Origin of the sequence: uncultured Anaerofustis sp. (genome assembly GCF_938029165.1) — a bacterium.
GTDB lineage: Bacteria > Bacillota > Clostridia > Eubacteriales > Anaerofustaceae > Anaerofustis.
Genome location: NZ_CALHFB010000001.1, coordinates 1 through 57,671, shown reverse-complemented (window position 1 = coordinate 57,671; position 57,671 = coordinate 1). Strand labels below are relative to the sequence as shown.

At 31.5% G+C, this 57,671-nt stretch carries 47 protein-coding genes, 1 rRNA gene and 1 pseudogene (1 of these 49 running past the window's edge); 36 read left to right on the top strand and 13 right to left on the bottom strand.

What is annotated here, in order from left to right; genetic code table 11:
* From Q0516_RS00245 to Q0516_RS00235, 3 genes are all read left to right on the top strand, one after another.
* Nucleotides 1-112: the final stretch of a thioesterase family protein gene (locus Q0516_RS00245; RefSeq protein ID WP_257479989.1), read on the top strand. It extends 287 nt beyond the left edge of the window; 112 of the gene's 399 nt are visible here — the last part of the coding sequence; its start codon lies beyond the left edge, outside the window; its stop codon occupies nt 110-112.
* 152 nt (nt 113-264) lie between these two features.
* Nucleotides 265-594 (top strand): helix-turn-helix transcriptional regulator, encoded by a 330-nt coding sequence (locus Q0516_RS00240; protein ID WP_299236993.1) that lies wholly within the window; start codon nt 265-267, stop codon nt 592-594.
* Between the two features lie 116 nt (nt 595-710).
* Nucleotides 711-1,937 carry a CaiB/BaiF CoA-transferase family protein gene (locus tag Q0516_RS00235; RefSeq protein WP_294467695.1) on the top strand — a complete coding sequence of 409 codons (1,227 nt, stop codon included), beginning with the start codon at nt 711-713 and terminating at the stop codon, nt 1,935-1,937.
* A gap of 36 nt (nt 1,938-1,973) precedes the next feature.
* Here Q0516_RS00235 and Q0516_RS00230 read toward each other — a convergent pair whose 3' ends face one another.
* A complete protein-coding gene (locus Q0516_RS00230) occupies nt 1,974-3,938 on the bottom strand; it encodes a fructose-1,6-bisphosphatase (protein WP_294467693.1) in 1,965 nt (654 codons plus the stop codon).
* Nucleotides 3,939-4,198: 260 nt separating this feature from the next.
* Here Q0516_RS00230 and mfd point away from each other — a divergent pair, with 260 nt between their 5' ends.
* The 15 genes and pseudogenes from mfd to Q0516_RS00155 all read left to right on the top strand — a co-directional run bounded on the left by mfd (nt 4,199) and on the right by Q0516_RS00155 (nt 19,165).
* Nucleotides 4,199-7,651 (top strand): transcription-repair coupling factor, encoded by a 3,453-nt coding sequence (gene mfd, locus Q0516_RS00225; protein ID WP_294467690.1) that lies wholly within the window; start codon nt 4,199-4,201, stop codon nt 7,649-7,651.
* Nucleotides 7,652-7,714: 63 nt separating this feature from the next.
* On the top strand, nt 7,715-9,226 hold the full coding sequence (locus tag Q0516_RS00220; RefSeq protein WP_294467687.1) for a SurA N-terminal domain-containing protein: 1,512 nt from the start codon (nt 7,715-7,717) through the stop codon (nt 9,224-9,226).
* A 114-nt stretch (nt 9,227-9,340) separates the two neighbouring features.
* Nucleotides 9,341-10,033: an MIP family channel protein gene (locus tag Q0516_RS00215; protein WP_365945644.1), complete on the top strand. Its 693-nt coding sequence runs from the start codon at nt 9,341-9,343 to the stop codon at nt 10,031-10,033.
* Nucleotides 10,034-10,180: 147 nt separating this feature from the next.
* The gene (locus Q0516_RS00210; protein WP_294467685.1) at nt 10,181-10,654 is read left to right on the top strand and encodes a flavodoxin; all 474 of its coding nucleotides are present in this window, start codon (nt 10,181-10,183) and stop codon (nt 10,652-10,654) included.
* 29 nt (nt 10,655-10,683) lie between these two features.
* Nucleotides 10,684-11,159 (top strand): annotated as a pseudogene (locus Q0516_RS00205) (flavodoxin).
* A gap of 1 nt (nt 11,160) precedes the next feature.
* On the top strand, nt 11,161-11,919 hold the full coding sequence (locus tag Q0516_RS00200; protein WP_294467683.1) for a carboxymuconolactone decarboxylase family protein: 759 nt from the start codon (nt 11,161-11,163) through the stop codon (nt 11,917-11,919).
* 27 nt (nt 11,920-11,946) lie between these two features.
* Entirely contained in the window at nt 11,947-12,357 is a 411-nt protein-coding gene (locus tag Q0516_RS00195; protein WP_294467679.1) for a cupin domain-containing protein, read from the top strand.
* A 155-nt stretch (nt 12,358-12,512) separates the two neighbouring features.
* On the top strand, nt 12,513-12,896 hold the full coding sequence (locus tag Q0516_RS00190) for a MerR family transcriptional regulator (protein WP_257479979.1): 384 nt from the start codon (nt 12,513-12,515) through the stop codon (nt 12,894-12,896).
* 230 nt (nt 12,897-13,126) lie between these two features.
* The gene (locus tag Q0516_RS00185) at nt 13,127-13,924 is read left to right on the top strand and encodes a phosphate ABC transporter substrate-binding protein (RefSeq protein ID WP_294467671.1); all 798 of its coding nucleotides are present in this window, start codon (nt 13,127-13,129) and stop codon (nt 13,922-13,924) included.
* 76 nt (nt 13,925-14,000) lie between these two features.
* A complete protein-coding gene (gene pstC / locus Q0516_RS00180) occupies nt 14,001-14,888 on the top strand; it encodes a phosphate ABC transporter permease subunit PstC (RefSeq protein ID WP_294467669.1) in 888 nt (295 codons plus the stop codon).
* A 13-nt stretch (nt 14,889-14,901) separates the two neighbouring features.
* Nucleotides 14,902-15,750: a phosphate ABC transporter permease PstA gene (gene pstA / locus Q0516_RS00175; protein WP_294467666.1), complete on the top strand. Its 849-nt coding sequence runs from the start codon at nt 14,902-14,904 to the stop codon at nt 15,748-15,750.
* An 8-nt stretch (nt 15,751-15,758) separates the two neighbouring features.
* Complete coding sequence (gene pstB / locus Q0516_RS00170; RefSeq protein WP_257479975.1) at nt 15,759-16,520, top strand: phosphate ABC transporter ATP-binding protein PstB; 762 nt, start codon at nt 15,759-15,761, stop codon at nt 16,518-16,520.
* 22 nt (nt 16,521-16,542) lie between these two features.
* The gene (phoU, locus tag Q0516_RS00165; protein ID WP_294467661.1) at nt 16,543-17,217 is read left to right on the top strand and encodes a phosphate signaling complex protein PhoU; all 675 of its coding nucleotides are present in this window, start codon (nt 16,543-16,545) and stop codon (nt 17,215-17,217) included.
* Between the two features lie 15 nt (nt 17,218-17,232).
* A complete protein-coding gene (locus Q0516_RS00160; RefSeq protein ID WP_257479973.1) occupies nt 17,233-17,913 on the top strand; it encodes a response regulator transcription factor in 681 nt (226 codons plus the stop codon).
* A gap of 4 nt (nt 17,914-17,917) precedes the next feature.
* A complete protein-coding gene (locus tag Q0516_RS00155) occupies nt 17,918-19,165 on the top strand; it encodes an ATP-binding protein (RefSeq protein ID WP_294467657.1) in 1,248 nt (415 codons plus the stop codon).
* A gap of 24 nt (nt 19,166-19,189) precedes the next feature.
* On the opposite strand, the gene Q0516_RS00150 is transcribed toward Q0516_RS00155, so the two are convergent.
* From Q0516_RS00150 to nth, 3 genes are all read right to left on the bottom strand, one after another.
* Nucleotides 19,190-20,092 (bottom strand): hypothetical protein, encoded by a 903-nt coding sequence (locus Q0516_RS00150; protein WP_294467655.1) that lies wholly within the window; start codon nt 20,090-20,092, stop codon nt 19,190-19,192.
* Nucleotides 20,093-20,102: 10 nt separating this feature from the next.
* On the bottom strand, nt 20,103-22,316 hold the full coding sequence (locus tag Q0516_RS00145; protein ID WP_294467653.1) for a peptidoglycan DD-metalloendopeptidase family protein: 2,214 nt from the start codon (nt 22,314-22,316) through the stop codon (nt 20,103-20,105).
* Between the two features lie 97 nt (nt 22,317-22,413).
* Entirely contained in the window at nt 22,414-23,073 is a 660-nt protein-coding gene (nth, locus tag Q0516_RS00140) for an endonuclease III (RefSeq protein WP_294467649.1), read from the bottom strand.
* Nucleotides 23,074-23,182: 109 nt separating this feature from the next.
* Here nth and Q0516_RS00135 point away from each other — a divergent pair, with 109 nt between their 5' ends.
* The 7 genes from Q0516_RS00135 (at nt 23,183) to Q0516_RS00105 (ending at nt 31,043) form a co-directional block, all read left to right on the top strand.
* Nucleotides 23,183-23,368 carry a hypothetical protein gene (locus Q0516_RS00135; protein WP_007050747.1) on the top strand — a complete coding sequence of 62 codons (186 nt, stop codon included), beginning with the start codon at nt 23,183-23,185 and terminating at the stop codon, nt 23,366-23,368.
* Between the two features lie 411 nt (nt 23,369-23,779).
* The gene (locus Q0516_RS00130) at nt 23,780-25,264 is read left to right on the top strand and encodes a clostripain-related cysteine peptidase (protein WP_299236963.1); all 1,485 of its coding nucleotides are present in this window, start codon (nt 23,780-23,782) and stop codon (nt 25,262-25,264) included.
* A 133-nt stretch (nt 25,265-25,397) separates the two neighbouring features.
* Nucleotides 25,398-26,357, top strand: coding sequence for a 6-phosphofructokinase (gene pfkA, locus Q0516_RS00125; RefSeq protein ID WP_007050750.1), 960 nt, complete (start codon nt 25,398-25,400; stop codon nt 26,355-26,357).
* A 32-nt stretch (nt 26,358-26,389) separates the two neighbouring features.
* The gene (pyk, locus tag Q0516_RS00120; RefSeq protein WP_294467641.1) at nt 26,390-28,120 is read left to right on the top strand and encodes a pyruvate kinase; all 1,731 of its coding nucleotides are present in this window, start codon (nt 26,390-26,392) and stop codon (nt 28,118-28,120) included.
* 40 nt (nt 28,121-28,160) lie between these two features.
* Complete coding sequence (locus tag Q0516_RS00115; RefSeq protein WP_257479964.1) at nt 28,161-29,033, top strand: YitT family protein; 873 nt, start codon at nt 28,161-28,163, stop codon at nt 29,031-29,033.
* A gap of 1 nt (nt 29,034) precedes the next feature.
* Nucleotides 29,035-29,958: an RluA family pseudouridine synthase gene (locus tag Q0516_RS00110; RefSeq protein ID WP_294467637.1), complete on the top strand. Its 924-nt coding sequence runs from the start codon at nt 29,035-29,037 to the stop codon at nt 29,956-29,958.
* 167 nt (nt 29,959-30,125) lie between these two features.
* Nucleotides 30,126-31,043, top strand: a complete 918-nt coding sequence (locus tag Q0516_RS00105; RefSeq protein WP_299236955.1) for an immunoglobulin-like domain-containing protein — start codon at nt 30,126-30,128, stop codon at nt 31,041-31,043.
* Between the two features lie 186 nt (nt 31,044-31,229).
* Here Q0516_RS00105 and Q0516_RS00100 read toward each other — a convergent pair whose 3' ends face one another.
* From Q0516_RS00100 to recF, 4 genes are read right to left on the bottom strand one after another with little or no spacing between them, the layout of a single operon-like run.
* Nucleotides 31,230-31,877: a lactate utilization protein gene (locus tag Q0516_RS00100; protein WP_294467632.1), complete on the bottom strand. Its 648-nt coding sequence runs from the start codon at nt 31,875-31,877 to the stop codon at nt 31,230-31,232.
* 16 nt (nt 31,878-31,893) lie between these two features.
* On the bottom strand, nt 31,894-34,362 hold the full coding sequence (gyrA, locus tag Q0516_RS00095; protein WP_294467629.1) for a DNA gyrase subunit A: 2,469 nt from the start codon (nt 34,360-34,362) through the stop codon (nt 31,894-31,896).
* A gap of 12 nt (nt 34,363-34,374) precedes the next feature.
* Nucleotides 34,375-36,285, bottom strand: coding sequence for a DNA topoisomerase (ATP-hydrolyzing) subunit B (gene gyrB, locus Q0516_RS00090; protein ID WP_257479959.1), 1,911 nt, complete (start codon nt 36,283-36,285; stop codon nt 34,375-34,377).
* Nucleotides 36,285-37,385, bottom strand: coding sequence for a DNA replication/repair protein RecF (recF, locus tag Q0516_RS00085; protein WP_294467623.1), 1,101 nt, complete (start codon nt 37,383-37,385; stop codon nt 36,285-36,287). Before recF ends, gyrB begins: the two co-directional genes overlap by 1 nt.
* Nucleotides 37,386-37,744: 359 nt before the next feature.
* Between recF and Q0516_RS00080 the strand changes: the two genes are divergently transcribed.
* The 7 genes from Q0516_RS00080 to Q0516_RS00050 all read left to right on the top strand — a co-directional run bounded on the left by Q0516_RS00080 (nt 37,745) and on the right by Q0516_RS00050 (nt 44,113).
* Complete coding sequence (locus tag Q0516_RS00080) at nt 37,745-38,353, top strand: hypothetical protein (protein ID WP_294467620.1); 609 nt, start codon at nt 37,745-37,747, stop codon at nt 38,351-38,353.
* 170 nt (nt 38,354-38,523) lie between these two features.
* Nucleotides 38,524-38,880: an Asp23/Gls24 family envelope stress response protein gene (locus Q0516_RS00075; RefSeq protein WP_257479956.1), complete on the top strand. Its 357-nt coding sequence runs from the start codon at nt 38,524-38,526 to the stop codon at nt 38,878-38,880.
* Between the two features lie 22 nt (nt 38,881-38,902).
* Nucleotides 38,903-40,552 carry a DAK2 domain-containing protein gene (locus Q0516_RS00070; protein ID WP_294467616.1) on the top strand — a complete coding sequence of 550 codons (1,650 nt, stop codon included), beginning with the start codon at nt 38,903-38,905 and terminating at the stop codon, nt 40,550-40,552.
* A gap of 2 nt (nt 40,553-40,554) precedes the next feature.
* Nucleotides 40,555-42,582, top strand: a complete 2,028-nt coding sequence (recG, locus tag Q0516_RS00065) for an ATP-dependent DNA helicase RecG (RefSeq protein ID WP_294467613.1) — start codon at nt 40,555-40,557, stop codon at nt 42,580-42,582.
* A gap of 8 nt (nt 42,583-42,590) precedes the next feature.
* Nucleotides 42,591-43,133: a 16S rRNA (guanine(966)-N(2))-methyltransferase RsmD gene (gene rsmD, locus Q0516_RS00060; protein WP_294467610.1), complete on the top strand. Its 543-nt coding sequence runs from the start codon at nt 42,591-42,593 to the stop codon at nt 43,131-43,133.
* The gene (gene coaD, locus Q0516_RS00055; RefSeq protein ID WP_257479952.1) at nt 43,134-43,619 is read left to right on the top strand and encodes a pantetheine-phosphate adenylyltransferase; all 486 of its coding nucleotides are present in this window, start codon (nt 43,134-43,136) and stop codon (nt 43,617-43,619) included.
* A 2-nt stretch (nt 43,620-43,621) separates the two neighbouring features.
* Nucleotides 43,622-44,113, top strand: a complete 492-nt coding sequence (locus tag Q0516_RS00050; RefSeq protein WP_257479951.1) for a hypothetical protein — start codon at nt 43,622-43,624, stop codon at nt 44,111-44,113.
* A gap of 17 nt (nt 44,114-44,130) precedes the next feature.
* Here the strand turns inward: Q0516_RS00050 and Q0516_RS00045 are convergent, their stop codons facing one another.
* From Q0516_RS00045 to murI, 5 genes are read right to left on the bottom strand one after another with little or no spacing between them, the layout of a single operon-like run.
* Nucleotides 44,131-45,189, bottom strand: a complete 1,059-nt coding sequence (locus Q0516_RS00045; protein WP_299236938.1) for a nucleoside recognition domain-containing protein — start codon at nt 45,187-45,189, stop codon at nt 44,131-44,133.
* Nucleotides 45,190-45,239: 50 nt separating this feature from the next.
* Nucleotides 45,240-46,439: a nucleotidyltransferase gene (locus Q0516_RS00040; RefSeq protein WP_294467604.1), complete on the bottom strand. Its 1,200-nt coding sequence runs from the start codon at nt 46,437-46,439 to the stop codon at nt 45,240-45,242.
* A gap of 1 nt (nt 46,440) precedes the next feature.
* Nucleotides 46,441-49,956, bottom strand: coding sequence for a helicase-exonuclease AddAB subunit AddA (gene addA / locus Q0516_RS00035; RefSeq protein WP_294467602.1), 3,516 nt, complete (start codon nt 49,954-49,956; stop codon nt 46,441-46,443).
* Nucleotides 49,943-53,278, bottom strand: a complete 3,336-nt coding sequence (locus tag Q0516_RS00030; protein ID WP_294467599.1) for a PD-(D/E)XK nuclease family protein — start codon at nt 53,276-53,278, stop codon at nt 49,943-49,945. Before Q0516_RS00030 ends, addA begins: the two co-directional genes overlap by 14 nt.
* An 11-nt stretch (nt 53,279-53,289) precedes the next feature.
* Complete coding sequence (gene murI / locus Q0516_RS00025; protein WP_294467596.1) at nt 53,290-54,099, bottom strand: glutamate racemase; 810 nt, start codon at nt 54,097-54,099, stop codon at nt 53,290-53,292.
* 119 nt (nt 54,100-54,218) lie between these two features.
* Here murI and Q0516_RS00020 point away from each other — a divergent pair, with 119 nt between their 5' ends.
* The 4 genes from Q0516_RS00020 to Q0516_RS00005 form a co-directional block, all read left to right on the top strand.
* Nucleotides 54,219-55,094, top strand: a complete 876-nt coding sequence (locus tag Q0516_RS00020) for a hypothetical protein (RefSeq protein WP_294467593.1) — start codon at nt 54,219-54,221, stop codon at nt 55,092-55,094.
* A gap of 77 nt (nt 55,095-55,171) precedes the next feature.
* Complete coding sequence (gene greA / locus Q0516_RS00015; protein WP_257479944.1) at nt 55,172-55,645, top strand: transcription elongation factor GreA; 474 nt, start codon at nt 55,172-55,174, stop codon at nt 55,643-55,645.
* 17 nt (nt 55,646-55,662) lie between these two features.
* Nucleotides 55,663-57,138, top strand: a complete 1,476-nt coding sequence (gene lysS, locus Q0516_RS00010) for a lysine--tRNA ligase (RefSeq protein ID WP_257479943.1) — start codon at nt 55,663-55,665, stop codon at nt 57,136-57,138.
* Nucleotides 57,139-57,612: 474 nt separating this feature from the next.
* A 16S ribosomal RNA gene (locus tag Q0516_RS00005) occupies nt 57,613-57,671 on the top strand; the annotation flags it as partial.

Genomic DNA, 57,671 nt, shown 5'->3' with positions numbered 1-57,671 from the left:
TAAAGTCGATGTTTATGACGAAAAGGAAAAAGTCGGAGAAGGAACTCACGAAAGGTTTATAATCGATCAGGCAAAATTTGAAGCGAAAGCGGAAGCTAAAAAGAATAAATAAATATTTGAAAGAGCGGTTATGTTACTGCTCTTTTTTTATAAAAAAGTTTATACATCATATGTTGTATTTTTCAGGATAATTTTTTATTTTATGTAATAATAAATTTATAAAAATAATTTAAAAAATTGGTGTGTATAATGAAAATAGATTATATGAAGTTAGGTGTTAAAATAGGCGATGCAAGGAGAACTCAAGGTATTACTCAGGAGAGGTTATCGGAATATGCGGATATTTCAGTTAGTCATTTAAGTCATATTGAAAATGGAACAACTAAAGTATCACTTCAAACTTTAGTAAGGATAGCAAAAGTACTTGATATTGGTCTTGATGAGCTGCTAAATTTGGAATTAGGTAAGAGAGCAATTTATTTGACAATAAGAGAAATAGATCAACTTTTTAAAGATTGTACGGAAGAGAAAAAGCATTTATTGATTAAAAATATAAATATATTAAAAGATTATGATTTAGAAAATAAATTATAAAATATAATAAATATATTTGATTTTTTAAATAGTTAAATATTAAAGTACAAATTTTTAAACTTTTCCTTTAATTATAAAAATGATATACTTTTAAATAATAATCGGAGGTTATAAATATGATAAAAGAAAATAATGAACCTAATAATAAAAAAGTAAGAATGAACGGAGCATTAGGTAATTTAAAAATACTCGATTTTTCGACTCTTCTTCCCGGGCCTTATGCTTCTTTGCTCCTTGCCGATATGGGGGCTAAAGTAATAAAAATCAGTTCTTCTGTAAGACCCGATATCGTTGCGGATTATCCTCCGTTTATAGATGATACGAATTTATCCGCTAATCAAGCATGGCTCGGAAGAAATAAGAAAAATTTATTTTTGAATTTGAAAAATCCTAAGGCAATAGATATCGTAAAAGAACTTATAATAGAATATGATATCATTCTAGAACAGTTCCGTCCCGGAGTTATGGATAAACTCGGGCTTGGGTATGAAGAGCTTAGTAAGATAAATCCTAAACTTATATATTGTTCCCTGACCGGATATGGTCAGACGGGACCTTTAAGCCAAAATGCGGGGCATGATATAAATTACCTTGCAAGAAGCGGAAATATGGCGCATGCGGGTAAGGAGAATATCGGACCCGTGCTTACAAATATGCAGATTGCCGATGTTTGTGCAGGGTCAATGAATTCAGTGGTGGGTATATTGGCGGCTGTAAATTACAGGAATATGACAGGAGAAGGGCAGTATATAGATATTTCCATGTACGACGGGCTGATACCTTTTAATGCAATGGACGGTGCCGGGTTCCTTGTTTCGGGAGAAGAACCTAAGAGGGAAAAACAAAGGCTTAACGGCGGATGTATCTATGATTTTTATGAAACAAAAGACGGCGAATATCTTAGTGTAGGGTGTTTGGAGCCTCAGTTTTGGAGGGAGTTTTGTCTACTTATCGACAGAGAAGAATATATCGAAGGTTCGGTATTTCCTGAAGATATAGATAACGTCAAAGAAGATATAAGAAATATTATTAAGAGTAAAACCAGAGATGAGTGGATGGATATATTTAGTGAAAAGGACGTTTGTGTCGAACCTGTCTTATCATTAAAAGAAGCTTTTGAAGATGAACATGTAAAGGAAAGAGAAATGGTCGTAGATGTAAAGAGTTCTCAGAATGAAGACATCAATATAAAACAAATGGGAAATCCAATCAAGCTTTCTAAGTGTCCCGCTAAATATGATATATCAGGATATCCGCTCGGTCATCATACAAAAGAGATAATAACTTCCATGGGGTATTCCGATGAGGAATTTGAAAAGATGAATAAAGAGGGAGTGTTTTGATAGTTTAAAAATAAAAAAGACCCATATGGGTCTTTTTTAAGTTCTCTTTATGATACCCTTTTGATAAGCGGTAAGAAGCATTTCAAGATAATATATTTCTTTGTTAATATCTTTTGCCTTATCCGTATCTTTTACGAGAATTCTTTTGTCATTATCATATAAAAATCTATGTTCGCTTCTGATATCTATTTCATGCTTGATTGCATATTCGACATTGTTGAATGGATGATGCGTTATAAGGTTCATCCCATAAGAGTTATAAGTAAGCGTAAATCCCGCAATTCCCGTAACATCTCTGTAGGCTTTGGAATATCCTCCGTCTATCAATAATAACCTTCCGTTAGCTTTTATAGGGCTTTGTCCCGCTTTTAGTTTAATAGGTACATGACCGTTTATTATCCTCGAATAGCTGTCGTGAAGTCCGAATTCTCCGAGTATTTCTACGGCGATTTCTTCTTCTGCTGATTTTGTGAAGTATGATAAATATGTTTCTTTATGTGTTTCTTTATCGTCAATGAAATATCTTTCAAAGGTCGCCATTTTGCTTTTCCCAAATAAAGGAGAGTTGGGAGAACACCATAAATACCAGAAATATGAAGTATCTTTTTTATCACCGGTAATGGCATTTCTTAAATGATATTCCATTTTATCCATAAGTTCTTTGCCTTTATAATACTCTTCTCCGACCCTCACTTCTTTAAAGCTTCCGTCTTCATTTAGAGGTATACATCCATGGAATAATAAATTTTTATTGTAAGTTAGATACATACTTCCCTTTGTCAGGAGTGTATCTATATGTTCACTTAGTTTTTCACTGGATATAAAGCTATGTTTTAAAGTCTCTATTATCTTTTGTTCTTCTTCCGTAAGTTTGCTTACATCTTCTTTATCAATGGTCGGAAAATCTTTAGTATTTAGTTCATATTCTATATCATCTATAACTATCGTCCCTTTATCGAAGTTGCATTTAGACAGCATATCCCTGTTATCCATTAAGTACTCCGGATGTCTCTTTATGATTTGTGTTTCCAGTTTGAACTGGATGACCGTTATTGCTTTATGCATTTTAGCCATCAATGCTTCATCGATATCCGGATCTTCATCACTTAGTCTTGGGAAGAATTCTTTTAAATCTTCTTTGGTTGAATTTTTATATGTTGTTGAAGCGAATAAGGAGAGGGGAAGTATCCCGATCCCGTATCCGTCCCTAAGTGTTTCTATATTTCCGTATCTGAGACATATCCTTATTACGTTTGCTATGCATGCTTCATTACCATAGTTTGCTCCCATCCACACAATATCGTGGTTTCCCCACTGTATATCGACACTATGATGATTTGATATTATATCCATTGCTTTATGTGCGCCTCTTCCTCTGTCGTAGATATCGCCTATGATATGAAGATGATCCAGATTTAGCGTCCTTATGGAGCGGCATATTTTAACGATGAAATCCTCGCTTGCATTGGTATCGATTATAGTATCAAATATATTTTCAAAATATAATGCTCTTTTTTCGTCTTTATCATTTTTGAATAATAATTCTTCTATTATGTTTACATAATTTTTATCTATATTTCTTCTGACTTGTTCTCTTGTAGACTTGCTTGATACATTTGCGAGTATTTCAATCAGATATTTTAGTGTATCCTTGTACCATTCTTTATTTAATTTGTCTTCGCTTGCAAGGAGTTTTAGTTTTTTTACAGGATAGTATATGAGGGTGATTATTGTATTAAGTTCTTCCTCATTTACTTTATCTCCTATAGTTTCCGTGACTTTTCTTCTTATGCTTCCCGAGCAGTTTCTAAGTACGTGTTCAAAAGCTTCATTTTCTCCGTGTATATCGGTTATAAAATGTTCGGTACCTTTGGGAAGGTTTAAATTTGCTTTAAGCTCAATTATTCTGGCTCTTGTTTCGCAAACATTTGTATACTGCTTTGAAAATAAAGTCAGATAGTCTTTGTTGTCATAAATCTCCTTTGTGCTAAAATTTCTCATATTTTTACCATCCTTATTTTATATACTCTAAATATGTATATTAAATCTTATATTTATCTATAATAATCTAATTTAGTGAAAAAAAGATTAATTTATAATTAAAAATACGAGTTTATGTTTGAATATTTATTTAATTTAGAGTAAAATCTTTTAGCTGAGTATTTATAATACTTTAATTATACTTGCTATTATATCATAAAAATCTTTATATGATTTAAAATGTGATATAATAAAACGATATACTGAAAAGGGGATTATAAATGACCGAGAGTTTATTGAATAGCGTATCTTTTATAAATAAAATCAACTATACTGCCGATAAGAAAGGAAGTATTTTTCTTCATGGCGTGAGTTCCAATTTAAAAGACATGATCACTGTTCATGAATTATATAAAGAAAAAAGACCTGTCATTTATATTTTAAAGGATGATATATCTGCAAAAGAGGCTTATTTGAACCTAAGTGATATATTGGATGAAAAAGATATTTTATATTACCCTTCAAAGCCCATAACTCATGAATTTATCGACAGTCATTCTATGGAACTTACCAATAAAAGAGTAAATGTCATAAAAAATGCTGTAATGGGTAGTAAAAAAATAATCGTTACTTCGATAAATGCTGTTTTGGAAAAGGGACTATTCTGGGGTAAGGAAAGTATAATAACAAAAAAGACGGAAGATATATTAGATATAGATGAATTTATTGAAATTTTAAATAAATTTGGATACGCAAGAGAATATGAGGTTACCGGTCAGGGGGCGTACTCCGTAAAGGGCGGCATAGTAGACGTATTTATTATGGGGGACGAAGTTCCCGTTAGGATAGAATTTTTCGATGATGAGATCGACTCTATAAGGACATTTGATAAGAGTACGGGAAAGAGTATAGAAAAGATAAATAGTTTTACCCTTGTTCCCGCAAAGACAAGCTTATTAGAGTATAATGAAATCAATAAACTAAATAAAAAAGTAAGAGCTAAGCTCGAAAAATTAATAACAAAAAATGAAGATGAAGAAACAGACAAAAACTTAAGAGAGCTTTATGAAAAAATAGCGGATAATACAAATGATACCACTAAATATATATTCTATGCTTCACCTGATACAAAGTCTCTTATTGATTTATATAAAGACCCTCTTATTATTTTTGATGATTACAGTATAATAAAAAAGACTTATAACAGATTTTTTAAAGATAATAAAGAGGAGCTTAAAGACTTATCACAGCACGGAAAGATACTTGATATACAAGTAAACAATCACTTTAAATTTGCAGAAGCTGAAGAAAGATTTATAAATTTAGATTCTCTTATTTATTTTGATTTATCAATGGCTTCCAATAATTTGTTTTGTAAAGATATCATTGAAGTAAAATCAAGTGATAATATTAATTATGTAAAAAATATCAATTATTTGATTGATAATATAGTTACTTATTTAAAAGAAAATTATAAAATAATAATTACTTATAAAAATGAAAAAGAAAAAAATAACATTTCTGAATTTTTAAGTAATTATAAAATAGATTTTATTCACACTGTTAAAGACGGACATGTTGCACTTGTAAAATCGAATATAAGAAGTGGAATAAATATCTTAAGTGAAAAATTATTTATACTTTCATATAATGATGTTTTGATTAAAAAAGAGTCAAAAAAGAAAAGAGTAAAGTCAGATAAAAATAAAGAAAAAGCTTTTTTCAGTGAAATAACAAAGGGTGATTATGTAGTTCACGAAACTTACGGTATAGGAAGATACCTAGGTATGGTCAATATGGAAGCCGGAGGTCTTTATAATGATTACCTTGAAATTGAATTTGCCGGAAATGATAAATTATACGTGATTGCAAATAAGATGAACTTGGTAAGTAAATATATAGGTTCATCTGACGCACCGCCAAAGCTTAATAAACTGGGATCTCAGGTTTGGGAAAATACTAAGAATAAAACGAGAAAAGCGGTTAAAGAACTTGCAAAAGAGTATATTACACTATATGCCAAGAGAAGAGAAATAAAAGGTTTTGCCTTTTCACCTGACACTCCGTGGCAAAAAGAATTCGAGGATAACTTCGGTTATGAACTTACCGAAGATCAGGAAAGATGTGTAAGAGAAGTAAAAGAAGATATGGAAAAACCATATCCTATGGATAGACTTATTTGCGGAGACGTAGGCTTTGGTAAAACCGAAGTTGCCGCAAGAGCTATTTTTAAAGCTGTAATGGACGGTAAGCAATGTGCAGTCCTTGTTCCTACAACTATCCTTGCAATGCAGCATTATAATACTTTTGTCGAGAGATTTAAAGATTTTCCTGTCAAAATAGAAATGCTTTCAAGATTTAAAACGAAGAAAGAAGAGAATAAAATAATAGATAAGCTTGAAAGAGGCAAAGTGGATATAGTGATCGGGACACATAAACTCCTTTCAGATAATGTGAATTTTAAGGATCTGGGGTTACTTGTAGTCGATGAAGAACAAAGATTTGGAGTAGCTCATAAGGATAAACTTAAACTATTAAAGGAAAATGTAGATACCCTTACTCTTTCCGCAACGCCGATACCTAGGACACTTAATATGTCGCTTATCGGCATAAGGGATTTATCGACGATAGAAAAGCCCCCTAAGGAAAGAGAAGAAACAGAAACGTACGTTATAGAATATGATGATTACATCATAAAAGACGCGATAAACAGAGAGTTATCCAGAGGCGGACAAGTATTTTTTGTTTATAATTCCGTGAAGAATGCTGAAAAGACATGCCTTAAATTAAGGAAATTGATACCGGGATTAAAAGTCGAATTTGCGAACGGTCAAATGCCGGAAAGGGAACTTGAAAAGACTATGTTCAGATTTCTGAATAAAGAATTCGATGTCCTCGTTTGTACCGCAATAGTTGAAAACGGACTCAACATTTTAAATGCAAATACGATGATAATAAAAGAAGGTAATAATCTAGGTCTTTCACAGCTGTATCAGCTTAGAGGAAGAGTAGGAAGAAGCAATAAAAATGCTTATTGCTATGTGACTTACGAAAAAGATAAGGCATTGAATGAAGTCGCGATGAAAAGACTTAAAGCAATAAACGAATTTACAAAATTTGGTTCGGGATTTCAAATTGCTATAAGAGACCTTCAAATAAGAGGCTCGGGAAATCTTCTCGGTGCAAATCAAAGCGGACACTTTACGAATGTAGGGTATGAGCTTTATACAAAAATGCTTCAGGAAGCTCTTAAAGAAAGCAAAGGGGAAGCCCAAAAAGAACCGGTGGAAACTACTATCAATATTAAAGTAAATGCTTATATAGATAAGAAATATATAGAAGATGAGAAACAAAGGATAATTACTTATAAAGAAATTGCCAGCATAGAAACAGAAGCAGATAAAGATGAAATGGTTGAAAATCTTATTGATATATACGGAGATATAAGAAAAGAAACACTTAATTTGATGGATATTTCTCTTCTTAGGAATAAAGCAAGTAAAAAAGATATATTAAGTATTAATGTTAATGAAGAAAACAGAGAAATATATTTTGATTTTGACAAAGAAAAAGAAATAAATATGGAAGAAATAAATAAATTATATGAAATGTTTAAAGGTAAATTCCTTAAGAACAGTAAATTTATAAGGATTTGTTTCCCATATAAAAAGACAAGAAACGTACATCAGAATATTATGAAACTTATAGACAAAATAATTGATAATATAGCTTAAATTGTGTATAATTTATAGCATTATGATAGTTTATTACTATGTTGATACAGAAAGGACTTATTTATGAAAAATATTAAAAAAATTATCGGGATTGCAATAGTTATTTCTTTACTATTCTCTGCATTCGGATGCAGTGTAAATGAAGAAAAGCTTGCTAATAAGGCTGTCGCTAAAGTGGGAGATACCGAAATACCCAAAAAGAATTTGGATGCTGTTGTAGGGTTTACTCTTGTATCTTATTATGCCAACTCCGGTACGGAGATTTCAATGGAAGACTCTACAGTTTCGGAGTTAAAAGAAACAGTCGCAAATAATCTCGTTGAATACGAACTCGTTAAAAAAGCAGCGAAGGACTACGGGTATACAAAAAATGATAAAGAAATAAAAGAGGCTGCTAAAGAAACTCTTAAATCTATTAAATCAAGCTCCTATTTAAAGGGAGATAAGTATAAGAGTGTTTTGAAACAATATGGTTTTGAAGACGAAAAGAGCTTTGAAAATGCAGTTAATCTATATGCAGAGTTTTCAACTTATACTTCCGGGTTTGCGGAAAAGTTTAGAAATAAAGTTCAGGGCGGTAAATACGCCACTGCTAATTATATGACTGTAGACGATATAAAAGTCCCTGCTTATATTTATTATTACTGCTATATCCAAAAGGCAATGGAACAGGAATATAATGAATATCAGAAACAATACAGCGGTTCAACGGATAGCTCTGAGGAACAAAAAACCGATGAACAAAAGCAGCAGGAATTAAAAGAATCTACAGTGGCTATGGTAAAAGAAAAAGCTGCATTCTATGCTGCGGGAAAAGAAGCCAAAACTAAAATAGATACTAAGAAAATCAGCTCTAAGAAGACCGAAAACGAATCTTTATCAGCGATGTTTGGAAGCGATACATTAACTTCTGTTTACAATGCTTACGGTATCACAAAAAAACAATATGACGAAGCGGGAAAATGGATTGCTACAGCCGATTTATACAAAGAAGCTTTGGAAGAAAAAGTTACTTACGATAAACCGACAGAAAAAGATGCAGAAAAAGAATTTAATAAAAATACAAAGACTTATGATAAATCCACGGTCAGTGCAAAACATATACTAACATCAGATAAATCATTAGCTAAAGAAATTTACGAACAAGCTACTAAAAAAGGTGCTGACTTTGATCAGATAATGAGTAAGTACCAAAAAAATTCTTCGGTACAGGAAGCTTCTGATTTGGGAGCATTTACTTATTCTTCTATGGTAGAGGATTTCTCAAAAGCGGCGTTTGATGCAGAAAAAGGAAGCATTATTGGTCCGGTTAAAACCGAATATGGTTATCATGTAATATATGTTTATGATAAAAATACTGTACAACCAAAATTTGAAGACAGTAAAGACACCATATTATCTACACTTGACAGTCAAAATAAACTTGAAGCTGTAAATAAGTTAGATGAAGATATTAAGAGTAAACACAGCGGAAAAGTTGAAATAGAAGATATTGATGAGCCTTATAATATGCTTATAGCGGAACTTAAAAAAGATAATAAAGTTAAAATATATAAATCTGTATTAAATAAATAATGTAAATAAATTATTAAAGAGAGGAGAAATCTTCTCTTTTTTTATTTGTCGATATATGCTATACTAATTACTGAGTAAAGACACAATAAATATAATTAAAGAGAGGAAATAGTTTTGAAAAAGTATTTAGCAGAATTTATTGGAACATTTGTATTAGTATTCTTCGGTTGCGGGACTGCAGTAGTCTTAGGCGGTTTTACAGGGGGAATGGAAAGCGGATTTTTAGGGGTAGTAGCTATTGCACTTGCATTTGGGCTTGCAATCGTAGCGGCTGCCTATGCGATAGGAGATATATCGGGATGTCATGTCAATCCGGCAGTTTCTTTGTCTATGCTTATTACGGGCAGAATGAACTTAAATGATTTTATAGGATATGTAATAGCACAGGTTCTTGGTGCTTTAGCCGGAAGCGGAGTACTTGCATTCATTACATCGGCAAGTCAGGGACTTAGAGGATTTGGCGCCAATGGTTACGGAGAATTAAGCGGAGTCGGTTTAAATATGGCCGGAGCTTTAGCCGTGGAAGTTATTCTTACTTTTGTATTTATAATGACTATTTTAAGAGTGACGGACAATGAAAAAACAAGTAATATGGCAGGTCTTGTAATTGGTTTGACACTTACTTTTGTACATATAATAGGTATTCCTTTAACAGGAACCTCTGTCAATCCTGCAAGAAGTTTGGCACCTGCAATATTTACGGGAGGAGCAGCTTTATCTCAGGTTTGGTTATTTATCCTTGCACCTTTGGTTGGCGGTGCAATTGCTGCTTTTGTTCATAAATATTTATATTCCACGGATAAATAATAATAGATTATAAAAAGAGCATATGAAAATCATATGCTCTTTTTTTATTATAAATTTAAAAAAGTACTTGACTTGGAGTTCACTCCAAGTGATAGGGTTTTATTGTAAAGAAAATATTTATAAAAATATATTTATAAAGGAGATAAAATGAAAAAGAAATTGATTGTTTATTATTCATACACGGATAATACAAAAAAGATAGTGGATATTTTAAAAGATAAACTCGATGTTGATATTGTGAGGTTAGAAACAGTAAAACCTTACAGCGGAAGTTATGATGATGTAGTTGAGCAGGGGAAAAAAGAAACTGACAGTGGCTATATGCCGGAAATTAAAGAAATAGAAACAGATTTAAATGACTATAATGAAATCCTATTGGGAAGTCCCGTTTGGTGGTATACGTTTGCTCCTGCCGTCAGAACTTTTCTTTCTAAATATGATTTAAGCGGAAAAATTATTATTCCTTTCATTACTAACGGAGGGTGGATAGGAAGTACTGTTAATGATATAAAAAATATGGCAAAAAATTCAGAAGTAAAAAATGAGATTAATATAAAATTTAACGGAAGTAATCTAGAGACTTCCATGAATGAAATAAATTCATGGATAAATAGATTATAAAAAATAATAAAATTAAAAGGAGATAAAAAATGAACAGTAAAAAATCTTTGGTAGCTTATTTTTCACATAGCGGGAATACGAAAACCGCAGCAGAAAAAATAGCAGGTTTAACTAACAGTGACTTATTTGAAATAAAGCCGGTTAAAAGGTATCCCAATAATTACAACGAGACGGTTGATATTGCAAAAAAGAAGCTAATTCAAATGCAAGACCTAAAGTAGAGAATAGCGTAGAGGATATGGATTCATACGATGTGATTTACCTTGGTTATCCAAATTGGTGGAGTACGATGCCTATGGCAGTGTTTACTTTTTTGGAAGGATATAACCTAAGCGGTAAAAAAATCTATCCTTTCTGTACACATGGAGGAAGCCGTATGGGAAGAAGCGAGAAGGATATAGAAGACTTATGTCCGAATTCTCTAATTGCAAAAGGACTTCCTATCAGCGGCAGCAGCGTAAATGGCTGTGATGATATATTAAAAGATTGGATCGAGGAAGAATAATATGTCAATTTATGAAAAAGCAAAAGAGTATGATAAAAAAATTTCTTCTTTAGATAGTTTGGATTTAATAGATACTGATCCTGATTTTATGGAGATTTTTAATAATTTTGCATTGGATGAAGTAATCAATCAAAATGATTTGGACGAAAAAACTAGGTTTATGGCTATTTTATCTGCATTGATAGGATGTCAGGGGATAGATGAATACAAAATAATGTTATTATCCGCACTGGAAGCTCAAATCACTCCAATAGAAATTAAAGAAATAGTTTATCAGGGAGCCGCATATTTAGGTATTGGAAGAGTTCTTCCGTTTTTAAAAGCAACAAATGAAATTTTAAGAGAAAGAGGAATTGAACTTCCCCTTGAAAGTCAGTCTACAACCACTAAAGAAAACAGAAGAGAAAAAGGCAGTCAAGTTCAAGTGGATATTTTCGGAGAACATATGAAAGACTTTTGGAAATCCGGTCCCGAAGAAAGTAAACATATAAATTATTGGCTGGCTGCAAATTGTTTTGGGGATTATTATACGAGAAGAGGTCTTAATTATAAAGAAAGAGAAATGATAACTTTCTGTTTCTTATCCGCACAGGGAGGATGTGAGCCTCAGCTCATAAGCCATGCCGCGGCAAATATGAAAATAGGAAATGATAAAGAATTCTTGATAAAAATAATTTCCCATTGTCTTCCTTATATAGGTTATCCCCGTTCTTTAAATGCGCTTAACTGCGTAAATGAAGCAGAAAAGAAAGAAAAATAAATATATTTAAATCAAGGAGAAATCAAAATGAATGAAATAAAACAATTGGATAATGAGATTTTTGAAAGAGGAAACAAAAATGACGCTTTTAAAGATTATTTTGTAGGACAAAGCTATTTGAATATGCTGTCTATGGAAGGTGTAAGTATAGGAAATGTAACTTTTGAACCGGGGTGCAGAAATAACTGGCATATACATCATAAAGGAGGGCAAATCCTTTTGGTGACCGGTGGTAGAGGGTACTATCAGGAATGGGGCAAAGATGCAAAGGAGTTATTCCCGGGAGACGTCGTAAACATTCCTCCGGAAGTCAAGCATTGGCACGGAGCTGCTAAAGACAGCTGGTTTGTTCATTTGGCTGTAGAAGTTCCCGCAGAAGGCGCATCAAATGAGTGGCTGGAAGCAGTAAGTAATGAAGATTATAATAAATTAAAATAATTATTTGTGTTTAGTAGAAGCATATCTGGTAAAATAAAAAAATGTTTTATTTAATTTGTTTTTTTAAATACTTGACTTGGAGTCCACTTCAGGTTATATAATAGAAAAAAATAATAACTTTATAAAATACTAAATTATTGTCGGAGGTTCTTATTATGAAAATAGCCGAAGTAAGTAAAAAATTAGATATATCAGGAGATACCATTCGTTATTATGAAAGAATTGGTCTTATTCCTCATGTTCCAAGAAACGGCGGTGGGATAAGAGAATTCAGGGAAGAAGACTTGAATTGGATTGAATTTATAAAATGCATGAGAAGTGCGGGACTTTCCATAGAATCTTTGGTTGAATATGTAGCTTTATTTCAAGAGGGCGATAAAACCATTGAAGGAAGAAAAGAAATTTTAATGGAAGAACGTGAAAAATTAAGTAAAAAAATTGCCGAAATGCAAAGCACATTGGAGCGCTTGGATTATAAAATTGAAAGATATGATAAGGGTCTGATGAAAAAATGTGAAGATAATTTAATTAAAAATTAAATTTTTGATTTTTAAAATTATAAAAAGTAAATATATAAAATTTTAATGATTTTAATAAAGTATAAATGAAAAAATAAACATAGATAAAGTAAATTTTTCTATGTTTATTTTTTTGCCGTTTTACGTTTTTTTTACTTTATATTTACTAAAGTATGATTTCCGGAAAATTGATATTGATATATGATAACCACATAATAAATATCATTTCAAAGAGAGGAAAATAAAAAAGAATGAAAAAGAAATTATTGGCTGTATGTTTATCAGCATTATGTTTAATCGGCTTTGCCGGCTGCGGAGCTTCTAGTTCCGGTACAATAACAATGGCGGGTTCCACATCTATGGAAAGTGTCGCAAAAGCTTGGGCTGAGGCTTATCAATTAAATAATGATGTAACTATCGATGTTCAAGGCGGAGGTTCGTCAGCGGGTGTAACAAGCGTAAAGGACGGGAGTGCTCAAGTTGGTATGTTAAGCAGGGAACTTAAAGATGAAGAAAAAGAACAAGGATTAACAGAATATCAAGTAGCTATTGACGGTATTGCAATCGTCGTAAACAAAGATAACAAAGTTAAAAACTTGACTAGCGGGCAAATTGCTGACATCTACACAGGTAAGATTACAAACTGGAAAGATGTAGGTGGCGATGACAGCGAAATCGTCGTTGTTGGAAGAGAAGCCGGAAGCGGTACAAGAGATGGTTTTGAAAGTATCCTTGACGTTGAAGAAAAATGCAAATACAAAGCAGAATTAAATGAAACGGGACAAGTAAAATCAACTGTCGCTACAACAAAAGGTGCTATAGGTTATATGTCACTGGGATATGTAGATGATGAATTAAAGGCTGTAAAAGTTGACGGAGTTGCTCCAAGCGAAAGTACAGTTTCTGACGGGAGTTATAAAGTTCAAAGACCATTTATAGTAGTAACCAGCGGAGATGCTTCAAGTGAAATAAAAGCTTTTGTAGAATATATGTTAAGTGCTGACGGACAAGGTATTGTAGAGAGCAGTCACTTTGTAAAAGTAAAATAAGAATAAATAATAAATAAATTTACATACATTAATGCACCTTATGGTGCATTAATGTTACATTTTAAGAGGTAAGCGGATGAAATTAAAAAATAAAACCAAGCAGGATAGAGTATCCGGGATATTTGAAAAGATTTTTTTATTTTGCGCTGTTATTTCCATTATAAGCGTTATCGTTATAAGCTTATACATGATTATATCAGGATTTCCAGCAGTTAAAGAGATAGGTCTTTTTAACTTTCTATTTGGTACGGTTTGGAACCCGACAGGAGCAAATCCCAGCTACGGAATTCTTCCAATGATACTTTCAAGTATCTTTGCCACATTCGGTGCTATTATTATAGGCGTTCCTATAGGGGTGTTGACGGCAGTATTTTTAAGTGAAATAGCAAATAAAAAAGTTGCTAATTTTATCAGACCGTTTATAGAAATACTATCCGGTATCCCTTCTGTCATATATGGATTTGTAGGACTTATATTATTGGTTCCTTTTATTGCAAAAATATTTAATCTATCCTATGGAGCAAATCTTTTTACGGGTATGCTTGTATTATCAATAATGATACTTCCTACAATCGTAACTATAAGCGAAAATAGTATCAGATCTCTTCCCAGTGAATATAAAGAAGCTTCGTTAGGTCTTGGTGCTACTAAAATGCAGACTATATTCAAAATACTTATTCCTGCTGCAAGGAGCGGTATCACAACAAGTATCGTGCTTGGCATAGGCAGGGCTATAGGAGAGACTATGGCAGTTATAATGGTTACCGGTAACAGCGTTAATATGCCGGGTATATTCCAGTCTGTAAGACTTATGACCAGTGGGATAGTATCGGAAATGTCTTATGCTGTCGGCTTACATAAAGATGCATTATTTGCAATCGGGCTGGTATTATTTATCTTTATTATGATAATAAACTTAGTATTAAATGTCTTTCTATCTAGAGCAGACAAGAAATATGATTAAGCGGGAGGAAGAGATGAAAAAGAAAAAATTTAGATTAATAGATAATATACTTAAGTTTCTTGTTATCCTAAGTGCAGGATTTACCGCACTTCTTGCTTTATCACTTATTTTATATGTAATGGTTAAAGGTGTTGGGAGTATTGATTTAAAAATGCTGACGACTTCTCCAAGTGAACTTACGGGTTCTGTCGGTGTATTTCCGATGATAGTCAATACTTTATATATGATAGTTTTGACTCTTGTTATTGCAGTCCCAATCGGAATAGGAAGTGCGATTTATCTTAATGAATATGCAAGAAAAGACAGTAAATTAGTTAAAGCAGTGGAATTTACAACTCAAACTTTAGCGGGTATTCCTTCAATCATATATGGTTTGTTCGGCTATATGTTTTTTAGCATATTTTTGGGACTTAGAGTATCTATCATATCAGGTGCACTTACTTTATCTATTATGGTCCTTCCGACACTAATAAGAACTACACAGGAAGCTTTAAGCAGTGTACCTAATATGTACAGAGAAGGTGCTCTGGGAATGGGAGCTAAAAAGATATATTTAATAAGAACTATTCTGCTTCCTTGTTCTATGCCCGGGATTGTAACGGCAGTAATTCTTAGTATAGGCAAAGTCGTAGGTGAAAGTGCTGCTTTGATATTTACCGCGGGAATGGGTTATATGCTGACGGGAGGAGTGATAGATCATATATTTAAAAGCGGTGCAACTCTTACCGTTCAGCTTTACTTATATGCTTCAAGGGGTGAAAATCTCTCTGTTTGTTTTGCACTTGCGAGTATATTAATCGTAATAGTACTTATTATAAATGTATCGGCTAGGCTTCTATCAAAAAAGTTAGAAGCTAAGTAGGAGGAAAAATGGAAAGTAGAAAAAAAATCATAACTAAAAATATGGACCTTTACTATTCTGAAAACCATGCTTTGAAAAACATTAATATGGATATTTTAGAAAATGAAGTAGTTTCGTTAATAGGTCCCAGCGGATGCGGAAAATCAACATATTTAAAAAGCATAAATAGGATGAACGATCTTGTGGAAGGTGTAAAAATAACCGGAGAGATCTTAATAGATAATGAAAATATTTACGATGAAGATATAGATGTAACTCTTCTTAGAAAAAAAGTTGGTATGGTATTTCAAAAGCCTAATCCATTCCCAATGAGTATTTATGATAATATCGCTTACGGACCTAAAGTTCATGGGATAAAAAATAAAAGTGAGCTTGATGAGATCGTAGAGAGAAGTTTGAAGGGCGCGGCTTTATTTGATGAAGTAAAAGACAGACTAAAAAAATCCGCATTTGGGTTATCGGGAGGTCAGCAGCAGAGACTTTGCATTGCGAGAGCATTGGCAGTAGAGCCTGAAATCCTTTTGATGGATGAACCTACAAGTGCATTAGACCCTATTTCCACTATGAAAATAGAAGAATTGGTATTTGATTTAAAGAAAAAATATACTGTTGTTATTGTTACACACAATATGCAGCAAGCTGCAAGGATTTCCGACAAGACTGCTTTTTTCCTTCTGGGAGAGCTTATCGAATACAATAAGACATCGGCGCTGTTTGCAAATCCCAAACATCCGAAGACGGAAGAATATATAACCGGAAGATTTGGTTGATAATATATAAAGGAGAATATAAATGAGTGCAAGAAGAAGATTTGATGAAGAATTAGATTTATTACATCATGAGCTTGTAGAAATGGGTTCCATGATTGAAAAAGCAATAAAGACTTCATTTAATGCAATAGAAAGTGATGATGAAGAAGCTGCAAAATATATAATCGAATCGGATAAAGCGATAAACGAAATGGAAAGAAAGATCGAAGCAAGATGTTTAAAGCTTATATTAAGACAGCAGCCTGTAGCTACTGATTTAAGACTTATATCAACGGCTATGAAGATGATCACCGATATGGAAAGAATAGGAGACCATGCGGCTGATATCGCTTCAATCTGCTTAGATGATGAAAAAGAAAAAAATCCTGAACCTTTTAGAATTGTGGATAATAAGATATTGGAAATGGCAAATATTGATTTGGAAATGGTAGCATCCAGTATTTCTGCTTTTATTAACGATAACTTAGAGCTTGCAAGGACTACCATAAAGACCGATAATGAAGTTGATGAGTTGTTTTACGAAGTTAGAGATGATATAATAAAAGGGCTTAAATCGGATAAAATTTCTCCGAGCCTTGCGATGGATACACTTATGCTGATTAAATATTTGGAACGTATCGGGGATCATGCAACTAATATATGTGAATGGGTAATATTTTATTTGACCGGAGAACATAAGAATAAGAAATTATTATAAAGAAAAGGAAAAATTATGGGTAATTATATTTATGTAGTTGAAGATGATAATAATATAAGCGAATTATTAAAATGCTCTCTTGAAGCATTTAACTATTATGTCAAGGTATTTGAAAACTGTGAAGATATGATGATTGCTTTAAAAGAAGAAAAGCCTAAGTTGATGTTACTTGATATAATGCTTCCGGGAATGAGCGGTATAGATGCGCTTAAACTGCTAAAAAACAGCAATAAATATAAAAGTATTCCTATAATTATTTTGAGTGCTAAAAGCAGTGAGATAGATAAAGTAAATGCTCTTGAACTTGGAGCGGATGATTATGTTACCAAACCTTTTTCTGTCCTTGAACTTTCTTCAAGAATAAAAAGTGTTCTTAGGAGAAGTTATAAAGAAGAAGATAACATCTTAAATTATAAAGATATTACAATAGATAAAGAAAATTATCACGTTTCACATGATGGCGAAGAGGTTATCCTTACGAAAAAAGAATATAAAATACTTTTATATATGCTTGAAAATAAAGGCAGAGTGGTAACAAGAGAAGAACTTCTAAACGAAGTTTGGGGTTACGATTTTGAAGGCGAAAGCAGAACTCTAGATATGCATATGAAGACACTTAGAAATAAAATAGGAAGTGAAGACGATAAATATAAATATATAAAGACTATCAGAGGAATAGGATACAAGTTAGGTTAATAAAATGAGAAGGTTTGTATTCATTCGTAGTTTTATTGTAGGACTTGTATGTACTTTGATACTTAGCTTTTCCTTTTTTATAGTTTTATCTAAAACTCAGGATAATGGTTATCATACTACTATTGAAGGGTTTCTTCATACTGTTAACGAAACATATGAGTTTGGTGATGATTACCAAAAGGATGTAGATTATCTTAAAGAAATCTCTACCGATAAATACAGAGTGACGTTGATTTCTCCGAAGGGTGTGGTTTTGGCAGATTCGGCTCATGAAGGGATAACCGAAAATCACTCTAACCGCGAAGAAATAAAAGATGCAAAGATAAAAGGTGAAGGATACGTAATAAGGAATTCGTCTACTTTAAAAGAAAAAGTAATGTATGGAGCTATGGTTCTTAAAAATAAAAATATATTAAGAGTAATGGTACCTATGGGGACAATATATGAAAACCTTCTTACAAAAATAACCATATTTTTACTTGCAATAATTATATCATTTTTGATTTCATGGTTATTTGCAAGGAAGTTTGCAAAGGATTCCGCAATACCTTTCGGAAGCGCTGTCGATGTATATAAGAAAGAATTTTTTGCCAACGCTTCTCATGAACTTAAAACACCTATTACATCCATAAGAGGTTTTGCTGAACTTATTTCTTCAGGACTCATTGATGATAAAGATAAAATAATTGAGTATAGTACAACAATAAAGAAGGAAGCTATCAGGATGGATACTTTGGTTGAAGGTATACTTAAATTGTCGAGTTTAGAAGATGTTGATGAAGAAGACATGCCTTTAGAAGAAGTTAATGTAAGCGATGTTGTTAAAGAAGCCGTAGAAGTACTTGATTATAAGATATATGAGCGAAATATAACCGTAGATCTGGATTTGAAAGACGGATATATAATGGCAAGACATGAGGATATATTAAGGGTATTTATAAATTTAATCGAAAACGGAATCAAATACAATAAAGATAATGGTAAGATTTATATAGATATAAAGCAAATAAAAAGAAAAGTTCATATAACGATTAAAGATACCGGAATAGGGATTAAAGAAGAAAATCTACCGCATATATTTGAAAGATTTTACAGAGTGGATAAAAGCAGAAACAGAAAAGTGGAAGGCTCCGGACTCGGACTTTCAATAGTTAAAAGAATAATATATAAGTACAAAGGAACGATAGAGGTTAAATCCGTTTATAATGCAGGTACGACTTTTATGATAACTTTCGATGTTATACAAAAATAAAAAAGAAGATTATTATCTTCTTTTTTATTTGCTCCAATATTCATTGATTTTTTGTTCGCTCCACTTTTCATAGGTTCCGTTTATCGTCTTATATTTACTGCTTATTGTCATCTTATTATCGTTATTTATAGTGAAGGTTAAAGTTTCTTTATTATTGGTTTCATAATCTTTGTATGTTACTTTATATTTATTTTCTCCGATTTCTGATATTGATGATATTTGTCCTCCTGCGTCCGAACCGGACGGACCGCTGTTTAGTAAAGATACAACTAGTTTTAGCTGGACACTTGAACCGTTTCCGTCATCTTTTACAACGATTAATCTATTATTCTTTTTATTAACCCAGTATCCCATAACTGCTTTTTCTTTTTCCAAATAACTGGTGTGATAAATTTCTTCTTCGTCTTCGCCCATTACTTCCATAGTTATATTTTTTATAGCTTGATTATCTGATGAGTCCTTAGCTGTAATTGTTACGTCGTATGAACCTGATTTTGTTGTATCATAATCTCCGTCTAAAGTAATTGTTAGTTTATCGCTTGAGTTATCTGTTATGGTAGCATATTTATTTATATTAAATTTTTTATCGCTGGCAACAACTTTAATGGTTTCATCGCATTTGATTGTAGGATTTGTAGTATCAACAACTTTAAAAGTTAATTCCTGCTCATCTGTTTTTTTATTATCTTTTTTTATTATGTAGTGAACCGTATATTCTCCGCATTTTCCAATATCGATATCATTTTCCAACGCTTCCACAGTGTATCCTTCGCCATTTTCTATAGTTATTAAATCTAGTAATTTTGTATTTTTATTAGCCTCTATACTTTCATTTTTAAGAGATATTGTAGGACCTTTTGAACATCCTCCAAGTAGCAATAAACTAATTAGTATACTTGTAATTAATATTATATTTTTTCTTTTCATCTTTTACCTCTTATTTAAATTTAGCTCCTTTAACTTTACTGTAATTACCATATGAAGTTACATTTTCAATTTTATTATAGGCTCTTACTTTATAATAATAAGGTTTGTTTTTCTTCTTTTTAGATTTATCTATATAAGATAATTTACTTGTCGTCGCAATTTTTTTATACTTTTTATTTTTATAGTTTGAACGATAAATTTGGTAACCTTTAGCATAGGATGATTTTGAGTATTTGATTTTGACAGCATAATTTTTACCCTTACTGATCTTTATCCCTTTTACAGATGCAGGTTTCTTTATGTATTTTATACACCCTGCATAACTATAGTTACCATATATTACTGTACTTCCATTTTTATAATAAGGCCTTATTTTATAATAATAAAATTTATCTTTTTTTACTTTATCAATAAAATAATTTTTATTCGTTGTCCCTATTTTTTTATAGTTTTTATCTTTAATCGTAGATCTATATACTTCATATCCGGTAGTATTATATGATTTATTGTATTTGATATCAACATTGCTTCCGCTTGAATTTTTAATACTCAAACCTGTGATATTGCTTGGTTTTATTTGTAAGCTTTTTACCTCAGAGTATTTGCCCTTTGCAGAAAATTCAAATTTGGTTGCATATCCTATGACTTTAAAATAGTATGTTTGAGGGAATTTCAATTTTTTTGCAGTCATAGTTGTTGAAGTCGTTTCTCCGAGTTTCGTATACTTCCCATTTTCTGAAGTTGAATAATAAACCATATATTTATTTGCGTTTACTTTGTTCCAGCTTATTTTAATATTGTCAGCACCTTGCTGTTCTAATTTTACATTAGGTGCAGCTGGAGCTTTAGGTAGGTCTGTTTGAAGTATAAAGCCTTTATTTGCTGTTGAGGCTTTCTTTTCTGCTGTACTGTAGTTTGATAAATCGTTCCAGCCATAATTTTTATTAGTATCTACTGCCAAATAATCTTCTCTTATATATGGTCTGTCTTTATATTCATCTGAAGGCTGTCCTTTTGCAAATGCTTTATAAGAGAATTTAGTCCCGTCTACCCAAGTAAATGATCCTTGTTTCTTTTCATCCGTTGCACCTATAAAATAATAATCCTTTTTTCCGTATTGTTTTATCATATTTATTACTGCTTTGTTTCTTGTGCTGTTACTTAATACTGCCAGATGTCCTCCAAGTCTCTTACATATGTTTTCCGAATATTTCCAAGACGAAGAGACCTCAAATAGTGAATAGATCTTATTATCGGCAATGATTGATTTTTTAGGTGTATATTTAGGTAAATCTATATAAAATACTGTTTGGGCACTTGCACTGCTCTTAGTACCATATTTACTGTCTAAAGCTTGTATAAATACTTTATATTCCCCGGGTAATAAATTATTAAACGTGACTTCATTTTTTGTTGTGCTGCCGCTTAATGTAGGGAAAGATGTTGCATATTCTTTAGGAACAGAGTAAAGATAATATTTATAACTATTTGCGTTTTTTACTTTACTCCATGTTACTTTCATAGATTTTGATGTTGTTCTTGCTTTATATTTACTCGTTATTACCGGCAGGCATTTTTTACATCCTTTGGCAAGTCCGTATTTTTTATCTGTACTTGAAGTTGTTTTAGCTAATTTCCCGCAGATACATTTCCCTACTAAAACATGAGGATGTTTTTTTATATCCTGCACTCCGTATTTATTGTACACATGAGTATGATTTTTAATATAAATATATTTTAATTTACCCGGGTTTACTTCCGCAGTTGAAGAATAGCTTGGGGCTTTATTGATTTGAAAATGAAGGTGAACACCTGTAGCTGCACCTGTTGCACCCATATATCCTATTATTTGTCCTTGTTTAATACTTTGATTCTTTTTTACATATATAGAACTCATATGCATGTATGTAGATCTATCCTTATTGTCACTGTGTTGTATGATTACATAATTACCCCTGCCGCTGTCATATCCTGTCTCTACGACCTTACCTGTCTTTGCGGCCAGTATATATTTGCTGTCACATACCAAATCAACTCCGGCATGGAATTTTTTAGTCCCGTATATCGGATGTATTCTCCAGCCGTAAGAGCTGGTGACATGTGCTTTAGTATCTTCAAGCGGATATCTGTAGCTTTGTGCATTTATGGTTTTTAAGCTAAAGCTAATTGTAAAAATAAAAGTTAAAATAAATATTATATTTAGTGACAAATTTCTTTTTTTCATTATGTAAAACCCCTTTAATATAACCATTTTATATTTAAATAAAAAAAATGTCAATAAATGCATTAAATAAGGATATATAGGGTATAAAAAAAAGCTGCTATACAACAGCTTCTTTTTTATTTTTTGAATTTTTTTTGTTAAAATCACAAAGACTATTAAGTGGACATATTTCACATTTTGGATTTCTTGCCGTACAAATTTTTCTGCCATGCCATATGATCCAATGATGTGCATTTGACCAATATTCTTTTGGTATTTTTTTCATTAAAGATTGTTCGGTTTTCAAAACATCCTCGCTATTAGCAAGTCCTATCCTATTTGATACTCTTTGAACATGTGTATCTACTGCTATAGCCGGAACTCCGAAAGCATTGGATAGAACTACATTTGCGGTTTTTCTTCCTACTCCGTTTAATTTAATGAGCTCTTCCATAGTTTTTGGTACTTCCTCATTGTATTCATTACATAATGTAAAACAAGTTTTGATGATATTTTTTGATTTAGTATTGGAAAGTCCGCAGCTTTTTATGTATTTTAAAAGTTCTTTTTCACCCATTTCCAATATGGCTGATGGAGTATTGGCTACTTTAAACAATTTTTCTGTAACAATATTTACTCTTTCATCAGTACATTGTGCAGAAAGGATAGTAGCAATAAGCAGTTCAAACGGGCTTTTGAAATCAAGTCCGCATTTGTATTCTCCGTAATGTTTGCTTAAAATATCTATAACTTCCAACGTTTCTTTTTTTGTTTTCATAATTTTTACCTTAACTTTTTTTACCTTGATTTATTTATTAATTATTGTATCATAGCTAAACGAAAATGGAACAATAATTAAGAAGAAAATTTAGAAAGGAAGTAAAAAAATGAGAAGAACTACTATGTCAATGTTAACCGGAATTACTGCCGGACTTATAGCCGGAGTGGGAATGACTTCATATATGGCAACAAATAAAAAGATGAGAAAACCGGTTAAGAAAATGAAAAATGCAGTTGAAAAAGCTGCAAAAGAAGCTGCAAGTGAAATCAAAGATATGAGTTTAAAGAACTAGTTAAAGAAATAGTAATAATCAAAAGCCTCTGAATATGCATATCAGAGGCTTTTATTTTATAAATATTTTATATTTTTTCAAATTCTTTTTTTATTTTTTATGTTTAAGTTTCAATGTACTTTGTTTTATCGTTTAAAAATTAGAAATATTTATTGTTTATAATATTTTTTAATTGTAGCTAATTTTTTAATCTTTTTATCATTTCATATTTAAGAATTATAGATTTATTTAATATAATTTTATTATAAAATTTTAATAAATTAAATTAATTAGTTTCTATATTTACATAAAAGTTAAAATTATCCTAATAATAATACTATGAAAAAAGGAATTTTATTTAGTTTTATTTTTATATTATTTATAGGTTTATACAGTTATAATTATAATCCCAAAATAACAACAAGGACATTAATGATCTATATGAATGGATCTGATTTAGAGACTGAAAATAAGATAGCCAGTTCGGATTTAGCTGAATTGATGAATGCTCGAGTTCCAAAGGGAATGACTGTATTGGTCGAAACCGGCGGGACAAAAAAATGGCATAATAAAAGTATAAGTGAGAACCACAACCAAATATTTGAAATAAAAAACGGGAAATTAAAACTTCTAAAAACAATGCCTAAACAAAGTATGGGCGACAGCAGAACTTTAAGCGGTTTTATAGATTTTTCATTAAATTATAAAGAAAGTAAAGAAAATATTTTGGTTTTATGGAATCATGGAGGGGGGGCTATTGTTGGGTTTGGCAAGGATGAAAATTTCAAAAGCGATACACTGCTTTTAGATGAATTAAAAAAAGGTTTTAAGACTTCATATGAACATACAAAAAAGAAATTAGATCTTGTAGTCTTTGACGCTTGCTTAATGTCTTCTTTGGAAACGGCAAATTCTATAAAAGACTATTCCAAGTATATGGTTGCAAGTGAAGAACTTGTTTTAGGATATGGTTTCGATTATAAGAAAATAGTTAATAATTTTAATAACAGAAATTTGGAGAATATAGGTAAAGTATTTGTAGATACTTATTATAATGAGAGTAAAAATAAGAAAAAAGATAATCTCGTAACTATGTCTTTTTTAGATTTAAACAATGTCGGTAAGTTATATAATAATTTTAATGAAAAATTAAAAGAAAATGATATTAAAAAAAATACTCCAAATTTAAATAGTAAAATGCTAAATGCAATTACTTTTGGTGGCAGAACAAAAGAAGAAGGCTTTAGTAATATGGTTGATCTGGGTGCTTTATCAAAAAATCTATTCAGCCAAAAGGATAATGAAGATATTAATAAAGATATAAATAAAGTTGTGGTATATAATAAAAATGGATATATAAATAAAGATGCTTGTGGATTATCCGTTTATTTCCCGGTCAATTATAACAATAAAGCTATTTATGAACTTAAATTATATAACTATTTAAGTTTGGATAATGAATATTATAAATTCTTAAAAAAATACGTTGATAACGAAAATATAAAAAAAGTTAGTCATTTATATGATATAAAAAAAGTAAGCGGCAAAAATATAATTTATGAAATAAAATTAAATGATGAAAAGAAAAATAAACCTTTTTATTTGGATAATAATATATTAAGTGTAAAAAAAATATCTACAAAGGGTAAAATAAATGTTTATACTGCTCCTATAATATATAACGATAAAGAAGCTAGTCTGCGTTTTGAACAAGAAACAGCTACCGGTAAATTCAATATAGAAGGGGTAATAATGTCTAGAGGCACACTTAATTTATCGGAGAAGAAAATATTAAGTTTAAAAGAAAATGATAAAGTTAGAGTTTTAAATTATGAATTTTTGGAAGACGGCGAAATAAAGAGAATAAAAGGGATTGAACTTAAAGTAACATCGAACACCTCAATATTACAAATGTAATGAAAAATATGAAAATTTTTTCATATTTTTAATAAAAAACTATAATGTTTTTTTTCAGAATATAGTATAATGAAGTTTAGTGAAAACTTAGAATAATATTTTAAATAATTTATATAAAAAGGAGAATACAGAAGTGAAAAAAATAGCAGTTTTAACTAGCGGCGGCGACGCACCCGGAATGAATGCGGCTATAAGGGCCGTTGTTCGTGCCGGGATATACTATGGTTTTGAAGTTTATGGAGTTTATCAAGGATATAAAGGACTTATTGAAGATGATTTGGAAAAGCTGGATGAATACTCAGTATCGGATAAAATCCAAAGAGGCGGTACATTCCTTCGTTCTGCAAGATGTTTGGAAATGAAAACCGATGAAGGTTTAAATAAAGCAGTCAATACATTACATAAACACGGTATTGAAGGTTTGGTAGTTATCGGCGGAGACGGTTCTTACCGAGGAGCACAAAAATTAAGCAGAGCGGGAATTAATGTAATAGGGATTCCGGGAACAATAGACAATGATATATCGTGTACGGAATATTCTATCGGTTTTGATACTGCAGTTAATACAGCAGTAGACGCAATAAATAAAATCAGAGACACATCCTCTTCTCATAACAGAGTAAATGTAGTAGAAGTTATGGGTCGTAACAGTGGTTTTATAGCTTTATATGCGGGAATTGCAGCCGGTGCGGAAGCTATCTTGATACCTGAAAAAGAACTTAATTTGGATGTTGTTTGTGACAGGATAAAAAAAGGTTTTGCTCTCGGTAAATATTACGGATTGGTAATATTGGCTGAAGGCGTAGGACACTATGAAGAATTCTGTGATGTTATTGAAAAATACTCGGGAGTTACTACAAGAGGCACAAACCTTGGTTATATCCAAAGGGGCGGTTCTCCGTCTGCATTTGACAGAATGCTTGCCAGTAAAATGGGAGCGATGGCAGTTGAATGTTTAAAAGATGGTAAGACAAACAGATGTATGTGTTATCAGCACGGAAGATTTTTAGATATGGAAATCGAAGAAGCATTATCTATGCCATACAGTATTGATGAAGAAGCTAAAAGAATTGCAGAAATGATTGCAATATAATATAGATTTGAAATAGGAGATAATCATAAATTATGAAAAAAACAAAAATTGTTTGTACAATAGGTCCTGCGAGTGAAGATAAAAAGATATTGACTCATTTAATCGCATCCGGAATGAATGTAGCAAGACTTAATTTTTCTCACGGTGACTATGAAGAACATCAGGGAAGAATTGATACTATCAAAGAAATCAGACAAAAATTAAATCAGCCAATAGCTATTTTGCTTGATACAAAAGGTCCTGAAATCAGAACTAAAAAGTTTAAAGACGGCGGTGTGTTTTTAAAAGAAGGCAGTATGTTTACTCTTACTGTCGGAGATGAACTTGGAGACGAAAATAAATGTTCTACAACATATGATCATTTGGCAGAAGAGCTTAAAAAAGGCGATGTAGTACTTATAGACGATGGTCTAATAAAGTTAACCGTTAGAGAAATCAAAGGTAAAGATGTAATTCTTAGAGTAGATAACGGCGGTCCCGTTAAAAATCATAAGAGTATAAATATCCCGGGAGTTAATATCAAGCTTCCCGCTCTTACTGAAAAAGATACAAATGACTTATTATTTGGTATCAAAAATGATGTTGATTTTGTAGCTGCTTCTTTCATTAGAAGTAAAGAAGATGTTTTCGCTATAAGAGAAGTCCTTAATAATAACGGCGGAGAAGATATTCATATCATTTCTAAGATTGAAAACAGACAAGGTGTTGACAATATAGATGAAATCATTGAAGCCAGTGACGGGATTATGGTTGCAAGAGGTGACCTTGGAGTTGAAATCCCTGCTGAAGAAGTTCCTATAGTTCAAAAGGATATTATCAAGAAATGTAACTATGTAGGTAAACCTGTTATTACCGCTACGCAAATGCTTGACAGTATGATAAATAACCCAAGAGCAACAAGAGCCGAAGTAACAGACGTTTTTAATGCTATTTTTGACGGTACGGATGCAATAATGTTATCGGGAGAGACCGCTGCAGGTAAATATCCTATTGAAGCTGTACAAACAATGGGTATAATCGCTGAATCGGCGGAAGGAAAATTAGCCAGCGATTTCAGAACCAGAAGTAAATATATAAATGACCAAAGTATGACGAGTGCAGTAAGTTTATCTACCGTTCAGATTGCGGATTCACTTAATGCAAAAGCGATACTTACACCTACAAGTTCAGGTTATACAGCAAGAAGGATTTCAAAATACAGACCTAACTGTGATATAGTCGCTTATACTGATAAAGAATATGTACAAAGAAGATTATCTCTTGTTTGGGGTGTAGAAGCTTATAAGATCGATGTATTCTCGGATGTAGAATTACTTTATAAGACAATCATAAAGAGTGCAAAGGATCATTTCCACGTTCAAAACGGGGATATGGTAGTTATAACCGCAGGTATTCCTCTTGGCGTTAAAGGCACTACTAACTCTATAAGGATTGAAACTGTAGGAGAACATGTACTTAAAGGTGCTGGACTGATTGGCGGAAGAATTAAAAACAGAGGTTTAAGAATTTATACTAAAGAAATATCTGACTTTAAAGACGGAGAAATTTTAGCATTAACTTCTCTTGATTCAAAAGCTATGGACTTGGTAGAAAAAGCAGGCGGTGTTATATACAGCGAAAAGGCTTTTCCTAATGAAGTAGAAATGAAATTAAAGGGACTTGATATCCCTACATTGGTTGGTGTGGAATCTTTTGAAGGCTATGAAGATAAAGAAAAAGTTACTTTAGATGCTTCAAGAGGTATTTTGTATAAAATCAACTAATAATAAATATAAAATATAACAGAAATGACAGAGGCTTGATATGGAAAAAGGTTTGAAAAAGGGCAATATATTTAAATTTTTAGTGGACATGTTTTTTGTAACACTTGCATGCATGATTATGGCGTTTGCATTTGCCGCATTTTGTATTCCTCTTGATATTGCTCCGGGCGGATTTTCAGGGCTTGCCACTGTCATTTATTCATTTACAGGGGCTCCGGTCGGAGCCGTTTCTTTTATAATGTGCATTCCTCTTTTTGTAATACTTTATAAAGATATGGGTGCCATTAATTTTTTTAAAACTCTTTACGGGACTTTTGCATTTTCATTTTTCATAGATTTAATGACAGGTAAATTTAATATTACCAATGATTTATTTTTAGCCTCGGTTTTCGGAGGTATAGTTTTTGGTGTCGGTGTAGGACTTCTGTTTAAATTCAAAGGAACTACCGGTGGGACTGAATTATTGGCTCTTTTAATTCAGAAGAGATTTCCGCATTTTACTATGGGTAATTTGATTTTGATGTTGGACGGTCTGGTTGTGCTTATTGCAGGTATCGCTTTTAGAAACTTTGAAATAATGGTGTATTCCGGAATAAATATATTTATTGCAACGAAAGTTATCGACTTTATTCAGGAAGGGACAAGCTATACTAAGGCTTTTTATATTTTTACTTCAGATCCTATAGGCATAAGAAATGCTATATTTGAAACACTTGACAGAGGTGTTACTTTTATTAAGGCAAAGGGCGGATACAGTAATGAAGATAAGGATATTTTGTTATGTGTTGTAAGCAGGATGGAAGTTGCTGTTTTAAGAGAACTTATTTCTGATATCGACCCTGAAGCATTTGTAATATTGGCTGAAGTCAGTGAAGTTCTCGGAGAAGGATTTAAAGGTGTAACAGAAGAATAAAATGAAGGAATTAATCATAAACGAAGAATTTATGGATATGAGACTTGATAGATTTATATCCAAAGTAACAGTTCTTTCAAAGGGCGAAATCCAAAAACTGTTAAGAAAGAAATGTATTAAGGTCAACGGGAAAAAGCAGGAAGGCAGTTATAGAACCAAAAAACTGGATAAAGTCCAGTTCTTTTTATCTGACGAAGTATTCAAAGAAGATAATCTACATAGTAAAGTAAGTATTAATAATTTAAATATCATATACGAAGATAAAAATATCGTACTTATTAATAAGCCTGCGGGAGTACTTTCTCAGGGTAATGGCAGCGATAAAGAAGATATCGTGAGTATGCTTATAAGCTATTTAAATACAAATTCTACAGGTATTGTTACAAGGCTTGATTTAAATACAAGCGGGATAGTGCTTGCGGGGAAAAATAGAAGAGCTTTAATGCTTTTAAACGAGATGTCTAAAAATAAATTGATCGATAAGAGATATTTGACTTTAGTACACGGTAATTTTAACAGAGAAGGTATAATTACTCATTATGGTATTAAGGACAATAAAGAAAATAAATTAATTCTTAGCAGTGAAAATGCTGAAGGTTCTTTTGAAGTAAGTGCAAATTTTAATATAAAAAAGAAATATAAAGATTATACTTTGCTTGAGGTAAAACTTATTACGGGTAAGACTCACCAAATCCGTTCACAGCTTGATACATTAGGTTTTCCTGTAGTCGGAGACAAAAAATATAACAAATCCAAACAATCTATTAATGAAAATAATTTTAAATTAAATAGACACTTTCTTCATTGTTATAAAGTGACATTAAAATATAGTGAAAAATATAAGGAATTGATTGAATTTGATAAAACATTTAAATGTGATCTCCCAAGGGAGTTAAAAAATGTTATTAGAAAGTTAGATGAGTAAAAATTCAATTTTATAGTTTCTATTTAGTAATTTGACAATATGTGATATATTTATTGATTATAATTAAAATAAATTTTGAGTTCTGTAATTTTATATACTTAATAGACGGAATTAGAAATTTAATATTTAATAATAGGTGAAAATAAACTATGGACATAAAGGATTTTATGAATAATAATAAAAAACTAATTATAGGAATAATTGTAATTTGTTTGATTTTATTAATATTCATCGGTTTTAGAAATGATGGGAAAGAGAAAATATCAATAGTAAACAAAAATATTGAAGCAGGAAAAAACGTAGATGTTTCCGGGTTAGTTAAATTAAAAGATAAATATAAAGATACTTATGTGATAGAACCTTTAAATAAGAATGTAAACTGTTTACAAGTTGGTAAAAAAACAATAAGTTACATATTAAGGGAAAAAGGAAGTACAGATAAAGAAGAGGTAAAAGTCGATTTTAATGTGATTGATACGACTCCTCCGATAATAAAAGAATTAGATATACTCAGCGTTCCTTTTAAAAGCAAATTTAATATAACTAAATTTATTGAGGCTGAAGATAATATAGACGGAAAACTTTCTGAGGATAAAATAAAAGTAGAAGGAAATGTTAATACTACAAAAATAGGAAAATATAGTATAAAAGTTACTGCCGAAGATTCCAGCGGCAATAAATCAGTAAAGAATATGGATATAAAGGTAATAAGACCTTATGCCACAATAGAAAAGATAAAGGGAATTGAAGGAAAGTACATCAATAAAAGTAAAAATCTGGTACTAAGTTTTTATGATAATTACGGAAGAGCCAGTTATTCTTTTGGTAAGACAGGGGACAGTCTAAATTACAGCGGTCATGTAAGCAGTATTCAAAAAAAAGGCAATGACATTACACTTTTGGTAAGTTATGATACTTCCGATTGGCAAAACGGAGAAAAGCCGGAGTATGAATTTGCACAAATGAAATTATATAGATCCGGTAATGACTTAAGGCTACAGAGTTTTTTGGATTATAAGAATATTGATTTATCATATGCCGGTAAAAGCTGGAATGATGTAAAAAATAGTTTTAATATAAATTAAAGACCTAATTTTTTTATTTGTTAAAGATGAAAATTAATATATTTATATTTTATAAAATAAATAGTTTCGAGCTTAATAATGATATATGGTAAGTATAAATTTATGATAATATTCTGTTAATGTTCAAAAACTATTATATACGATATAAGTGGTAATAAAAAAGACCTTATAAAAGGTCTTTTTTTATTATAATCCTAAATTATCATTGTTTACGAAGAATACTTTTATTCTGTCTTTGTTTCTTTGAAAACCTGTAAGTGTATAGAATATACAAATTTTGTCCATGCTTCTGCAGTTTGCACATCTGCCTAATTTCCTGCATGGCGTATCCATATCGAGTCTCTCGCAGTTCATCGGAGCAGTTTGTTCTTTTACTCTGTCTATGGCTGCGTCTACATCAGATACTATTTTATTGGGACTTGCAATTATAACTACATTATCAGGTCCGTATATAAGTGAAGAAACCCTGTTTCCCGTTCCGTCAACATTATATAGTTCTCCTTTTACTGTTATAGCGTTAGAACTCATGAAATAGTAATCCACAAAATTTGCTTCCATTGCAATTTGTCTTTTCTCTTCTTTTGTAGAGCCTTCTTTTTTTCTATCTTTAAAATCATAGCTCTTTATAAGTTCCGTTAGTCCGTCAATTTGCTTGATCGTGTAACTGCCTCCAAGGGCAGTAGTGGAACCTTCCGGTACCATTTCTTTAACAGCGTTTAATAACTCTTCTTTTCTTTCAAAATATCTTGCGTCCATGTTGTTTCTTTTAAGAGCGTCGATAGTTGTAAGTATTTTTTGTTTGTTAATTTTTTTTATACTTTCATTATAATCCATTTTATTCATCTCCTAATTATTCTTCATCAGGATCATCTAATTCTTCGTCCTGAGAAGGGACTTTAGCAATAGTTGAAATATTTACGTCTTCATCAAGAGTCATAACTTTTACACCGGATGTACTTCTGCCCATTTGAGAAATCCCGCTTGTGTCTATTCTTATAACGGTTCCGTCTATACTTATAACCATGATATCGTCTTTTTCTTTCTCTATTACACACATACCGGCAAGTTCCCCGGTTTTCTTTGTGACTTTATAGTTAAGGACACCTTTTCCCGCTCTTCCTTGTGTAGGATATAAGTTAGTTTTTGTTATTTTTCCGTAACCTTTTTCTGTAACAGATAGTACATAAGCATTTTCTGTGGCTATATCCATTCCTATAAGATGATCATCTTCTTTTAGGCTTATACCTTTAACGCCTTTGGAAACTCTTCCGATAGCTCTTACATCTGCCTCGTTGAACTTGATAGCGAGACCTTTATGTGTTCCAAGGATTATGTTTTGGTTGCCGTCTGTTAATGATACTCCGATGAGCTCATCGTCTTCCGCAAGGTTGATTGCTACTATACCATTTTTTCTTGATGAGTCGTATTCAGTTAGACTTGTCTTTTTAAATACTCCGTTTCTGGTTGCCATAACAAGATATTCATCATCTTTAAATTCTTTTATAGGTATAACTGCGGTTATTTTTTCTCCCGGGTCAAGTGCAAGGAGGTTAACTATAGCCGTACCTTTAGCTATTCTCGAAGCGTCAGGGATTTCATAACCTTTGAGTCTGTAAACTTTACCTTTGTTTGTAAAGAACATTATATAGTGATGTGTTGTTGTAAAGAATAAGTGTTTAACGAAGTCATTTTCTCTTGTAGAAAGAGCCGTAACACCTTTTCCGCCCCTCTTTTGAGTCTTATAAGTGCTTGCTGGAAGCCTCTTCACGTATCCGACATGAGTTATTGTAACTACGATGTCTTCTTCTTCAATCAGATCTTCCATGTCGAAGTCTTCATCGTCTACTTCAAAAGCTGTTCTTCTTTTGTCCCCGTACTTATCTTTTATTTCGGTAAGTTCTTCTTTGATGATACTCATTACAAGTTCGTCACTTGCAAGAACGCTTTCCAAGTATTCGATTGTTTTAAGAAGTTCCGCATATTCGTTTTCAAGTTTTTCTCTCTCTAAGCCCTGCAGTCTTCTAAGTCTCATATCGACTATAGCTTTTGCCTGCACTTCGGAAAGATCAAATCTTTCCATTAATTTTTCTTCAGCGTCATTATAACTTGCTCTGATGATTTTAATTATTTCATCTATATTATCGAGAGCGATAAGAAGACCTTCAACTATATGTGCTCTGGCTTTTGCCTTCTTTAAATCATATTCAGTCCTTCTTACGATTATATCTTTTTGGTGGTTTAAATAATGTACTAATATTTCTTTTAAGTTTAGTACTTTAGGTTGGTTATCTACAAGCGCAAGATTTATTACGCTGAAGGTATCCTGAAGCTGTGTATACTTATATAACTGATTTAAGATTATAGAAGCGTTTACGTCTTTTCTTAAATCTATACAAACTCTTATTCCGTTTCTGTCGGATTCATCTCTGATATCCGATATACCCACGACTTTTTTATCCCTAACCAAATCAGCGATTTTTTCAACCATTTTGGCTTTGTTTACCATATAAGGTATTTCTGTTACTACTATCCTTTGTCTTGTTTTGCTTATTTCCTCTATATGAGTTTTACTTCTAAGTTTGATTCTTCCTCTTCCCGTTGTATATGCGTTGTATATACCGGTTTTACCCATTATGATGCCGCCGGTAGGGAAGTCCGGTCCTTTGACATATTTAATCAAATCATTTATTTCTATATTTGGATCTTCTATCAAAGCTATTATAGCTTCTACGACTTCTCTTAAATTGTGAGGAGGGATGTTTGTCGCCATACCTACTGCTATACCGTTTGAACCATTTACAAGTAAATTAGGAAATCTACTTGGAAGCACTAATGGTTCTTTTAATGTTTCGTCAAAGTTAGGTGCATAGTCGACGGTTTCTTTTCCTATATCCCTAAGCATTTCACCTGTCATCTTAGTCATCTTAGCTTCGGTGTAACGCATAGCAGCTTGACTGTCACCGTCTATAGAACCGAAGTTACCGTGTCCGTCTACAAGTGGATATCTTGTTGAGAAATCCTGTGCGAGTCTAACCATTGCATCGTATATGGAACTGTCACCGTGAGGGTGATACTTACCCATTGTATCCCCGACGATTCTGGCGCTTTTTCTGTAAGGTTTGTCATATGTCAGATTAAGTTCCGACATAGCATATAATATCCTTCTATGTACCGGTTTTAAACCGTCTCTTACATCCGGAAGAGCTCTTCCGACGATTACGCTCATGGCATAATCTATATAAGAGGTCTGCATTTCTTCGACTATATCTCTGTCTTCAATCTTACCATGTATATCTTGAATTTCTTCTTTTTTTGCCATTCTTTATACCTCCTATATATCTAGGTTTTGAACCTTTCTTGCGTTTTCGGTTATGAAGTCTTTTCTAGGCTGTACTTGGTCTCCCATTAAAATAGAGAATATTTCATCTGCATATGCGGCGTCATCAATACTTACCTGAAGGAGAGTTCTGTTTTCAGGGTTCATCGTTGTATCCCAAAGCTGCTCACCGTTCATTTCTCCAAGACCTTTGTACCTTTGAAGACCTATTTTATCTCTTCCTATTTCCTGAAGCTTTTCTTCAAGCTGTTCATCCGAGTATAAGTACCATACTTTCTTTTGTTTTTCTAGTTTATATAGAGGCGGCTGTGCGATATAGACATATCCCGCATCGATAAGTCCTCTCATGTAACGATAGAAGAAAGTAAGTAATAATGTTCTGATATGAGCACCGTCGACATCGGCATCGGTCATGATTACGATTTTATGATATCTTGCCTTTTCGATGTTGAATTCTTCGGATATTCCCGTACCGAAAGCAGTGATCATTGAACGAATGGTGTCTGTATTTAAAATCCTATCCAGTCTTGCTTTTTCAACGTTAAGTATCTTACCTCTAAGAGGCAAGATAGCTTGTGTCTTTGAGTTTCTCCCAAGCTTTGCACTACCGCCCGCCGAATCCCCTTCGACTATATATATTTCACATTTAGAAGGATCTTTTTCTCTGCAGTCCGCAAGTTTGCCCGGAAGAGCCGTACTTTCAAGTACACTTTTTCTTCTTACCAAGTCTTTGGCTTTTCTTGCTGCTTTTCTTGCTCTTTGTGCAGTCAACGCTTTTTCAACGATTATCTTTGCTACCGGTGGATGTTCTTCGAGATAAGATGAAATATTATCTCCCACAGTGGTATCTACATATCCTCTTACTTCGGGATTACCGAGTTTTGTTTTTGTTTGTCCTTCGAATTCAGGGTCTGCAAGTTTTACACTTATTACTACGCAAAGACCTTCTCTGATATCATCTCCGGATAGGTTTTCTTCGTTGTCTTTAAGTATGTTATATTTTCTCGCATAAGCATTTATACTTCTAGTTAAAGCTGTTTTAAATCCATTTACATGCATACCGCCTTCAACAGTATTTATATTGTTGGCAAATGAATAAATACTTTCGGAGTAGCTTGTGGAAAACTGCATTGCAACTTCAAGCATACATACATCGCTTTCTTTTTCAAAGTAAATTACTTCCGGTGTTAATTTTTCTTTGCCTCTGTTTGCATAATCTACAAATTCAATGATACCGCCTTCGTAGTGAAAAGATTCTTCCTGGTCTTTGCCTTCTCTTGTATCTTTTAATGTTATATTAAGACCTTTATTTAAGAAAGCCAGTTCTCTTATCCTATGTTTTAGAGTATCATAATTGAAGACAAGCTCACTGAATATTTCTCCGTCGGGTTTAAAGAAGACAGTTGTACCTGTTTTTTTTGTTTTTCCTACGACTTCAAGTCCCGTCATAGGTTTTCCTCTTTCATATTTTTGCTCGTAAACTTGTCCGTTTTGATAGACATTTACGGTTAAATGTTCGGAAAGAGCATTAACTACGGATACCCCAACACCATGGAGCCCCCCGGAAACCTTATATGTACCAGAGTCGAATTTACCTCCGGCATGAAGCATTGTAAGTGCTATTTCCACCGCGGATTTTTTATATTTTTCATTCATTCCGGTAGGGATACCTCTACCGTCATCCTCTACTGTTATCGTGTCACCTTCACCTATGGTAACAACTATATTTTTACAGAATCCGGCTAAAGCTTCGTCCACACTGTTATCTACTATTTCGTAAACTAAGTGATGAAGTCCCTTTTCCCCGGTGCTGCCGATATACATTCCGGGTCTTTTTCTAACGGCTTCCAAGCCTTCTAATACTTTGATTTTACTAGCATCGTAATTGCTGTTTTGTTTAGCCACTATTTACCTCCTATTAAATTCCCTTTTTCTATTTTATATATTTTATAATCATCTATATCTTCCAAAAAAGAGTAATTGACACAAGTTATAAATGATTGTGTGTCCTTAATTAAGTTTAAGATTTGTTTTTGTCTGAATTTGTCTAAATCACTCATCACATCGTCCAGTAAGACGATAGGATAATCATCGAATTTATCATATAATAATTTTATTAAAGATAATTTCATGCATAGTGAAATACTTCTTTGCTGACCTTGGGATGCAAATTTTTTTGTATCAAGGTCATTGAGAAATATATTTATATCATCATGGTGAATGCCGATAGTTGTTGTCCCTTTCATAAGGTCATCATTTCTAGCATTCTTTAATGCTTTTTTGTATAAGCTTTTTATGTCTTTTAAGTCTTTTGCATTTTCAAGTACATTTGAAGAATAAAAAAATCTGACTTCCTCATCTTTGCTGACTTCCTTATTTAATTCATTAGTAATTTTTTCTATTTTTTTTAGTACGTTTATTCTTATTTTTATTATATCGCTTCCGATGGTATATAAAGTTTCATCGTAAACTTCAAGTAAGCTGGATGCTATGTTCCTCTTCGAATAATCCCTAAGGATAGCATTTCTCTGTTTAAGTGCTTTATTGTATTTCCTTAGAGCGCTGTGATAACTCGGGAATATATGGCTTATACTTTCATTCAAAAATTTTCTTCTGTCAGCGGGGTATCCTTTTATGATTTTTAAATCTTCCGGAGTGAACATTATAAGATTATATTCTCTTAAAAGTTCTGTCCTGCTTTTTACGGGAGAAGAATTGATTTCATATTTCCTTTTATCTTTTATGATACATTTTATAATAGTATCAATATCATCTTCTTTTATTACTTTTGCCGATATTTCAGAGTATTCTTCACCTTTTTTGATGAAGTTCAGAGTATTTTTCTCCCTGTGAGACATCCCGTTTAAAGTTAAAGAAAGGGCTTCTAAAAAATTAGTTTTGCCCTGTGCATTTTTCCCATAAAAAATATTATACTTTTTATTGAAGGAAGTATTTATTTTATTTATATTCCTAAAATTTGTGATCTCAATATTTTCTATATACATATAAAAAAACCCCTTTAGGTTTTATAAAAATATTATAGCATATATTGCTCTTTTTTGCTAGTGTTTTAGCTCATAAAAGCCCGTATTTTAAACTTTTTTAATACTTTTAAGAAGGACATTTGGGTATATGTATTTTAACTTTAAATTTGCCGATAAAAAGGAGCGGTAATAATTGAAAAATAAGACATTATGTAATTACTTGGAACATTTTGACATAGTTATTATTTAATAATTTTTCTTTAAAATAAGGACTATGTGTATTAATTTAGAATTTAATCGGATATTTTTAATATAATATTTGATTAAATCAGAATTTATTATATAATAGTTAAGATATTTTATAAAACGGAGTCGAATTTATGAAGAAATTTTTAAAAGAATCAAGTTTGTTTTACGGAGTAGTTATTTTTCTTTCATTATTTTTGTTTTTAAGACCCAGTACTATAGGAACACTAACTGCCGCTCAAATGGATATGCTTAAAAATCTGTATATTTACTTTACTATCGCGATGCTCCTTTGTCTTGGATGTTTGGCACTTAGAAGCTATTTGTATGCCAAAGTAAGATATGGGACAATAAAAAGTATCGAAGACAGAAGATATGGAAGGATCAATACATTCGTTTATCTGCTTATGCTGTTAGGTATCATAAATATACTGGGAGCTGTTTTTTACGAATTTCCTAAATTATATAAGTTGATGAATACCGGTCTTGGTGCAATACTTGGCGGATCAACGGGTTTAAGCTTTACCGTAACAGGGATGCTGATAATATTTATAGTATTTATATATGCTATTATTGCAACTCAGCTTATGGAAGAAGATTTACCGAGAAGAAGAAGAAGTGTTAAACTCGTTAAACTTGAAGTGACGGAATTCTTTAAAATATTCCTTCCTCATATTCCAACACTTATTTCACTTCTTATAGTTGTTAATTACATATTTGATGTTCAAAAATTAGTGAAATAAAAATTAATTTGTTAAAAAAGAAGAGTAAACCTCTTCTTTTTTGTTGTTAAATTGTTTTGGTTATGATATATTACCTTTTGGAAATAATAAAAAAATGACAAAAGCTATTTTTTTAAAATCTTATTATGATATAATAAAGATAAATATAGTTAATTAAGGAGATAATTTTAATGTACGCTAAAATGACGGATAATATAGGAGATGTAAATATCTCTACGGAAATCATTGAACAAATGGTTGGGCTTTGTGCCATGGAATGTTTCGGTATTGTCGGTATGGCAAGCAGAAGTGTTACCAACGGGATAATAGAACTGTTAAAAAAAGAAAACCTTAGAAAAGGTGTTAAGGTAGTAGATGAAGATGGAAGACTTGTTATCGATATTTACGTTATTGTTGAATTTGGCGTGAAAATTGTTACTGTTGCAGAAAATCTGATCGATACTGTAAAATATAATATAGAAAAACAAACGGGACTAAAAATCAAGAAAATCAACGTTCACGTTCAAAGCGTAAGAGCTAATCAATAAAATAACTACGAGGTTTTGGGATATGATAGATGCAAGTATGTTTAAAAAAGTGTTAAAAGGCGCTTATGCCAATTTGGAAAACAACAAACAAATGGTTAATAACCTTAATGTTTTCCCGGTTCCGGACGGGGATACCGGAACGAATATGTCTCTTACCGTTAAGACGGCGGTAGAGGAGATGAGTAAAGTTACGAGCGATAAAATAGGAGATGTTGCCGCAAGCATGTCAAGCGGTGCTCTTATGGGTGCCAGGGGAAACTCGGGTGTTATTTTATCTCAGCTTTTCAGAGGCTTTGCAAAAGGTTTAAAAGATGTCAAGGAAATAGATATCGATTCTTTGATCGGTGCATTTGAGCTTTCTACTAAAATGGCTTACAGAGCCGTTATGAAACCTACAGAAGGAACGATACTTACCGTTGCAAGAGAAATGAACGAGTTTGCAAAAGAACATGGGAAGAGTTATTCAAATGTCGAAGAATTTGTTTCTCATGTACTTGATGCGGGAGAAAAATCTCTTCAAAATACCCCAAATCTACTTCCTGTTCTAAAAGAAGCAGGTGTTGTAGATGCGGGAGGAAGAGGTCTTCTTTGTCTATTCGAAGGTGCATTAAAGGTACTTAGAGGCGAGGAAGTCATATTTATTGACGTTGAAGAAGTAGAAAAGGAAGAAAGCGGAGTAAAAGGATTTGAAATCGATTCTTCCGATATAAAATACGGATACTGTACTGAATTTCTAATAAAAGTTCATAAAGAAAATTTAAAATATGAAAGTGCCTTAACGGCGGCATTAAAAGATAAATTGACTCCTATCGGTGACTCACTGGTTGCTGTTCATGATAATGGTATCATTAAAATCCATGTTCACACCAATGTCCCTTGGAATGCGATGAAAATGGCTGCTACATGCGGAGATCTTTCCAAAATAAAGATAGAAAACATGAGAGAACAGCATAATGAAATAATCATTAAGAATGAAGAAGATAAAAAAGAAGATAATAAATATTCATCAGAAGAAAAAGAGTATATATTTATCGGTGTCGCTGCGGGAAGCGGTATGAGTAAAATTTTAAAAGATCTTGGTATGGATTATGTTATCGAAGGAGGTCAAACAATGAACCCTTCAACTCAGGATTTCCTTGATATAATAGATAACACCAACGGTAAAAATTATTTATTGATGCCTAATAATAAGAATATTATTATGGCGGCTACTCAGGCAAAAGATATAAGCGAAAAGAATATCGAAGTTGTTAAAACAAGAACCATTCCTGAATGTATTTCAGCCCTAATGGTATTTGAACCTGATTCAAGCCTTGAAGATAATGCAGAAAACATGAGCGAAGCTATGGAAGAAGTCAAAACAGGGCAAGTAACTTTTGCAGTAAGAGATACGAGCATAGGGGAGAAGAAGATTTCCGAAGGTGATATTTTAGGTATATTAGGCTCTGATATTGTAGCTGATACAAAAGATATAAGTGAAGCAACTTTAAGTTTGATCGATGAAATGGTAGATGATGACAGTGAACTTATAAGTATCTATTACGGTGAAGATGTAAAAGAAGCCGAAGCTGAAAAAATAGGTAAAATGGTTGAAGAAAAATATTCTGACTTGGATGTTGAAATAACATACGGAGGACAGCCTTTATATTATTATATTGTTAGCGTAGAATAAAAATGAGTTGTAAATTAAGCGATTTAAAGGGCGTTGGAGAGAAAAAAGAACAAGCTTTAAATAGTATGGGCATTTATACTTTAGAAGATTTACTTGACTATTATCCCAGGACTTATGAAGTCGTAGGAGATATCACTTCGATAAATAAAGTAAGACCGGGAACAAAAGCTTTGGTAAAGTGTACTTTTCTGGAAGCTCTTAAAACCAGGATAGTTAGAAAAAATTTAAAAATAACAAAAATAAAATTCTTAAGCGAAGGTAGTATTTTTCATGCTACCTTCTTTAATAATCCATATATATCCTCTTACTTCAAAAAAGATACTTCGTATAAACTATATGGAAAAGTCGAAAAAAATGGGAATTACTTTGAAATGGTATCTCCCAAATATTCAAAGTTAGAAGATAATGTTTCGATTAAAAACGGACTTAATCCGGTTTATCCTCTGTCTACAAAAAATAAACTTACAAATAAAGATTTTAAAAACTTTATATCATCTGCATTAAGTAAAGCAGATATCATAGATTATATTCCATTTGAGATAAAGAAGGAATATGATCTTATTTCGCTTAATGATGCATATAAAAATATTCACATTCCCAATTCTTTGGAAGATACTTTGAAAGCAAATGAACGAATTACATTTGATGAATTCTGCGGATTTAATTTATCTATTATTTTAAATAAAAATTTAAATCTCGGTAAAAAGGGTGAAATATTTGAGATAATAAATAAAGATAAATTTATGAATTTAATACCTTTTAAATTAACTCCTTCACAAAATAAGGTCATAACAGAGATTGAGGAAGATTTAATATCGGGAGTTAAGATGAACAGGCTGGTTCAAGGCGATGTGGGGAGCGGGAAGACCGTAGTTGCTTTATATTCAGTATATTTGACTGTATTAAATGGTTGTCAGGCAGCTTTTTGTGCTCCGACCAAAATACTTGCAATGCAGCATTATGAAAGCATAAAAGAGATATTTGATAAACTTGATGTTAAAGTTGAATTATTACATTCCAAAATGACAGCTAAAGAGAAGAGAGAAGCCTATGAGAGGATTGAGTGCGGCGAAAGCAAGATAATAGTCGGGACTCATGCAGTGTTCTCTTCCAAAGTAAAATATAATAATCTCGGACTGGCGGTCATAGATGAACAGCATAGGTTCGGTGTGGCTCAAAGGGGATTTTTAGATAAAAAAGGAGAGAGTGTACATACTCTTGTTATGAGCGCTACGCCCATTCCGAGAACACTTATGCTTAGTATATATAAGGATTTGGACGTAAGTATTATCGATAAAAAGCCGGGAGGCAGGAAAGAAATAAAGACATATTTTAAGGATTATTCTTATTATGACAGGATATATAGATTTGCCCTTAAGGAAATAGCTAAAAACAATCAAGTATATGTCGTATGTCCATCAATAGACAGCGATGATTTAGAGGCTGCGGAAAAAACTTATAAGAAGCTAAAAAAAACATATTTTAAAAATGTAAATGCTGCTTTGATACATGGGAAAATGGATGAAGATGAAAAAGAAAAAATTATGGAAGATTTTTATAACGGAAAAATAAGTGCTCTCATTGCTACAAGTGTCATAGAAGTGGGGATTGACAGTAAAAACGCAACACTTATAATAATAGAAGGTGCGGATAGGTTCGGACTTGCATCTCTTCATCAGTTAAGAGGCAGAGTAGGAAGAAATAATAAAGATTCTTACTGTATACTTTTAAGCGAAAATCCAAGTAAAAAGAGTATAGAAAGATTAAATTTCCTTTCAAAGAATAACGATGGTTTTGAAATTGCATTATTTGATTTAAAAACCAGAGGAAGCGGAGATATCCTCGGTTACCGACAAAGCGGTAAGGGAGGATACAATATATATAAGTTAATCGAAAACAGTGAGTTATTTAATAAATCCAAAACGGCAATGGATAAAATATTGAGTGATGATAATGAGGTAAATAGAAATTATTTAAAATATATAAAAAATAAGTATGATAATGTTACAAAAGATATTACGTGGAATTAGAGGTAAAAATGAGAGTAATAGCAGGAAAAATGAGAGGGACCAATTTGGAAAATCCCAAAGATAGAAGGGTCAGACCGACTACGGACAGGATTAAAGAAGATTTATTTAATATAATTATGCCTTATATCCCCGACAGCTTATTTTTGGATTTATTTTCTGGAAGCGGAGCAATAGGAATAGAAGCTATAAGCAGAGGGTGTAAAAAAAGTATTTTTGTAGATAATAATATGGACAGCTTTCGTCTGATTAAGAAAAATATAAAAAAGACCAAATGCGTAGAGCAGAGTACCGTAATAAAAAAAGATGCAATAAGTTTTGTAAATACCACGAAAGATAAGTTTGATGTCATATTTTTGGATCCTCCATATAATTATGAAAAACTGAAAAATTTGATAGAAAATGTCGTTAAATGTGATATACTATGTAAAGATGGGATATTGATTGTCGAACATGATAAGAATATACCTCTTGAGCCGGTTGAAAAATTGGTAAATATAAAAACAAAGTCTTATTCTCTTACAAGTATTGACTTTTTTGTTACGGAGGATTAAATGAAGAAAGCAATATATGCAGGAAGCTTTGACCCTATCACCAGCGGTCACGTTGATATAATAAAAAGAGGGGCGAAAGTTTTTGATAAAATATATGTGGTGTTGATGGAAAATACCACAAAGTCTCATTTGTTTTCACTTGACGAAAGAGTCAGATTTCTTAAAGAGAGTATAGAAGACTTGGGAGATAGAGTTGAGGTCGATGTTTATACAGGGCTTATTGCTGATTACTGCAATATAAAAGATACTTATATTTTAATAAGAGGACTTAGAGCCTTGACGGATTTTGAATATGAGTTTCAAATGGCAACTATAAACAGAAAGCTTAACAAGGAAGTAGAAAGTGTATTTTTTGTTGCGAGTAATGAATATACATATGTTTCTTCAAGTAATATTAAACAGATTGCGGAATTTGGAGGAGATGTTTCTACAATGGTTCCTGAATGTGTTAATAAAGCACTTATAGAAAAATATAAGGGAGAGTAAATATGAAAGTATTAGAATTATTGGATAAACTTCAAGATTTAGTTGAAAATGGTGCTACTGTTCCTTTTTCTACAAAGATTATTGTGGATCCTGATGAAGTTCTTGATTTGTTGGATGAAATCAGAGCAGAGATGCCGGGAGATTTAAAAGATGCAATAAGGATAAATGAACAAGAGAAAATGATTATAGGCAATGCGGAAAGAGAAGCTAACAAAATTATGAATGCCGCAGAAAGAAAAGTTAAAGAACTTATAGATTCCGATGAAATTACCAGAAGTGCATATAATAAAGCTGAAGATATGCTTAAAAAGGCTAATACGGAATCGCTTAATATGAGAATAGGTTCTATCGAATATTCTGCCGCAATGCTTAAAGATCTTCAGGATAAATTAAGGGATATGATCAATGTGGTGGAAGACAATAAGGTTGAACTAAAAGAGATGAGAAAGTCTGCTACAAACTCAAGACCGCCGGAAGTAAGAGAAGAAAAATAATTAAAAGAGATATGAAATCATATCTCTTTTTTTATTAAAGTAATTAGTGTTATTAAAGTAAAAGTATATACTGTGACAAATATCAATGAAGACGTCAAATTAAACATGAATGGTATTTTCATCCCTATATTAAAAGTAAGCGTAGCATCTTTAAGGAAAATAAAACTCAATATATATGATATTCCTCCCGATATCAAACCCAGAGATAGTTTTGATAACAGGTATTTTCCTATACTCAAATCTGTATTTGAAATGAATGAAATACATTGCATATTTGCACATAAGCCTCCGAATGATAAAAGGAAAGTTATTACACCTATCATAATAGGGGCAGAAATAAAATTAAGTTCGCTCAGACCTTTAATACCTATTGTCATTTCCATTATACCTTTAATAAAATTGGATAAAAACATATTTATTTTAAATGGAAGGATATCCAGATGTGTAAGTAATGTGGTATCCATTAAATTTATAATAAGTGAAAAAAACATTATGTAACCAAGTACGTTTATCAATGTATCCATACTGTTGCTTACGCTTTCTGCAAATATTTTCCCTACGTTATAATGTTTTTTATATGTTTGCTTATTTGAACCCATAAAAACATGATTTTCTCTTTTGAAAAATAATCGAGCATATATAAATAATGCCATATAAATGCTTGGGAGTATTATAAGACCGGACGCCGGAAGATTTAAAAAGGCAGTCGCTACCGTTCCTATAACGAATATAGGTCCCGGTGTAGAACAAATTGAAATCAGTTTATTTGCTTCATTAAATGACAGCTGATTATTAAGATACATCTCACTTAAGGTCTTGCTTCCTATTGGATAACCCGAAATCATACTTGTAATAAGCGGATATGCACCTTTTCCGCTTAATTTAAAGTATTTAGACATGAATGGGGAAAATATTTTAGCCATATATTTTGCATAGTCCAATTTAAAAAACATATTTGAAAGTACAAGAAATGGAAATAAAGAAGGAAGTACACTTGTAAAAAACAGCATACTGCCTTCTTTGACAGCTGCCATAGCTGTTTTTGTTTCTATGAATAAATATATTAAAATTGTCATTAAAATAATAAAATATAAAAAATTTTTCTTTTTCATATTTTAAATATATGCTACTTGTCCTTGTAAAATGCCATTTTATAAAAGTCAAGATTGAATTTATCGTGATTTACATTATATATATTATCCGCTTTAATATTTTTTTTGATTATTTCTTTATCCGGTTCATTTAATTTATTTATATCTTTATTATAATTATTAAATATTTTTATATCATTATTCTTTATCTGTTTTAATAATTCTCTGCCGTTGTTATTAAATCCCAATACTTTAATAAACTTCGGAGTATGCATTTTATATTTATTAAGTTCATCTTTAGTGTAGTTTGTAAGGATGTGGATTAAAATCCTTCTTATCCTATTCTTTGTATATCTTTTTGTTGATACTCGATTAAGCAAATCTTCTATATTTTCACTGTCAAATATGTTATTATAAATCCTGTTGTTAAGACCGATTTCCATATCTGCATAATTATATAGTTCTTCACTTTCCATTGATAAAATAATGTTTTTAATCGTGATGAAGTAATTGTCTATAACTTGGGAATTTGCCCTATTTAATGTTGAATAGAAGCTATATGAATTATTTGGAACGAAGTTACTTATATCTTCTCCTGATAGTATTTTTTCTCTGATACCAAAGGCACTTAAAAATTTATTGCTGCTGTCAGTACTTTTATATGATGCTGTCCTTTTTATAGGATAAGGTTTGATATTTGATTTTAACTTTATCAGTTCTTTGATGTATTCCATAGCCAAGATATTGTTGGGAGAACTCATGAAAGAGGTGTCTATATTTAAAATATCTTTAACTGCATTTTCTCTGGATGATATATAAGAATACCCTAATTTTAAATACTCTTTTAGTTTAATTTTATATTCTTCGCTCTCTGTTAAAAGGAACTTACATACTGCTGTTATATCTTCAAGTTTTTCACTGTCTTCCATTCCAAAACATAAATAATCTATTATGCCTAAACTATTTAAAATACTGACTGCCGAAGAAGAAAAAATTTCTGCGGTAGAGCATGCGTAAACAAATGGGAGCTCAATTACAAGATCTGCACCGTTTTTAACTGCAAATTCCGATTTTTTATATTTGTCTATTATTGATAGCTCTCCTCTTTGAGTGTAGTTTCCGCTCATTATACAAACTACATTATCCGCATTCAATTCTTTTTTTACATTTTCAATTTGATATTTATGTCCGTTATGAAAAGGGTTATATTCACTTATTATTCCGACGGTCTTCATGTTAAACCTCTTCTATTTCATTTTTACTTAAAAAGTATATGTAGCTGTGCTTCACTTTTTTGTTCAATAGTGTCGATATTGCTTTTTTATAATAGTTAAGCTGAACTTCAAATCCTTTTAAAAGTTCCTTCTTTTCATCCTCATTATTGTAATGGTTCGTTTTATAATCTACGAGTATCATAGCTCCGTCTTCTGTTTCAAAAGTTAAGTCTATTATCCCCTGAACAAGGATTTCTTCTTCACTGTCTATCCATTTACTAGTTATATCCTTTGCCTTTAACGCTAGGTTGAATGGAAGTTCTCTATATATTTTTTTTGAATTTAGAAGTTTTTTTCCTATTTTGCTGTTAAAGAAATTATAAATATAATTGATATCAATATTATCCACTTCTTCTTGTTTAAGCATTTTTTTATCTATAAATTCTCTGATTTGATTATCTATTTCTGATTTTAGATTTTCAGCTGTTTTAAGTTTATCAATATCGATTATTTCAAATATAAAGTGTATTATGTTTCCTTTTTCTGTACTTGAAAGAGCAGTTTTTTCCTGTTTGAATTTTGGTGCTTCCCTTAAGTTTATTACATTGTTTCCTACTTCAAGCAAATCTATATTTTTAAGACTGCTTACTCCTGCTTTCCTTGGAATAGTGGTATTTACTATATTTTTATATTTAAAGTTTAAATCACTTTTGACTTTATTTATTATTGTGCCCTCTAATTTGAATTCATCTTCTTTTTGTTTATTCTGTGTTGTTGATAACTCTGTTGATAAGTCTTCTATTTTGTTATTATATATTATAAAATTATTGTCTTCGTGAATTATATTATTCTCTTCATCGTATATTTTTTTAGTTAAAATCCCCTGCATGATCCATTCGATATATGAATTTGAAAATTCTACAGAGTAAGGTGTTACATTATTGGGCAGTTTTTCTATAAGTTTTTTAGTGTCTTTTGAGTATGATGTCAGTATCAGCTTTTCCTTTGCTCTTGTTAAAGCTACATATAACAGTCTCATTTCTTCGCTTAATATTTCATTGTTTTCGACTATTTTTGCACAAATCTTAAATATACTGTCTACTTTATACTTGTTATCCAAATCAATTAAAGAAGGGCATATTCCCAAATCCTTATTTAACATTATGGGTTTCTTCGTATCAAGCATATTAAACATCTTATGACACCCCATTAAAATAACTATAGGGAACTCTAAACCTTTGCTTTTATGTATGGACATGAAGTTTACGCTGTTCTCGCTGTCCTCGCTGAAAGCATATCCGCTTTCACTTTGGATCTTTGCGTAGTCCATGAAGTTTATAAATCCATATAATCCTTCATTTGAAAAACTTTCATATTCTTTAGCTTTTATGAGCAGTGTTTTCATGTTGTTTACTCTTATATTCCCAAAAGGAAGAGCACTCATATAATCCATGATATTGGTTTCTTCGTATATGCTTGATATTAAGTCCATAACCGATGTATATAGACTTCTATCACTGTAATCATTTATTACTTTAAGCATATTTCTTACTTTATCTTTTAAGGTTATATTTACATCTGCTTTATCTATAAATGACATTATGCTTTTGTAGTAATGACTTTCTCTAGTGGAAATCTTTATTTCCAGCAGTTCATCCACTGTAAAATTGAATATGGGACTTCTCATTACCGATAAAAGGGTAATATCATCTTTAAAGTTGTTAATAATGCTTAAAAAATCCTTGATAGTTTCAATTTCAAGAGTCTTAAAATATTCTATTTCTTTTTCGCTCATTACCGGTATCGAGTATTTATTGAATATTTCTTTAACGTTCTTAATCCTCATATTTGCACTTCTGTGAAGTATACAAATATCGCTGAACTTAACTTTTCTGTATTCTTTAAGTTCCGGATCGTAAATATCTGTTCCGATAAGGTTATTTATCATTAAAGCTATATATGTTATTTCGCTTTCTTCAGTGCTGAGTTCACTTAACTCTGAGTCAATTGAGTCAACACCGGCCGTATCCTTATTGATAAGATGAACTTCGATTTTATTTTCTATTTCTTCATCTCTGCCGGCTATTAACCTTTCATTTTCATCGTAGTTTATTTTTCCTATTTTCTCTGACATTATCTTTTCAAACAAATAATTTATTCCATTTATTATATTTCTATTTGTTCTGAAGTTAGTGTTCATATAAATAGTTTCATTTATTTTTTCATTTTTCTTATATTTATCTATCCTATCTAAAAATATTTCCGGTTCAGCTTGTCTGAAACGATAAATACTTTGTTTTACATCTCCTACTGTAAATAAATTGTTTTCTTTGATTACTTTATTGATAATTGCTTCCTGTACAAGGTTTGTATCCTGATATTCATCTACGAAAACGTAGTCGAACTTAGATAAGATTTCTACTCTTGCCTTTTCATCTTCAAGTATTTTAAGGCATAAATGCTCTGTGTCTTTAAATTCGAGGACTCCTTTTTCTGCTTTTAGATGTGTGTAATATGTATCAAAATCTATGATCGCCTTTTCGATGACGTTCATATGAGGATAGAGATTATGAACCACGTTTATGATATCTTTATAATTAAATGTTAAAATGTTTAGTGCTTTTTTTAATATATCTTTACTTTCGTTCCTGAGATTTTGAACTTCTGCTTTTTCTTCTGCTTTTAGCCCACCGGCTTTAAATCTTTTAAATATATCTGAGGGTTTTAAGGTGATAAATTTTTCTAAATCATTCTTCATTATATTTTGTGCGTTTTTAAGCCCGTCCAAATCCATGTTTAAAATTTCCAGTAAATCATCTTTTGCTTCATATCCTATTGCATTATCTTTAGCCTTAGATGAATAATCGAGAGCCAACGATAAATATCCGTTTATTTTATCTTTGATTATATCTATATATATACTATTTTCTATATCTGCATAGTCAGTATTAAATAATTCAACTTTTTCTCTCAGCCATTTAAAAGGATTTGGTCTATTGTAAATAAAGAAATATATTTCCTTTAATATATTTTTAAACTCTTCCTCATCGGAATTAAAAGAATAAGATAGGGAAGTATTTATAAAATCCTTATCTTCTTTTTTGTACCTATCTTCAAAAAGCATATCGAATGCTTCGTCCATAAGTATGTTTGCATTGGTGGAATCTATTATTTTAAATGCGGGGTCTACATCGACAAGGTGATAATATTCCCTTATTATACTTATGCAGAATGAGTGAAGAGTGGATATATTTGCTTTTTCAAGGTTGGAAATTTGGTCAAAGAGATATCTTTTGTCGTTACCTTTTTCTTTTATTTTAGAATATAGAAGCTTTCTTATTTTTTCTTTCATTCCGCTTGCAGCCGCATTTGTAAAAGTAACCACCAAAAATTTATCTATGTCTGTTTTTTCTTCCAGCATCAATCTGATAATCCTGTTTGTAAGTATTGCGGTTTTACCGCATCCGGCACCTGCACTTATAAGGAGGTTTTTATTATCTGTATTGATAGCATCACTTTGGCTTTTAGTCCAGTTCATTTTCGGCCTCCTTTGAGAGTAGTTCTTTTATTTCTTTATTAGGCAAATTGCTAAGTTTGTTATAGTTATTATCTTTAAAACAAGTATCAAATTTGCAAATATTATTATATTTGCACCATTCACAAGGTGTAGAGTTGTTTTTATCTATATAAGGATGAATTTCTATTTTACCTTCTGCTATATCATCTATTATTTCTTTAGCTTTATTTTTTGTGTGAATGATTAAATTTGAAAAGTCTTCGCTTGAAAGCATATTCGTTTTATCTCTGTTCACCTTGATGGAATTTTTATTATTATCTATTTTATCCATTAATTCTTTGTCATCTAAAACTACGCCGTCAAGTTTATTTTCTTTTACCGCTTCCTTTATTTCTTTTAAGGAAGATGAGCTTTTTATATTTTCTATAGGCGGTGTGATTTTGAAATAGAAAGCCCCCGCAGGTTTTTTGTCTTCATTATTTGTTGCCGCAGTCAAATATATAGGAAGCTGCATGCTTATACCATAGTAACTTTTTATAAAATCAAAAGTGGCGTTTCCTGTTTTATAGTCTATTACTTTTACATAGCTGCCATTTTCATCTTCATAACTATCTACTCTGTCTATTATCCCGTGGATTGTCATTAAATTATTTTTATTAGTAACGATTTTTATCGCTTCTTCATTTTCCTCACTGAATTTGCTTTCTGTAGATGTTATTTTAAAATTGCTTCTGTTAAGCTCCGATACAATCGTACTTAAAGAATAGTTAGCATTACGAATAAGCTTACTTTTAAAGTAGGCACTGTTGATGATATTTTTAAGTTTTCCGGAAGAATATTTATCTATTATATCATTGGTTATATCAAAAGATATTTTTTCTATTTCATGTTTTTCTATATTCTCTGTGTCTATTTCTTTCTCTATTATCTTCCTTGAAAATTCCGATATTATTTCATGGAGTATGTTTCCTATATCCGGTTTATTTATTTTATTCTTTTTTCTCTCTTTTGGCTTGAGAGCATAAGAAACGAAGTAACTAAAAGGACATTTTGCGTAGGTTTCCAGCCTGCTTATGCTAGTTACTATTTCGCCTTTATATATTTCATCTACCAGCTTCTTATTTTGTATTACGGCTTTGTTATTAAATGATAAAGCACTGTTCATGATATCTATTAAATACTTTCCTTTATCATCTTCTTCATATAAGTCATATATCGTATCCCATAGAGTATTTACTTTATCATTAGTACTTTTATGTAGTTTATTGTTTAATAAATATTTAAAGGTTGCTTCATAGTTTGATATCAAACTTAAATTATCTTCAAGGTTATTTTTATCAATAGTTTCGATTTTAATCTTTGGCATTATATCCTTGATTTTAAAGATAATGGAGCTGGGAAGAAGTTCATCACCGCTGGTACCGGTAATCGGGTAAGAAATAAATATCTTCTTTTCGGTCTTTAATATAACGCTTGCTAGGAAATATCTTTCTTCGTCTATTTTATATTGTTCTGTAGTTCTTAGATTAATGCCTTCATTAATAGCCATAAGTTTTTCTTTATTTGAAAAAATACCGCTGGAATTTGCGAAGTTGCTTGGAAGAACTCCGTCGTTCACTCCCAGTATAAATAAATATTTTATTTCGCTGCTCCTGCTTCTGGATAAACTTGCTATATTCACACTGTCTATGGTTGACGGTATTATTCCTATTTTAAGTGAATTAAATCCGCTTTCCAGTACTTTAGTGTACTCACTTAATGACAGTTTTTCATTTCCCAGGAAATCATAGATTTGTTCAAGTGCAGTGATTATACTGTTGTGAATTTGAGCATATTTATTTGCATTTTCATAATCTTCTTTATATTTGAATTTATTTACTAGGTCGATTATTTTTTCATATAATCCGAATTCTTCCATGAAGTCATATAATATATTTGTTATTTCTTTAACAGATGTTTTGTCTTTTAAGTTATTTCGTAGATTTATCAAAGGAAGCATGAATTCATCTTTTTTTTCATTTAAATAATTCAAATCATATTCATTATCCGGATTGTTTCTTTTAAAATCTACAGTCCACATAGTGCCTTTGATGCCTAATTCGAGAGCGTAATTTTCAAAGGTTTCTATGTCATTTTTAGATAAATCGGTCAGTCCGGTCTTTAAAAAGGATATAATATCATGGGTCTTGAAATTGTCGCTTACTATGTTTAATATTTTTAAAATACCTCGTAAGATATTTGTATCCATAATGCTCGTTGTGTTATCGAGAAAAAAGCTGATATTATGTTTTTTGAATGTCTCGCTTATTAATTCTTTATAAGTGTCATAATCAGAAGGGAGAACTTGAATATCCTTAAAGTCCGCGTTTTCCTCTTTTACTAATTTAAGTATGCTAAGAGCTGTCCTTTCTACTTCTTCATATACTGTAGAGGCTTTGAATATTTCTATGTTATTGATTTCACCTTCGAAGGTATTGGTGTCGTATGAAAATATATTATCTGCCAGAAATTTTATATCTTTTTCTTTTTCGTCTTCTTTATCGACTTCGGTAACTATTTCTTCATCGTTATCCTTTGCAAGTTTTCTTAATTTATATAATGTATCATCTATTATTCTGTAGGATTCGTTATTTGTATCTTCTTTTGTATTGGTTGTAAAAAGAAAAGTTTGATTTATGCTCTTATTTGAAATAGCTTCAATTAAGCTATACACGTTTCTGTCAAAGCCTTCAAATCCGAAATAATAAATGCTGGTATTATCCAAAAATCTTACATTATCAAGTACAGAACTTGCGTATAAAGTTACATCTTCAAAATCCAGAAAATCCTCTGATAAAAAATCATTATAAGATTTATATATTTTATGTATATCAAGAGCCTTTCTATAGAAATAATCCTCTTCGTTTTTGTTATCAAAATTATCCGGATTTAAATCTTCGCTGCTTACATTGCTCTTTTTAAGTTCGCTGAATAATTCGCTTAAATTTTCATTGAAAGATGCTTTGTTTGTTAAAGATTTAAAGCATGTGAGTTCATTTTTTAATTTATTTAAGATAACTTTTATTATCATACTTTTCCCGCTGTCATCAAGTACGGGAGGCATTTCACTTCTTGTTTTTGATATAATTCTATTTGTAAGTCTTTTTATACTAAGCACTTCAATATCAATAAGCCCCTTTGCACTCAGTTTATCCGTAAGCATTCTTTCTGTTTCTACGGTAAACTGTTCAGGGACTAAGAAAAATACTTTATTGACATTTTGATTTTCGAGTTCGTTTCTGATATCTCTACTTGCTTTAAAGAAAGCTTTTTCTTCGATATAGCTTAGTATGATTTTTATCATTATCGTTATCCTTAATCATTTTCAAATAGTTTTATTTTTTCCAGCTTATCTATATTGATTTTAAGTCTTTTTATATAAGATACGAATTCCAATATATCAGCTGTAGTGTAAAGGGTCTTATGGCTTGTTCCGCTATTTTTAAGTAAATTTTTATCTTTTAAATACATCCTTACATTTTCAACCATTTGCTCTGCAGGATCAAGTAAAGTCAAATCATTATATATATTATTTATTTCCTTTTCTATTATAGGGAAATGGGAACAGCCCAAAATCAGGTTTTTGACATTTTTATCTTTATCTAATATAGGTTCTATACATTCTTTGATGAGCTGATTTAAAAGAGGTTTGTTTTCGATTTGACTGTCTATGACTTTAGGCAGTCTTGTAGAATCATTTGATATTATATTAATATCTTTATTTATTTTATTTATCTCTTTATTGTATGATCCGCTGTTAACCGTTGCTTTTGTGGCAATAAGCCCTATTAAATCATCATCTGTTTCGTTACATTTTTTTATTGCCAGTTCGCTTCCCGCTTTTACTATGCTGAATATAGGAACTGTTGAAGTAAGTTTATCTATATGAGAAGAAATGGTGTTGCATGCGAGCAGCACCGCCTTTACACCTTGTTCTTCCAAATAACGTATCATCTTATTTGCAAGCATAATTATTTCTTCTTCAGATTTATTTCCGTAGGGCATTCTTTTCGTGTCGCCCAAATATATGATATTTTCATTAGGCAAGAGCCTTTCGGTTTGTTTGAAGACTGTAAGTCCACCCACTCCGCTGTCCAGTATGCCTATAGGTTGATTTTTGTTCATTAAAATATGACCTCTTTATGTAAAAATTTTAAATATTCTCAGTGATTATTCTATCACAAAAAACATAACATTAAAACAGATATAAATAATATGATTCATGGTAGTTATAGGGAGTTAATATGAAATTTTTTTATGTTTTTAATTATGATAGATATAAAGATGACTTTGTTCTGACTAAAAAAGAAATATTTATAAACAAGTTACATAAACTATTTTTTGGCTATCCTAAAATGATAGAGCCTTCAAATATAAAGGACAGCAGTTTCAAATTGATTGCAAAAATTTTATTTGTTAATAATGACGAAATTATAAGAGGTCGTAATTTAGAAAGAATAAATAAAGAAATTGAACAAGAGGATATACAATTTCTTTGTTTGGAAAATGATGTAGACCGAAAAATATTTGAAGATGTAGGTTTGTCAATATTAGACGGAAGGGAACTTCGTTTTAAAACTTTATTTGAAAAGGTGAAGAAAATCATTGAGTCTCCGGATAAAATTCAAATAGGTTTAATGATAGATGGCAAATCAAATTATGAATACATTAAGATGATTTGCGAATATTTTCCACTGGTGATTTTTTTTGTTAATAATCCATATTTAGGGGATAATATTTCTGGTAATATTTTAAAAGATATCGGAAGCAGTATATATGTAAGTAAAGATATAAACTCTTCAAAGAGCTGTGAATTGATATTTGATTTAAGCAGAGAAACTTTCAGTGATAAAATAAACATTATAAAAACCGATAATTATATTTCATTATATAAAAAGAAAGAAATAGTAGAAGCAAAACGAAAAATCAATAATATAAAAGTCAGGTGTCCAAATATTAATATTGAAAGAAGCAATGTTAAAAATTTGGAATTATCTTTTTTAGAGGCTCTTATGTACGAGGATAAAGTAGTAAAAAGTAAGAATGACATAATAAATGTAGATTTAGATAAATATTTATATGATAAATGTTTTAAATTGATTTTTTTTAATGAGGAGTAATACTTGACAGGAATGTCCTTAGTATTTATAATATACAGATTGATTGAGAATTAGAAAATAAATTAAGAGGTATCGAAATGGCTGATAAAGAAGTAATTTTATCAAAAAAAGGATATAAAGAATTAGAAGAAAAACTGAATTATCTAAAAGATGTAAAAAGACACGAAGTAGCATCTAAGATAAAAGCTGCCAGAGAATTCGGTGATTTAAGTGAAAATGCCGAATACGATGAAGCAAAACAGGAACAAGGTTTTATAGAAGGCGAAATAAGAGAAATCGAATATAAACTTAAGAATGCGGTTATATTTGATGATACAAATAAAGCAAGCGGCGTAGTTTCTCTTGGCAGTGATGTTAAAGTATATGATACTGACTTTGATGAGGAAGTTGTTTATACTATTGTAGGCAGCGAAGAAGTTGATTTGGATAATAACAAAATATCGAATGAATCACCTATAGGAAGTGCTCTTTTAGGTAAAAAAGTCGGTGAAATTGCAAAAGTTCAAGTTCCTGATGGTATAGTAGATTTAAAAATATTAGAAGTTAAATAATAAGGTAGGTCAAAAGTATGAGTGATTTCTATGATAACGCACCTGAAGTAGTTAAAGTAAGAATTGATAAATTTAAAGAATTAACCGATGAAGGCAAATATCCATATAAAGAAAGCAGATTTGAATATAATGCTTACTGTAAAGATATAAATGAAAAGTTTGAAGAATATGAAGGTAAGAAAGTAAAACTTGCCGGTAGGCTTATGTCTAAAAGAGGACAGGGGAAAGTTGGATTTTATGATCTTATGGACTCTAGCGGAAGGATTCAGCTATTCATTAAAAAAGATGTGGTAGGCGAAGACGAATATGCATTGATAAAAGCATATGATATCGGAGATATTTTGGGCGTTGACGGCGAAGTTTTTAAGACTCAAAGAGGTCAGATCTCTGTCAGAGTAGAAAAAGTTATATTACTTAGCAAATCAATTCAAGTCTTACCTGAAAAGTTTCATGGACTAAAAGACCCTGAGCTTAGATACAGACAAAGATATGTCGATTTAATAATGAACCCTGAAGTAAAAGATGTTTTCTTGATGCGTTCAAAAATCGTAAAATGCATGAGAGATTTTATGGACGGTGAAGGTTTTGTAGAAGTTGAGACTCCTGTTCTCGGTACTTTGGCAGGTGGGGCTAATGCGAGACCTTTTATTACACATCATAATACTTTGGATATCCCTATGTATATGAGAATAGCTACCGAACTGCCTTTAAAAAGGTTGGTAGTAGGTGGTTTTGATAAAGTATATGAAATCGGAAGAATATTCAGAAATGAAGGAATGGATGCAACTCATAACCCTGAGTTTACAACAATGGAATCATACCAAGCATATGCTGACTTCAATGATGTTATGAATATGAGTGAAAAAATGTATGAATATATTGCAAGTAAAACTTTAGGTAAAACTACTGTTGCGTTTGGAGATAACGAAATATCACTTAAAGCACCGTTTAGAAGAGTGAAGATGGTTGATCTTATCACTGAAGAAACAGGTGTAGATTTTGATAAAATAACAGACATAGAAGTTGCAAGAGAAGAAGCTAAAAAATTAAATGTAATACCTGAAGAAGAATGGGGTATCGGTAAAATAATAGAAGAAGTGTTTGAAGAACATTGTGAAGCAAAGTTAATCCAGCCTACTTTTGTTACACATCATCCGGTGGAGATTTCTCCGCTCGCTAAAAAGTGTATGGATGATGATAGATATACTCAAAGATTTGAACTATTCATAGCAGGTCATGAATACTGTAACGGATTTAGTGAACTTAATGACCCATTTGATCAAAGAGAAAGATTTGCGGCTCAAATGGAAAAGAAAGCAACAGGGGATGATGAAGCTCATCCTTACGATACCGATTTTATTAATGCACTTGAAGTCGGACTTCCGCCTACGGGAGGAGTTGGCTTTGGTGTAGACAGATTAGTTATGCTTCTTACTAATCAAAGTTCCATAAGAGACGTAATTTTATTCCCTACAATGAAACCGGTAGAATAAATTTAATTATAAAGGATCATTAATTGGTCCTTTTTTTATTTTTTATATTATAATTATGTATAAAAAATAAATTTAAGGGTAATTATTACTAGTGAACTATTAAATACACGATAAAATATTAAAAAAAATTCAAAATAATTTATTTAATTTTTTGAAAAAAACTGCAAGTTTTTATGAAAATGCAATAATTTTTACTTCTTGAAACCCGTTCTATAAAAGGGTTTAAGAAAAACTGTAAAATTTTATAAAAAAAGTTGTCAAAAAGCTTGACAAAACTTTATGTATTTGATAGAATAACTGAGCTGTCTGAGAAACAGATGTTTCACAAAACAGCGAGCTAATGATACAAAAGAATAAGAGAATAAGAAGAACGAATTAAAAAGCAGAAATGTAATTTAAGTCAGTGAAATTTGAGATATGAGTCGGAATTAAGAACAACCAAGATGAGTATCAGCCTTAGTGCTGAAACGATATTATTTTGAGAGTTTGATCCTGGCTCAGGACGAACGCTGGCGGCGTGCTTAACACATGCA

What these genes read in the sequence shown, in the direction of transcription:
- Q0516_RS00195 (WP_294467679.1), top strand. Translation starts at nt 11,947, where the DNA reads ATGAATGAAATAAAACAATTGGATAATGAGATTTTTGAAAGAGGAAAC.
- Q0516_RS00135 (WP_007050747.1), top strand. Translation starts at nt 23,183, where the DNA reads ATGAGAAGAACTACTATGTCAATGTTAACCGGAATTACTGCCGGACTT.
- Q0516_RS00030 (WP_294467599.1), bottom strand. Translation starts at nt 53,278, where the DNA reads ATGATAAAAATCATACTAAGCTATATCGAAGAAAAAGCTTTCTTTAAA.
- Q0516_RS00160 (WP_257479973.1), top strand. Translation starts at nt 17,233, where the DNA reads ATGGGTAATTATATTTATGTAGTTGAAGATGATAATAATATAAGCGAA.
- lysS (WP_257479943.1), top strand. Translation starts at nt 55,663, where the DNA reads ATGAGTGATTTCTATGATAACGCACCTGAAGTAGTTAAAGTAAGAATT.
- Q0516_RS00040 (WP_294467604.1), bottom strand. Translation starts at nt 46,439, where the DNA reads ATGAAGACCGTCGGAATAATAAGTGAATATAACCCTTTTCATAACGGA.
- Q0516_RS00150 (WP_294467655.1), bottom strand. Translation starts at nt 20,092, where the DNA reads ATGAAAAGAAAAAATATAATATTAATTACAAGTATACTAATTAGTTTA.
- Q0516_RS00075 (WP_257479956.1), top strand. Translation starts at nt 38,524, where the DNA reads ATGTACGCTAAAATGACGGATAATATAGGAGATGTAAATATCTCTACG.
- Q0516_RS00045 (WP_299236938.1), bottom strand. Translation starts at nt 45,189, where the DNA reads ATGACAATTTTAATATATTTATTCATAGAAACAAAAACAGCTATGGCA.
- Q0516_RS00020 (WP_294467593.1), top strand. Translation starts at nt 54,219, where the DNA reads ATGAAATTTTTTTATGTTTTTAATTATGATAGATATAAAGATGACTTT.
- Q0516_RS00230 (WP_294467693.1), bottom strand. Translation starts at nt 3,938, where the DNA reads ATGAGAAATTTTAGCACAAAGGAGATTTATGACAACAAAGACTATCTG.
- Q0516_RS00050 (WP_257479951.1), top strand. Translation starts at nt 43,622, where the DNA reads ATGAAAGTATTAGAATTATTGGATAAACTTCAAGATTTAGTTGAAAAT.
- pyk (WP_294467641.1), top strand. Translation starts at nt 26,390, where the DNA reads ATGAAAAAAACAAAAATTGTTTGTACAATAGGTCCTGCGAGTGAAGAT.
- rsmD (WP_294467610.1), top strand. Translation starts at nt 42,591, where the DNA reads ATGAGAGTAATAGCAGGAAAAATGAGAGGGACCAATTTGGAAAATCCC.
- pstB (WP_257479975.1), top strand. Translation starts at nt 15,759, where the DNA reads ATGGAAAGTAGAAAAAAAATCATAACTAAAAATATGGACCTTTACTAT.
- Q0516_RS00155 (WP_294467657.1), top strand. Translation starts at nt 17,918, where the DNA reads ATGAGAAGGTTTGTATTCATTCGTAGTTTTATTGTAGGACTTGTATGT.
- Q0516_RS00110 (WP_294467637.1), top strand. Translation starts at nt 29,035, where the DNA reads ATGAAGGAATTAATCATAAACGAAGAATTTATGGATATGAGACTTGAT.
- nth (WP_294467649.1), bottom strand. Translation starts at nt 23,073, where the DNA reads ATGAAAACAAAAAAAGAAACGTTGGAAGTTATAGATATTTTAAGCAAA.
- Q0516_RS00190 (WP_257479979.1), top strand. Translation starts at nt 12,513, where the DNA reads ATGAAAATAGCCGAAGTAAGTAAAAAATTAGATATATCAGGAGATACC.
- Q0516_RS00240 (WP_299236993.1), top strand. Translation starts at nt 265, where the DNA reads ATGAAGTTAGGTGTTAAAATAGGCGATGCAAGGAGAACTCAAGGTATT.
- Q0516_RS00130 (WP_299236963.1), top strand. Translation starts at nt 23,780, where the DNA reads ATGATCTATATGAATGGATCTGATTTAGAGACTGAAAATAAGATAGCC.
- pstA (WP_294467666.1), top strand. Translation starts at nt 14,902, where the DNA reads ATGAAAAAGAAAAAATTTAGATTAATAGATAATATACTTAAGTTTCTT.
- greA (WP_257479944.1), top strand. Translation starts at nt 55,172, where the DNA reads ATGGCTGATAAAGAAGTAATTTTATCAAAAAAAGGATATAAAGAATTA.
- Q0516_RS00145 (WP_294467653.1), bottom strand. Translation starts at nt 22,316, where the DNA reads ATGAAAAAAAGAAATTTGTCACTAAATATAATATTTATTTTAACTTTT.
- gyrA (WP_294467629.1), bottom strand. Translation starts at nt 34,362, where the DNA reads ATGGCAAAAAAAGAAGAAATTCAAGATATACATGGTAAGATTGAAGAC.
- Q0516_RS00115 (WP_257479964.1), top strand. Translation starts at nt 28,161, where the DNA reads ATGGAAAAAGGTTTGAAAAAGGGCAATATATTTAAATTTTTAGTGGAC.
- Q0516_RS00100 (WP_294467632.1), bottom strand. Translation starts at nt 31,877, where the DNA reads ATGGATTATAATGAAAGTATAAAAAAAATTAACAAACAAAAAATACTT.
- Q0516_RS00070 (WP_294467616.1), top strand. Translation starts at nt 38,903, where the DNA reads ATGATAGATGCAAGTATGTTTAAAAAAGTGTTAAAAGGCGCTTATGCC.
- phoU (WP_294467661.1), top strand. Translation starts at nt 16,543, where the DNA reads ATGAGTGCAAGAAGAAGATTTGATGAAGAATTAGATTTATTACATCAT.
- coaD (WP_257479952.1), top strand. Translation starts at nt 43,134, where the DNA reads ATGAAGAAAGCAATATATGCAGGAAGCTTTGACCCTATCACCAGCGGT.
- recG (WP_294467613.1), top strand. Translation starts at nt 40,555, where the DNA reads ATGAGTTGTAAATTAAGCGATTTAAAGGGCGTTGGAGAGAAAAAAGAA.
- recF (WP_294467623.1), bottom strand. Translation starts at nt 37,385, where the DNA reads ATGTATATAGAAAATATTGAGATCACAAATTTTAGGAATATAAATAAA.
- Q0516_RS00235 (WP_294467695.1), top strand. Translation starts at nt 711, where the DNA reads ATGATAAAAGAAAATAATGAACCTAATAATAAAAAAGTAAGAATGAAC.
- pstC (WP_294467669.1), top strand. Translation starts at nt 14,001, where the DNA reads ATGAAATTAAAAAATAAAACCAAGCAGGATAGAGTATCCGGGATATTT.
- Q0516_RS00105 (WP_299236955.1), top strand. Translation starts at nt 30,126, where the DNA reads ATGAATAATAATAAAAAACTAATTATAGGAATAATTGTAATTTGTTTG.
- addA (WP_294467602.1), bottom strand. Translation starts at nt 49,956, where the DNA reads ATGAACTGGACTAAAAGCCAAAGTGATGCTATCAATACAGATAATAAA.
- Q0516_RS00210 (WP_294467685.1), top strand. Translation starts at nt 10,181, where the DNA reads ATGAAAAAGAAATTGATTGTTTATTATTCATACACGGATAATACAAAA.
- Q0516_RS00080 (WP_294467620.1), top strand. Translation starts at nt 37,745, where the DNA reads ATGAAGAAATTTTTAAAAGAATCAAGTTTGTTTTACGGAGTAGTTATT.
- Q0516_RS00200 (WP_294467683.1), top strand. Translation starts at nt 11,161, where the DNA reads ATGTCAATTTATGAAAAAGCAAAAGAGTATGATAAAAAAATTTCTTCT.
- Q0516_RS00220 (WP_294467687.1), top strand. Translation starts at nt 7,715, where the DNA reads ATGAAAAATATTAAAAAAATTATCGGGATTGCAATAGTTATTTCTTTA.
- mfd (WP_294467690.1), top strand. Translation starts at nt 4,199, where the DNA reads ATGACCGAGAGTTTATTGAATAGCGTATCTTTTATAAATAAAATCAAC.
- murI (WP_294467596.1), bottom strand. Translation starts at nt 54,099, where the DNA reads ATGAACAAAAATCAACCTATAGGCATACTGGACAGCGGAGTGGGTGGA.
- Q0516_RS00185 (WP_294467671.1), top strand. Translation starts at nt 13,127, where the DNA reads ATGAAAAAGAAATTATTGGCTGTATGTTTATCAGCATTATGTTTAATC.